Genomic DNA, 57,671 nt, shown 5'->3' on the forward strand with positions numbered 1-57,671 from the left:
CCTCAATCTCAAGACACGTCATTAACGACGCCGCTAAAGACGTGTCTTACGTCACGAGGTCTTGCTTCAACAGGTGGTAGCAATCGGGCCGTTACGGTCAAAATTGGAAACCGGTGTCTAACACTGGTTTTCTGACATCGCCGCTCTTTGCCGCCCATCGGATGCGTTTGGGAAACTCCAGATGGCTTTCGTAAGGCGCTTCTTCGATGCCGAATCCACGTATATTGTATAACGCACCGGTTCTGAAGCCACTGTTACCGGGTCTTTCTACTTTGAATTTGTACATTAACGATTGCGCGGCTTCCTCTACGGGAAATCCCGCGTAGCTTTTGTACGCATCATAACACAACGACGAGCATCTCAATCCGTCCAGGTATTTGTCTGCCGTTGGTAGATTGAGGGCAATTCGTTTGCCTTCTCCGAATCTAAATTCGCCATATATCGCATATTTATAATTTCCCGCATCGTCGCAGATGAATAAGCGAGAAGCTTCAACATGGTTGGAGAATATCAGTTGCGAATATTGAAGAATGCCGTTCAAAATCGATGTTGTTCTGTGAGTATAGATTGCAGCTTGATCTCCCAGAGTGTCGGATAGTTGCGTCATAAATAAATTCCGTTATTTAAATTTGTATATTATTTTCCCTCCATAATTTGCATGAGACAATATCATGCAGTTACCGCTGGTTTTGCTATATTTTTTTATGGTGTGCATGAAAAATAAATGTATGTCGCTTGAATTACGTAGCAAACAGGCGGTACCAGCATCAAGAAAAACGCTACTAGAACTAATGACCCAGACCAATGAAATAAACGGAATTTGCGGCACGCTATCTTAGCTTGGATGGCTGTTTGTACGCACAAGTCGTGAATATACGTCGGCGTAGTGGAGTGGTCGCTCTCGGGAGAATAAATCGCTTCCACCATTTCCGGATAATCTTTGACGCCGCCTTTCGCGATATCGCCGAAATAAAGGAAGTTCTTATATTCATCCTCTCGCTTATGAACTTGGTCCAATAATCTGGGCAGGAGAGAAATGAGACTTATCGTTGCTGCGACGGCGAGAAGTGGTAACGCGCCGATAAACGCATAGGAATATCCCATGGGCAATGTATCTGGCGATTTCAAGAAATTAATTATTGCACCCATCCAAACTGAACAGAATGTGAGTAAAGCGGCATTTTTTGTTTCTGCGAACTTTACAAAATCGATCATTCTACCGTGGTTACTGGACAGAAGTCTCTCAAACGCCTCTTCCTGATCATTTTTTGCCATTTCATATTACCCCCGCAGTCGTATGATTTATTCGTTTGAAGCACCGGAAGTGATGCATAATTTTGTTTTCTTTTTTGAGAGCGGACAGATTTGCATGGTCCCGCAACACTCCTCATTACTTGCGTTGATCGAATCCCAAAATTTTGCAATTTCCTTCCGACGCAGGCGCTCTTCACGAAGCAGAGTGCCGATTGCTTCTGCACGACAACAATCAGAACGTAAAATCGCTTTTCCATCTTTTCGGAGGCAACCGTTTGGACATGGAGCACGTCCATTTCGCATGCGTCCATCCGTGCTTAGCTTAGGCCACTTTGACGCAAACCATATAGCTTCGCCTTCCAACATCCTGAGATAATCCTGCTCAAGACCAAGTTGTCGTGCTGCGTTGAAAGCTTTGAGTTGATGAGGCCCTGCTTTGCCGTGAGCTATTTCTTGTTGGGGAGGCCACCGTCTTGTTCTTTTAGCCACTCTTTGCAGTCTGAGGAATCGTTCCAGAAGACCCCACCAAACAACTGCATGGTCTCTTGTCACTATGCCTGCACCTGCATTTAAGCCGATACAAAAATTGTGATCCGATTGGATGTGCCGCTCGTGACAAATTGCTGGATAGGTTTCTCCAGGAAAGTTCTCTCCTACAACAATAGCGTCGCGCTCTTCTCGAATTCGCAGAGTAGCGTGGATGCTGCCCACGCCACCTTCGATCTCGATGTTCACTGCTCCAATAATCTCACGCGGCGTATCTGAAATGACGCGAAACCAAGCAGGAACGGCGCTACGGATAAACAGCAACATTACGATTTGATCGATCCGTTATAGGGAGCCGCCGTTGCACTTACTGATCCGCTGGAAACCGTGGCGGGCGCGCTCAAATGTTCACCGAGGGATTCCGCATCCAATCCCCAGGCGAAACCATTATCAAAAAGACGTTTTATGCTCGCAGGTGCGCGCTGAAGTGCTTGTGGCCCGATTGCTGTCTGTTCGCCATCACATTCCTTCTGAAGAGCTTCCGACGACGATACTGCACGACTGACTGAGCATCGAACACTTCGATCACCGCGAATCCCAATCCGTGTGATCGGTGTCTCACCATATTCGAGGCCTATTGCTAGTCCGAGGTTGGCAATTCCCGGAAGCTCTTGTTGGCAGAGTTCGAAACTTGAGCGCATTCCTCCTGCAACCTTGACCGCAGAAACGACGGAGTCGCTTCCGTTGGTTTCAAATGCGGTTCCACAAGCAATAAGACCGTGTATGCAGTCTCCGATAAATCTAACTTTCCTGCCGAGGAAATCTTCCGTTAGGGTCGCGGCTAATTCGCTTCTGATCACATGAAGATTGGAGACCATTTCCGATATCCGTCTTCCTGCGATGCATTCATCGATATATCTGGTAAAACCGTCGATATCTCCGAAAATAGACATTAGTCCCATCCGGATTGAGTTTGACGGCATCAACAAGCTAAAATCGATTGTTTTCAGCGGAGGAGTGTGACGGTGGAATATAAAATTCGCATCCGTCCCCACATCTGCGACGAATTTATCCTGTGCGCGTGAAACGACACTTTTAATCCGGTCTTCAGATAGTCTTTTGTCCTGAAGTGTCGAACCAATTGATTGTTTCGATATTTCATCCGCGTAAATCGGCGAAAGACGTTCGGTTAAAAACTCATCAAGGGAAACCTGTGGAACGATCCCGAGATCTCTACGAACCCGGTTAGAGATATAAATTCCCTCGGCTTGGCCTTCCGCAAGCTTTGCCGCATAGTTCGCTGGCGCTCCCAAAAACAGAGGTTCTCGTTCGTCTCGCGTGCCACTGTTGATCGCAATGGCTGTGCCACTATCAACGCCGACCCGAATACGAGTTGAGTAACGACCGTTCTCGGTCGCTGCGCCAACTGCCGAGATGGCGCGAGTCACAGCATCCGCAAATGCAAGGGCGCGCTCGGATCGCTGTCGAGCATTATGCTCACCCGGAGGCGAAACAATAACGGCGTGCATGCGAGAACCGTGGAAATCAACCCTTTGAGCTTCATACTCTTCAGCAACTTGATCACAAGCAGCATAGTTCAAGTGTAGCATCGATAGGACGCGTTTGTGACTGGCCTCGGTTTCACGATCCCGGTCAATCATTGCAGACGAAAAGTCTAGCATCTGAATATAGACATGAACGCCTTCAACCCGGATTGCAGCGTTCTCAGGGATGTCAAAAATTAGCGGTTCCCGTTTTCCGTCAAGAGCGAACTTCCTTGCAAGCACCGCCTGCCGAGTCTGGAGGTAGGATTCGTCAAACGTTTTGATCTCAATCGAACTGGAAGGCGAGGCCGCTTTAAACGTTTGGATGCGACGCAAACTCTTATCTTTTGACCAACTCATGTTAATTCCGCCTCAAAATGGGATGAAATCGAAACGGTAGCATTATGTTAGCTGTTACTACTATTCCGATTGTTTCACTTTTTGTTCTTATTACCATTTCTGGACACGCGTTAACGTGTCCAGAATGCTATTCAACATGCATTTCCGTAACCGATTGATATTTCTACACCGATTACGGAACATTGGTTCCTAAGTACGGAACTTTGAGTCCGCGCACATTTTCACACAGGCTCTTAGCTGCAGCCGCTCGTCGCACCGCAAGTGTCGCATTTCAGGCAGGTGCCGTTGCGAACCATGGTGAAGTTCTGGCATTCCGTGCAACTGTCGCCCGTGTAGCCCTGCATCATGGACTTGATGCGGCGATCCGCTTCCAGCTTCTTGGCAGCGCTTGCGCTTTCCGCACGGGCCGATGCAGCATCTGCAGCAGCCTTGTCGGAGAACAGTTCGGTTGCTGCCGAAGTTTCCGGTTGGGCCGCAGGCGCTGCCTGTTCCTCGAAATCACGCTTGAAAGCAGTCGCGCCGTCTGTCACCAGACCGATGGTTGTCGAACGGCCGCCAGCCGGTGCGGACGACTTCAGCGCAGTGACATTCGAAGCCTGCGGAGCCGAGCCTGCCGATCCCTTGGCTTCGTTGGCAGAGGTGGTGTTCGTGACCAGAGTCGGCTTGTAACCGCGGGTCCAGCCGGTCGAAACCAGGTTGGTCTTGCCTTCCTTGATACCCTTGCCAAGCGCGGTATTGCCGAAATCGCTCGTATCGACATGCGCAAGGTCATTGCGGCCGAGATAGGAGACTGCAAGTTCGCGGAACACATAGTCGATGATCGACGTCGCGGTCTTGATCGCGTCATTGCCGATGACCATGCCTGCCGGTTCGAATTTGGTGAAGGTGAAAGCCTCCACATATTCTTCGAGCGGCACGCCATATTGCAGGCCGAGCGACACGGCGATGGCGAAATTATTCATCATGGCGCGGAAGGCAGCGCCTTCCTTATGCATGTCGATGAAGATTTCACCGAGACGGCCATCACCGAACTCACCGGTGCGCAGGTAAACCTTGTGTCCACCGACCACGGCCTTCTGGGTATATCCCTGACGGCGGTTGGGAAGCTTGTCGCGTTCGTGAACGATCTTTTCGACTACCTTCTCAACGATGCGCTCGGTCACCTGAACGGCACGGGCGGATGCCGGTGCCTCGATCAGCGCCTCGACTGCGTCGTCTTCATCCTCGTCGTCGGCGATCAGCGAAGCGTTGAGCGGCTGCGACAGCTTGGAGCCGTCGCGATAAAGCGCATTGGCTTTCAGAGCCAGCTTCCACGAAAGCATGTAGGCGCTCTTGCAGTCCTCGACGGTCGCATCGTTCGGCATGTTGATCGTCTTGGAGATCGCGCCCGAAATGAACGGCTGGGCAGCGGCCATCATGCAGATATGGCTATCGACCGACAGGTAACGCTTGCCGATCTTGCCGCACGGATTGGCGCAATCGAACACGGCGTAGTGTTCTTCCTTCAGGAACGGTGCGCCTTCCAGCGTCATCGCGCCGCAAACATGGATATTGGCGGCTTCGATTTCCTTGCGGGTAAAGCCAAGGGCAGGGAGCATCTCGAAGGAGAAATCATTGAGCTGCTCATCGGTGAATTTCAGCACGTCCTTGCAGAAATCTTCGCCCAGCGTCCACTTGTTGAAAGCGAACTTGATGTCGAAGGCGCTCTTGAGCGCGGCATTCAGCGCCTCGATCACCTCATCGGTGAAGCCTTTGGACTTCAGCGACGACGGATTGACGCTCGGAGCCTGATTGATATTGCCATGGCCGACGGCATAGGCCTCGATTTCTGCAATCTGGCTTTCCGAATAACCAAGCGTGCGCAGCGCTTCCGGCACGGCGCGGTTGATGATCTTGAAATAACCGCCGCCAGCCAGCTTCTTGAATTTTACCAGCGCGAAGTCCGGTTCGATCCCGGTCGTGTCGCAATCCATGACAAGGCCGATCGTGCCGGTCGGCGCGATAACGGTCGCCTGCGCATTGCGGTAGCCGTGCTGTTCGCCCAGTTCCAACGCCTTGTCCCAGGCCGCGCGGGCATGGGTGATCAGATCCTGATCCGGGCAATCCTTGGCGATCAGCGCCACCGGATTGACGGCAAGACCTTCATAACCTTCCGTTTCGCCGTGAGCGGCGCGACGGTGGTTACGGATGACGCGCAGCATATGCTCGGCATTCGGCTCGTAATTCGGGAAGGTGCCCAGTTCCTTCGCCATTTCGGCGGAGGTCGCATAGGCAACGCCCGTCATGATTGCCGTCAGCGCGCCGCAGATTGCACGGCCTTCGTCTGAATCATAAGGAATGCCGGACGTCATCAGCAGGCCGCCAATATTGGCATAGCCAAGGCCGAGCGTGCGATATTCATAGGAAAGACGAGCGATTTCCTTCGACGGGAACTGCGCCATCATCACCGAGATTTCGAGAACGATGGTCCACAGGCGCGCCGTGTGCTCGTAAGCCGCAATGTCGAACGAACCGTCCTTGTTGCGGTAGGTGAGCAGGTTGATCGACGCCAGATTGCAGGCCGTATCGTCAAGGAACATATATTCCGAGCACGGATTGGAGGCGCGGATCGGACCGGCGGCAGGGCAGGTGTGCCAGTCGTTCATCGTAGTGTTGTAGTGCAGGCCCGGATCGGCGGAAGCCCAGGCGGCATAACCGATCTTTTCCCAAAGGTCGCGGGCCTTGAGCGTCTTCATCACACGACCGTCGCGACGCGCGGTCAGGTTCCAGTCGCCGTCATCTTCGACAGCGCGCAGGAATTCATCCTTGAGCGAGACGGAATTGTTGGAATTCTGGCCCGAAACGGTGAGATAGGCTTCCGAATCCCAGTCCGTATCATAGGTCTTGAACTCGATGTCCGTGTAACCTTGACGCGCAAACTGGATCACGCGCTTGACGTAGTTTTCAGGGACCTGATTCTTCTTTGCTGCCTTGATTTCGCGTTTCAGGGCAGGGTTCTTGGACGGATCGAAGCAATCGTCATTATCGGCTTCGCAATTGACGCAAGCCTTCATGATTGCAGTCAGATGCTGCTTGACGATCTTGGAGCCGGTGACGAGCGAAGCGACCTTCTGCTCTTCCTTCACCTTCCAGTCGATATATTCCTCGATATCCGGATGGTCGATATCGACGACTACCATCTTGGCGGCGCGGCGCGTCGTGCCGCCCGACTTGATGGCGCCTGCGGCACGGTCGCCGATCTTGAGGAAGCTCATCAGGCCGGAGGACTTGCCGCCGCCGGAAAGCCTTTCGCCTTCACCGCGCAGATAGGAGAAATTGGAACCGGTACCGGAACCATATTTGAACAGGCGCGCCTCGCGGACCCACAGGTCCATGATGCCGCCGTCGTTGACGAGATCGTCGCCGACGGACTGGATGAAGCAGGCATGTGGCTGCGGATGTTCATAGGCCGACTTGGACTTGGTCAGCTTGCCGGTCTGCCAGTCGACATAGAAGTGTCCCTGACCCGGCCCGTCGATGCCATAGGCCCAATGCAGGCCGGTGTTGAACCATTGCGGGCTGTTTGGCGCCACGCGCTGGGTTGCGAGCATATAGGCAAGCTCGTCGCGGAAGGCGAGGGCGTCTTCTTCCGAGCCGAAATAACCGCCCTTCCAGCCCCAATAGGTCCAGGTGCCTGCAAGACGGTCGAAAACCTGACGGGCATCCAATTCAGAGCCATGGCGATCGTCCTCAGGCAGCTTGGCCAGCGCTTCCTCGTCGGCGACCGAGCGCCACAGCCACGAAGGAACGTCGTTTTCCTCGACCTTCTTCAGTCGCGCCGGAACGCCTGCCTTGCGGAAATATTTCTGTGCGAGAATATCAGCGGCCACCTGACTGAACTGTGCGGGCACATTGATGTTTTCAAGGCGGAATACAACGGACCCATCGGGATTCTTGATCTCGCTGGTCGCGGTCCGGAACGCGATGTCCGCATAAGCCGACTGATTCTCTTTCGTGAAACGGCGTTCGATCTTCATCTGTCCCATCCAAACGTTCTATATATAGTAGCTCTAGTGACGATTTTCAGCCACGGCCTGTCTGTATCGCATCTCTGTCAAAAGAGCTCTTCTGCGGGGAAAAGCATCTTATTGGGGAGCGCACTCCCGGAAACTCGCGTCCACATCGTTCAAATCCACAGGAAAACACCTCAGGGAAGCTTGATGGGCGACCTTGCCAGCGCTCGGGTATTTGAAAATCAGCAGAACGAAAAACACCTTATCTTGTAAGGAGTGTGGGCGCAAATACTAAATGTAGTGTTAACGCTCTTTCTGCTCGGTATTGCATATGCATCTCCAGAGATGGCCGGACCCGGAAAAAGGGCGCAAAAAAGCACCAAGCGAAACAGCGCCTGTCACAGCGTGATGCCCGTTGGATACTCAACTTGACTGAAAAAAAGACCGGCAGATTACAACGCCCGATCACGTTACTTACGTAACGACAGACACATAAAAGACGACTCGGTTCCGGGCGTCAAGCATTGGTTTGATGCGATGGCCCGGCAACTAGATATTGTGCGTAACGGCCTGAGGCTAATGTGGATAACGGGGAGAAGCGAAGCTTTTGTGAATGAAGCCGGCTAGTGGTCTGATTTCGGCATTTGCATCCCTCTGATACAGGCGCCGAGCAAACGTCAAATTCAATCCACTGGGCGAATACCATCGCTATACGCATTTCGTCGGGATATCGAAGGCGTTCCGGGGCTTTGGCAGTGAAATACGCCGTATAGGCGATATGTATCGGAACTTCTGACCGACGTGACGTAATCGAATCTGCTTATTCCGCTGCTGCGGCCAGCCCCGAATCACCAAACTGTCTCAGTATCTTTTTCAGTTCAGTCTCTTCGACACGGTTTGCGGCTTCCTTGGGCGAGACCCATTCGCAGATACGCTGATGCCGCTCCGGCCAATCCTGCTCCTGCGCGGTGAACTGCACCGCAAAAACCGCTGCGCAAAACTGATTGATGCGTTCAGGCGGAAGGTCGGTCTTGCAATAATGGAAGCTGCCAATAGGGACGGGGGCGACTTCACCGCGTATCCCGGCTTCCTCATAGGCTTCACAAAGGGCGGTTTCGGCCAAGGTGCGTCCGACCTGCGGCCAACCCTTCGGGATGATCCAGCGACCGGTGCCGCGACTGGTAATAACGAGAATCCTGAGCGCACCCATGTCGCGACGGTAAACAAGCGCCGCAACTTGCTGCAAACGACCGGATGGCGTCAGAATACGCTTTTCCGTTGCAATAAGCTGTTTCACTTGCGACTTCACCGCGAATGTCCCTCTCTTTTTCTACAGGATGGTCCGATTCGCCAAAATGACAACTGTTTAGTTGGCCGGCTTGCCATCAAAAAATGCGAAAAAGCTTTAGTTTTAAAGATATTACTGAAATACAGAGGGACGTTTTCGCCTAGAAAGCCCTATCCCATTTCAAACCAGCGCTAATTCTGCTGATTTTCCTTAAGACGCGATTGCGGCAGAAATATCGCCGCAACCGCATTCGTTTTCTTTCATTTAACCGCGCTTGTCGCCTGCGATCGGCTCCTGATAGGTGAAGCCCATATCCCATGGAAAATATATCCATGTGTCCTGGGAAACCTCGGTAACGAAAGTGTCGATCAGCGGACGGCCCTTCGGCTTTGCGTAAACGGTTGCAAAATGCGCCTTGGGCATCATTTCGCGGACGATTGCCGCCGTCTTGCCGGTATCTGTCAGGTCGTCCACGACGATGACGCCTTCGCCACCGCGTTCCAGAAGCGCCTGGCTGACACCTTTGAGGATCTGCATGTCGCCCTGCGACGTGTAGTCATGATAAGAGGCGATGCACACGGTTTCGATCAGGCGAATGCCCAACTCACGGCAGATGATTGCCGCCGGGACAAGTCCGCCGCGGGTAATCGCGACAATTGCGTGCCATTCGCGGTCCATGCCGGCAATCCGCCAGGCGAGGGCGCGGGCATCGCGGTGAAACTGGTCCCAGGAAACGGGAAAGGCTTTATCTGGCAAGGACATCGAAACGCTCCACGGAACGGTCCGGAGGTCGTTCTCCGGACCAGCAAAAACCAAAAAACGCGCTGTGACGGATTGCCAAGCGCTGCAACTGTCAGGATCTGCGGCTTTTCTTCTTCCGCGCCCAGGTGTGCGGGCAGCAGGAGAAGAAAAGGCTCTCCACCCGGCTTAGTCAGCGCCGGGTGATGCTGATAACCGCAAAAGAAGCGTTTTTGCAAGCGTGTCGTGCAATGACGCGCCTGTTATGGGCGTCAAACTTGTGGCTTGAAGCCGCCCCTATCGGGAGAAAAGCGTGAGAATGGGAAGCTCGTTCAGCATCGAGCGCGTAACACCGCCGAACACCAGTTCCCGCAGCCGCGAATGGCTGTATGCCCCCATCACCAGAAGATCGGCGCGTTGTGCGATGATATGTTCGCGCAGGGCGTCCTGGGCATAGCGTCCGTTCGAACTGATAGCCGTTGGCGTTACCTCAATGTGGTGGCGGGATAGCGATTCCGCGATATCATGGCTCGCCAGAGATCGATCTTCCCCCTCTATCTCCGGCGGATCGACCCAGACCACTTCCGTTCTGTCCGCCTGTTCCATCAAAGGCAGCGCATCGAATGCGGCTCGGGCCGCCTCGCGCTTGCCGTTAAAGGCGACGACGATGCGGTCAAGCGACACCATCGGCAGCACGGGCGCATAAGGGACGAGCAGAACCGGGCAGCTTGCGTTGAAAACAATCGTATCGGCGGTTTCGTCATTGGTGCCGGGATCGTCCGGGTCGGGTTGTCCGGCAACCAGCAGTTCCGCGCCAAGGCAGGCCGTCAATACGCCGTCGGAGGCGGTTCCCGTTTCCGAACGGGTGACGCGATATTCGTAACTTATTTCCTGACGGCGCATCTCGTCCTCAAAGACGCGCTTCAGCCTTTCGGAAAGCTCCTTGTGCTTCTTGTCGTGGAGTTCGAACATGCCCGGATCGATGAAGCCGTTCGGGTCAGCGTAAACGATGGGCGAAGGAGTGGAATAAAGTCCGATGACATGAATATCCGGCACTTTTTGCTTCAAAAGCTCTACGGCAGACATGACCCGTTTCAACTCGGTTTCACTGCGGGCATAGGCAACCACCGTTTTATAGGACATGACCGAACTCCTTCCGGTTGATGTTCAATTTTAGCATATTATGCAACGAGTTGCGCGGATAAAAGGTTGCAGGAGATCAGTGTTAGGCCGCTCCTTCGGTTTGAAGCGAGCCGATCATCTCCTCTATGGCATGGATAGCCTCGTCGATCCTGACAGGGTCGCTCCCGCGGACGACCAGTTCAGTGCTGAAACGGCCGTTTTCAAATTTCGGATAAGACCCGATGACCGTATCGGGATTGTTTTTCTGGATTTCCGCGAGCGGTGTTCCGATCACGCCTTCGCCGAAAGGGCAATGTACGGAGCGGGACAGGAGTTTACGGCCGGTTTTCAGCGTCGGCAGGACATTATCGAGCATAGCCTGGAATACCGAAGGAACGCCTGCCATCACATAGACATTGCCGATATGAAATCCCGGCGCTGCCGATATCGGATTGTCGATATGTTCCGATCCTTGCGGCATACGGGCCATGCGCTTACGCGAATCGGTAAATTCCAGCTCGCGTCTGGCGTAATTGTCGGCGAGCAGTTTCATGGCCTTCTCGTCATAGATGCAGGGTACGCCGAAAGCCGTGGAGACCGCATCGGCGGTAATGTCGTCATGGGTGGGACCGATCCCGCCGGACGTGAAAACATAATCATATTGCGGGCGCAGCGTATTGAGGGCGCCGACGATGGCGGCTTCTTCATCCGGCACGATCCGCACCTCTTTCAGATCGATACCTGCCGCAGTCAGCATGTCGGCGAGGTGGCCTATGTTCTTGTCCTTCGTGCGTCCCGAAAGAAGTTCGTCGCCGATGGCCAACATTGCGGCCCTGACGGCCTGTTGCGGGTTGTTCGTCATGTCCAGACTCCAGTTCATGGCCCAGTTAAACGCCGGGCCGACAATGCTGCAACTGGTTTATCATTCCGGTTCACCGGCAGGACGAATGTCCCGTGCCGTGGCAGGCACCCACGGTCATGCCTGTTGCCAGAACAACCGCAACCGCTTGAAGGAAACCTGAAACTCGGGAAAGTGGTGCGGTCGGCGGGACTTGAACCCGCAAGTCTAAAAGACGACGGATTTTAAGTCCGTTGCGTATACCAGTTTCGCCACGACCGCAGCGACAGGGTTTCTATGTCATGATTTGTGCGATGAATTCAAGCCAGAAAGCTTGTCAGCAATAACAGTCAAATTCCCGAATTTCCTTACATTCCAATGCGCTCCAAACCATTGGCGGATGCTTCAAATCCTTTCTCGTCCTTGTTTACGGCTGCAAAGCCATGTAGCGGTGGGAAAACAGAGCAGGAATGATGAAAGTTCGAGAATGACCGCCTTCGTAAAATCCGTATCCCAGGCTGAAAAAGCAATGCGTGCGCTCTTTCCCGAAACGCCGCTACAGCTCAACGACTACCTGTCGCGGAAATATGGTGCGGAGATCTGGCTGAAGCGTGAGGACCTCACGCCCGTGCGCTCCTACAAGATTCGTGGCGCATTCAATTTCATTTCGAAGGCGGTGAAGACCACCGATGAGAATGCGGTCTTCGTCTGTGCTTCCGCCGGCAATCATGCGCAGGGCTTTGCTTTCGTATGCCGCCATTTCGGACGCAGGGGCGTGGTTTTCATGCCTGTCACCACTCCGCAGCAGAAAATCGACAAGACGCGTGCTTTTGGCGCTGAATTCATCGAAATCAGGCTTGTCGGCGACATATTCGACGTCTGCTACGCCGCATCACAGGAGTTCGCAGCCGCCAACAAGGGCGTCATGGTGCCGCCGTTCGACCACCCCGGTATCGTCGAGGGGCAGGCGACCGTCGCGCTGGAAATCGAGCGGCAACTGCCGGAAGGAAAGAAACCCGATTTCATCCTGCTTCCGGTCGGCGGCGGCGGGCTGTCGGGCGGCGTTACGCAATATATATCCGATCTCGACTGGAAAACGGGCTTTCGCTTCATCGAGCCACAGGGGGCGGCGAGCCTCAAGGAGAGTCTCAAGGCAGGAAAGCGGGTCAGGCTTTCTCATGTCGATAACTTTGTCGACGGTGCTGCCGTCGCGGAAATCGGGAAAGAAAACTTCAAGCTTCTCAAGAGGTTCGATCCGAAAACTGTCATAACAGTCCCGGAGAATCGGCTTTGCGCCACCATCGTCGAGATGCTCAATATCGAAGGCGTGGTGCTGGAACCGGCTGGTGCGCTTGGCATCGACGCGCTGAAGGATTTCAGGAAGAGCGACATCAAGGGAAAGCGCATCGTCATTGTCGTGTCGGGCGGCAATTTCGATTTCGAGCGTCTGCCGGACGTGCGCGAACGCGCACTTCGTTTCGAGGGGCTGAAGAAGTATTTCATCTTCCGCTTTCCGCAGCGTCCCGGCGCGCTGCGGTCGTTCCTCGATCTTCTGGGACCGGAGGACGATATTGCGCGGTTCGAATATCTTAAGAAATCCGCGCGCAATTTCGGTTCGGTGCTGATTGGCATCGAGACGAAGAATGCGGCCAATTTCAAGCTTCTGGAGAAGAAATTCGCCGAAGCTGGCTGGGCCTATCAGGACATAACCGACAATCAGGTGCTGGCCGATTTCATCATCTGATTTCGGTCTCCCGGCGAAATCGATTGCTTTTTTGCTGAAAACACCCCATATGGCGGCTCAGGCGCATGGGCCGACAGCGTTGTCGGCTTTCCCGGCATTGGACTTGTTGCGTCTCGCCTCTGGCTTCCGGAATGGTTCGGCAGCAGGGGAGATCCGAGCAATGTTCGGGCACGGCAGCGCAAGTCGCAGGGATTGAACGAGCAGTTTATTCCGGCGTCCCGTCGTTATCATTGAAGAGTTTTTTGTCCGGCAAGTTGCGCTTGACCGGCACGGATGCGGACCATGGCTCATGGTGCCGCCGAAAGAGATTGAATTGACTAACAAGATTATGGACGAAACCACGGGCGGCTTTGCAGCACTCGGCGTCACCGGCATTCTGCTCAAGGGCGTTGAAGCAGCCGGTATGATCGAACCTAAGCCTATCCAGATGCAGGCGATCCCGCATCAGCTCGAAGGCCGGGACATTCTGGGCATCGCCCAGACGGGTTCGGGCAAGACGGCGGCTTTCAGCCTTCCCATTCTCCAGAAGATCATCGGACTTGGCGACAAGCGCCGCCCGAAAACCGCGCGTGCGCTGATCCTCGCGCCGACGCGTGAACTGGCGGTGCAGATCGAGCAGACGATCCGCAACGTATCCAAACAGGCGCACATCTCGACGGCGCTCGTTCTGGGCGGCGTCTCCAAGCTGTCGCAGATCAAGCGTATCGCTCCGGGCATCGATGTTCTGATTGCAACGCCAGGACGCCTGACCGATCTGATGCGCGACGGCCTTGTCGATCTTTCGCAGACGCGCTGGCTTGTGCTCGATGAAGCTGACCGTATGCTCGACATGGGGTTCATCAACGATGTGAAGCGCATTGCCAAGGCCACCCATGCCGAACGGCAGACCGCGCTGTTCTCGGCCACCATGCCCAAGGAAATCGCCTCGCTGGCATCGAGCCTGCTGCGCGACCCGGTTCGTGTCGAGGTGGCTCCGCAGGGAACGACCGCCGCCGAAATCACGCAGGTTGTGCATCCGGTGCCGACGAAGGAGAAGCGCCGCCTCCTGTCCGCCTTGCTGGCGGACAAGGACATGCGCTCGGTGATCGTCTTTACGCGCACGAAGCATGGCGCCGATGCCGTGGTGCGCCATCTGGAGCGCGACGGCTACGACGTTGCCGCCATCCACGGCAACAAGTCGCAGAATGCGCGCCAGCGCGCCTTGAACGGTTTTCGCGACGGGACGTTGCGGATTCTGATTGCGACCGATATTGCCGCGCGCGGCATCGACGTGCCGGGCATCAGCCATGTCGTGAACTATGACCTGCCGGATGAGCCGGAAACCTATGTGCATCGTATCGGCCGTACCGGCCGTAACGGAGCGAGCGGCGCGTCGATCACGCTTTACGATGCCGCAACTGAGGATTCCAAGCTGCGGGCGGTCGAACGTGTCACGCGCGGCAAACTTCCGATCAAGGATGCGCCTGTGGAACTTGCACCGCCACCGGCTCCGCGAAGTGGAGCGCAGAATGGCGCTCCGGGCGAGCGGCCGCAAAAGACGCAGCATCGGAAAGGCGGAACGCCGCAGAAGCATCGCCGTCCGGCGCCAAAGGCGGGCGAGCACCGTTCTGGCGGTCATTCCGCCAGCGAGGCAGCGCCCAAGGCAAAACGTCCGTTCCGCCGCAAACGGCGCAATGCCGGCGGCAATGGTGGCCAGCGCGCGGCCTGACCGGCGAGAACAGGCTCGAACATTTTTTCAAAAAGCCGCCTATTTCGGGCGGCTTTTCTATTCGCAACGCATTTATGGGTTTCGAATTGCGTGGCAGGCTGAAAAATTATTCCCTGCTTGCTTGAAGGGAAGGGCGCTTCCCCATAATTTCCCTGACAAACAGGAAGGATGAAAGCCATGCTGCAATCGGTGCTCGACGCTATCGGCAATACGCCGTTGATCCATCTGAAAAAGGCCTCCGAGCTTACCGGTTGCAATATTTACGGCAAGGCGGAATTTCTCAATCCCGGCCAGTCGGTAAAGGATCGGGCCGCACTTTACATCATTCGCGATGCTGAAAAGCGCGGGCTTCTGAAGCCCGGCGGCGTGATCGTCGAGGGCACTGCCGGCAATACCGGGATCGGTCTGACGATGGTCGCAAAAGCGCTCGGCTATCGCACGGTCATCGTCATTCCCGAAACTCAGAGCCAGGAAAAGAAGGACGCCCTGCGTCTTCTGGGCGCCGAACTGATCGAAGTTCCGGCGGCTCCCTATCGGAATCCGAACAATTATGTGCGCCTGTCGGGGCGGCTGGCGGAACAGCTTGCGAAGAGCGAGCCGAATGGCGCGATCTGGGCCAATCAGTTCGATAATCCGGTCAATCGTCAGGCGCATATCGAGACCACTGCACAGGAAATCTGGCGCGAGACCAACGGCAAGGTCGACGGTTTCGTTGCCGCTGTGGGGTCTGGCGGCACGCTTGTCGGAACGGCTTTCGGCCTGAAGGATCATAACGCCGATATCAAGGTCGCGCTTGCCGACCCTTACGGGGCTGCGCTTCATTCCTTCTATACAACGGGTGAATTGAAGGCGGAGGGCGATTCGATCACCGAAGGTATCGGGCAGGGGCGTATCACAGCCAATCTTGAAGGCTTTACGCCCGATTTCTCGTATCGCGTCTCCGACTCGGATGCCCTTGAAGTCGTGTTCGACCTGGTTGAAAACGAGGGGCTTTGCCTCGGCGGCTCCTCCGGCATCAACATTGCCGGTGCAATCCGGCTTGCAAAAGATCTCGGGCCGAGCCACACAATTGTGACGGTGCTTTGCGACTATGGCAATCGCTACCAGTCGAAGCTGTTCAATCCTGTCTTCCTACGCGGCAAGAACCTGCCCGTGCCGGGATGGCTGGAACAAGAGACCGAGATAGACATACCGTTCGAGGGATAATCATGGCATACGAGACCGAAGCGCTTTTCCGCGAAGATTCCTATCTTTCAACGGTGGAGGGCACGGTACTCGCCATGACCGAAACCGGCGGGGTCATTCTCGACCGGACGAATTTTTACGCCACCTCGGGCGGGCAGCCGGGGGATATCGGCTTTTTTGAACGGGCCGACGGTTCGCGCATCGAAGTGGCTGCGACCGTCACCGGAGAAAACAAGAACGAGATCATTCATGTTCCCGCTGATGGCCAGGCCTCACCGGAAGTCGGCGAGAAACTGGTTCTGCATGTGGACTGGCCGCGCCGTTACAAGCTGATGCGGATGCATACGGCCTGCCATTTGCTTTCGGTCGTCTGCCCGTTTCCGATCACCGGCGCAGCCGTAGGCGAAGATGAAAGCCGCATCGATTTCGATCTGCCCGACCCCACCTATACGAAGGAATTCGTGACCGAGAAGCTGATGGAAAGAGTGAAGGCCAACGATCCCGTTGCCATCCGCTGGATCAGCGATGACGAATTTCTCGCTAACCCCGATATCGTGAAGTCGAAGAATGTGCGCCCGCCAGTGGGGCTGGGACGCATCCGTCTTGTCGTCATCGGTGAAAACGGCATTGTCGATTCGCAACCTTGCGGCGGTACGCACGTTTCCGAAACGCAGGAGGTGGGTGAAATCCATATTGGCAAGATCGAAAAGAAGGGTAAGGAAAATCGTCGCTTCCGTATCCGTTTTGGTAGTTTGCCGGAAGCTTGAGGCGTTTGGGAGGAATTGTCATGGCTGTGAAGAGCGGATTCGTCGTTTCACGAAACTGGTTGAAGGACAGGCTTGGCAAGCCGGGCATCGCTATTGTGGATGCATCCTGGTATCTTCCCGCAGCCGGACGCGACGGACAGGAAGAATATAATGCCGCGCATATTCCCGGCGCCGTCTTTTTCGATCAGGATGAAATTGCGAACAAGCAATCCGGCTTGCCGCATACCTTGCCATCTCCTGAGCTTTTTGCGCATCACGTAGGCGCCATGGGCATAACCGCCAATGAAACTGTCGTCGTCTATGACGGCCCCGGCATGTTTTCAGCGCCTCGGGTATGGTGGCTGTTCCGTATCATGGGAGTGGAGAATGTCTTCGTTCTCGATGGCGGTTTCGACGGATGGAGGAAGGCCGGCTATCCGGTCACCAAAGACGCTACCAGAGTAGCATCGACGCTTTTCACGCCTTCGTTCAAAGAAGCGGCCGTGGTGAGTTTCAGCGAAATGCGCGAGATCGTGGACGGACATAGCTCGCAGATCGCCGACGCACGAGCAGCGGGGCGTTTTACCGGACGCGAGGCGGAACCGCGACCCGGTATGCGCTCCGGCCATATGCCGGGCGCGCGCAATGTTCCTGTCGGTACGTTATCGGAAAATGGTGAACTGAAAGATCTGGAGAGCCTGCGCAGGATTTTCGATGAAGCGGGCATCGATCTTGAAAAGCCGGTCGTCACGAGTTGCGGATCGGGGGTTACCGCCGCCGTCATCTCGCTTGCGCTGTCATCGCTGGGGCACAGGGATAATCGGCTCTATGACGGTTCGTGGAGCGAATGGGGAAGCAGGCAGGACACGCCGGTCGTCACGGGCGACGCTGAATAAATGCCGGAAAAACTGACCGCCCGTATCACCCATCTGGAAATGTCGGCCCGTCCGGCCATTTCGGTGCCGGTGCCGTCCGGCATCCGGCTTGCGATCATGCGAGCGGGCGATATGCCAGTCCATTACTATCGCTACCTATACGAAAAGGTCGGGCGAAAGCATCACTGGATGATGCGCCGTGTTCAGACCGATGCGGAGGTTGCTACGGCGATCCACGCCGAAACGAGCGAGATTCACGTTCTGTATGCGGAAGGTTGTCCGGCAGGTTTTGTCGAGTTCGACCTGTCGGCGCTGCCCGATGCTGTGGAAATTCTCTATTTCGGCCTTATCGACGATTTTCAGGGGCGAGGGCTCGCCAGGTTTTTCATGAGCGAGGCCATCGCGGCGGCCTGGGCGCATGATCCGCAAAAAGTGACGATCCATACCAATACGCTGGATAGTCCCCGTGCGTTACAGCTTTATCAGAAAATGGGTTTCGTGCCTGTCGGCTGGTCCGAAGAGGAAGTCGAACCGTGGGACTGATATGCGGCTGTCAGCCTCGCGCCATTTCGCGGCCGGTCGCGATCGACACCACCGATGCAAGGGCAAGCCGGCCGCTTTCTTCGTCGAAGACGACGCAGTTACGCCCGCGCTGCTTGGCCATGTAGAGGCAGCGGTCCGCACGACTGAGAACCTGTGAGTTGGTTTCGTTCTTGGGGGCAGAGGCGACGCCGATACTGATCGTCAATGGATAGACCTGATATTCGGTCGTGTGAAATGGTGTGTTTTCCACTTCCGCTCGAATGCGTTGCGCGACGCGTGTTCCCGTCTCTCCGCTTGCCCCCGGCAGGAAGACGCAAAACTCTTCGCCGCCGATACGCCCGACCAGGTCGCCTTTTCGCGTCACATTCTGCAACGCAAAGGCAATGAGTTTCAGCGCGCGATCACCAACCCCATGCCCGAATGTATCGTTGATCGCCTTGAAATGATCCGCATCGATCACCAGCAGCGTGCCCGTTTCGATGCGCGAACGGCTGATCTTCATCGCCTCGAACAGCGCTTCGCGATTCAGCAAGCCGGTCATGTGATCGATTCGCGAGCGCGCCTGCAACTCGATATGGGCCTTTTCCAGCTGTGTGTATGCATCCACGAGTTTGCTGTGCTGGCGGAAAATATAGGCGAGGGAAGGGAAGGCCGTAGCCATGGGAATGCTCGCGCCGAGGCTCAGCGCCAGGGCGCTGGGGGTCGTACCGGACGCATAGGCCGCAAGCGATGTCGCGCCCACCGAGAAAAGAACGACGGACAGCGTTATCAAAGCTGCTTTTAAAAGAGCAGTCTTCATTCCCACGCACTCCCAACCCCGAGTGAGGATGATTTTATGACCCGCGCCAGAACCTATATGAACGGGCTATATTTTGCGGGCCTTATAGAAGGAACGACGGACAGGGGAAAGAGACCACCATGCGCTTCTTGCAATTTTTTGTTTATGAGTGCCATTAAAGACACAATCTCAGGTAGCATAGTAGCTATATGTTACGATGAAATGCATAACGGCACAACTATGTTCAAAAGAACTGTCGCGGCAAGACATAAATGATAGTTTTCTAATATATGCAGAAACATCTTGGAAGCACAACATTGTAAAAAAAGGGCCGTAGCAGGCCCGAATTTGCCGGTGGCCATTTAACCGGCGCCGCAATGGGCGCCGGGCATCTGTATCAGCCGCGCATGGAGCCTGTATCGCGACGGCGCTGATGCCAGCTGAAGGCTTCTTCGATGAGGTGAGGGGTGTGACCGCCGCGCTGGCAGGCGCGTTCGAAATAATCGTTGAGCTGGTCGCGGTAATCCGGGTGGGCGCAGTTGTCGATAATCACGCGGGCGCGCTCGCGTGGAGCCAGTCCGCGCAGATCGGCAAGTCCTTGTTCGGTCACGAGGATGTCGACATCGTGTTCGGTGTGATCCACATGGGTGACCATAGGGACAACGGAGGATATCGCACCGTTTTTGGCTTCCGATTTGCTGACGAATATTGAAATGAAGGCATTGCGTGCAAAATCGCCCGAACCGCCGATACCGTTCATCATGTGCGTGCCATCGACATGGGTGGAATTCACATTGCCATAAATGTCGAATTCCAGCGCGGTATTGATGCCGATGATTCCAAGGCGGCGAATGACTTCGGGATGATTGCTGATTTCCTGCGGTCGCAGAATGAGACGGTCGCGATAGCGGTCGATATTGTTGAACACACGTTCGCCGCAGGCGGGGCTAAGCGTGATCGACGCTCCCGAGGCGAAATCGAGTTTTCCTGCATCGAAAAGATCGAAGGTGCTGTCCTGTAGCACTTCGCTATACATACGCAGATTGTGGAAAGGGCTGTCGGAAAAACCGTTCAAAACGGCGTTGGCGATGGTGCCGATACCAGCCTGCAAGGGATTGAGCGTCAGGTCGAGGCGTCCGGCCTCGACTTCCTGCATCAGGAAACCGATCAGGTGTCCTGCGATGGCAATCGTCCCGCCATCGGCGGGTTCCACCGTCGAGGCGCTGTCGTTTTCCTGTGTGATGACGATGCCGGCGATCTTTTCGGCCGGGATCGGTATATAGGGCAGGCCGACGCGGCTGTCGCAGGCCATGACGGGGATCGGATCGCGGGAAGGGCGCTTCGTCGGGATATAGATGTCGTGCAGCCCTTCAAGCGCCATGGGCTGGTTGAGGTTGACCTCCACGATGACTTTCTCGGCCAGAATGGCAAAGCTGGCCGAATTGCCGATGGAGGTGGTGGGAACGATGCCACCGCTCTCCGTGATCGCCAGAGCCTCGACGACCGCGTAGTCGATGGGGCCGATCTGGTTCGAGCGCAGTTGCTCGACCGTCTCGGAAAGGTGCTGGTCGATGAACATGACTTCGCCGCGGTTGATGGCGGCGCGGAGCGTGCGGTCCACCTGAAAGGGCATACGCCGGGACAGCACATGCGCTTCCGTCAGAAGCTTGTCGACGTCGTGGCCGAGCGAGGCACCGGTTATGAGCGTGATTTGAAAAGGATCGGTCGCGGCGCGGGCTGCCATGGCGACGGGAACGGCCTTAGCATCGCCTGCACGGGTGAAACCGCTCATGCCGACGATCATACCGTCCTTGATGAGACCCGCGGCCTGTTCAGCGGTGACGATCTTGTCGCGAAGCGATTTGTTTCGGATACGTGATTCCAACATCTTCAAGTCTACCTTCCTCACTTCCGGCTTTGTACCAGAGCTGGGCACCGGAACTGGCGCTCGCTGTCGTAAAAGCAAGATGCTGCTCTTTCCGATCAGGGATCTTCAGCGCCGCTCGGGTAATAGCCCATATGAATGGCGAGTACATGCATGCTTTGGTCTTATAGGCTGGTGAGGCCTGCATCGTCTCGCGCGTGTCTCACATCGGAAGAAGCGTTGAAATGATTGAAATCAAAGCCGGAAAGCAAAGGCAGGTCAATTCGTGCGGCGATATCAATCCTGCGTGATCGATCGGCTGCGATGTGAGAGCAGGCCGGTTATCCTTGGCTCTTGGGGGCATTCCTCGCGCGCGGCCTTGTGCACCCATCTGTCGGTACGCCAGTTGCATAACGTATATTATGGAACTATTCTGTGCGCCAGACCGGCTATCGACGTCGTGCGATATAAAGATGGCCAGGAACCGGCTGCCCTTGTTCGCTTCGAACGGTAATGTTCTCGCAGCGCAGGCAATCCATTCCATGGGCGTCCAGAGTAGCCCGCACATAGGATTGCGCATGAGCGAAGCGCTGATAGTCGCCAACGATGAATGCGCGGCCCGCGAGCCGTGAATCGTCCAGTGTTTCGCTTGAGAAGCCGAAATAGCCGCCGGGTTCAAGATGGTTGGCAACGCCGGCAAAGAATTTGTCCAGTTCGCCCATATAAGGCAGCACGTCGGTTGCTACGATGAGATCCCAGGCCGCTTCCTCGGTCGTTTCAAGGAAGCGAACGGCTTCTCCGACGAACAGCGCCTGATAGTCGCCTTTTTCAAAAGCCACCTCGATCATGTTCTCGGAAATGTCGACGCCGGTCTTGTGTTCGGCCATGTCATCGAGGGCATCGGCCGACAGACCCGTGCCGCAGCCCAGATCGAGCATACGCTGCGCGAGAAAATCGCCATCCATTTCGATGAGCATTTCACGCAATTGCAGCGGAACATCGTAGCCTAGCTGATCGACGAGAATCGTATCGAACATTTCGGCGTGCTGGTCGAAAAGCGTCGCGACATAGGCGTCGGGCGCCTTCAGAGGCACCGCGCCGCGCCCCATGCTGGCCAGCCGCACGGCGGCGCCACCATGATCGTCAGGATCAAGCTTCAGAACTTCCTCATAAGCCTTTGCAGCAGCATCGAAATCGCCGGATTTTTCCAGCGCCAGCGCGCGATCGTAGGCTTCCGCAAGGGCTTCCTGATCGAAATCCTGTTTGCCTGTTTCAGCCATGGATAGGCCTTTCTTCTGTCAGTGCGCGCTTTGCTGAAGAGCTTCCTGCGGTTCTCGAAAACAAGGGCAGGGAAGCTCCCTGCCCGTTCCTACGCTTATCCTGAAAATCCCGCAAGCGTCTGTTCGTGAATGAAAAATGCCGGTCTATTCCGCTGCGGCGGTTGCGTGGCTTTTCTTTCCGCCGTGGGAAAGCCTGCGTGCGATCACGGCGCAGGCCATCTGGCAGGTGCTGCCTCAACGCAAGGCAGCACCTATCGGCTCACTCGTAGCCGTTCGGGTTTTTCGATTGCCAGTGCCACATATCCTGGCACATTTCCCGAAGGTTCTTTTCAGCCGACCAATCCAGAAAATCGCGGGCGAAAGCGGGGTCGGCATAGCATTCCGCGACATCGCCGGGGCGGCGCGGCGCGATCTCGTATTTGATTTCGCGATTCGATACGTGTTCGAAAGCCTTCACGACGTCCAGCACGCTGTAGCCCTGCCCCGTGCCGAGATTGACCGAGAAGCATTGCGGCGTGTCGAGCTTCTTGAGTGCCTTCAGGTGTCCGGCTGCAAGGTCCACCACATGGATGTAGTCGCGCACACCCGTGCCGTCCGGCGTGGCATAGTCGTCGCCCCAGACGTTCAGCTTCTCGCGGCGACCGGTCGCCACCTGCGCGATAATCGGCATCAGATTGTTCGGGATACCTTTCGGATCCTCGCCGATGAGACCGCTCTCATGAGCGCCTACCGGGTTGAAATAGCGCAGAATGGCGATCTTCCAACTATTGTCGCCATTATAGATGTCGCGAAGCATATCCTCGATGACCAGCTTCGTGCGGCCATAGGGATTGGTCGCGGAAAGCGGCTGGTCCTCGGTGATGGGCAATTTCTGCGGATCGCCGTAAACGGTGGCCGAGGAACTGAAAACGAGCGTCTTGACGCCGGTGGCCTCCATCGCCTGCAACAGACGCAGCGTGCCGACGACGTTGCAGTCGTAATAAAGCATCGGCTTTTCGCTTGATTCTCCGACCGCCTTCAGTCCGGCGAAGTGAATGACCGCGGTACATTTGTGATGAGTGATCACCTGTTCCAGAAACGCGCGGTCACGAATGTCGCCCGCCTCGCGGCGCGGTGCGCGTCCGGTTATCTTCTCGATGCGGTGCAGGGCTTCCGGGTGGCTGTTGTCGAAATTATCGACCACAACGACGTCATGGCCAGCCTCGATGAGCTGAACACAGGTGTGGGAGCCGATATAGCCGGCGCCGCCAGTCACAAGAATTGTCATCGTTTACGTATCCGCTTGTTGAACATGCCGCCCCGATATGCGATCCCGGGCCGACTATGCAAAATCGGCAACGGACTTCAAGTCATCCGGCGCGATTCTCCTGAATTGACTGACACGGTATAGACAAGTTTGGTGGAGCGAAGATGAAACCGTCCCGCAATATCGATCGCCTGCTGGAAATCATGGCCGCGCTGCGCACCCCGGAAACCGGTTGTCCATGGGACGTGGAGCAAACCTTCCAGACGATCATGCCCTATACGCTTGAGGAAACCTATGAAGTCCTCGATGCCATCGAGCGCAACGATATGGACGACTTGCGTGAGGAGCTTGGCGATCTTCTGTTGCAGGTTGTGTTCCATGCGCGCATGGCCGAGGAACAGGGCAGCTTCGCTTTCGGCGATGTGGTTGAAGCCATCACGCGCAAGATGATCCGGCGGCATCCGCATGTCTTTGGCGATGCGGAAGCGAGAAGCGCCGGGATGGCCAAGGGCTCGTGGAACCGCATCAAGGCGGAGGAAAAAGCCGAACGCGTCGAACGGCGCGCGAAGCTTGGGCTGGAAACCACCGAGAATAATGGCTTTCTGGACGATATTCCGCAGGCCTTCCCTGCCCTTCTGCGTGCGCTGAAGCTTCAGCAAAAGGCGGCAAAGGTCGGTTTCGACTGGTCAGAAGCCGCACCTATCCTCGACAAGATCGCGGAAGAGACTGCCGAACTGAAAGAAGCGATGGCCGCGCAGGATCGCGCCAATATCGAGGAAGAATATGGCGACCTGCTCTTTGCCATGGTCAATCTCGGCCGTCATCTCGATGTCGATGCCGAAACCGCACTTCTCTCGGCCAACGAGAAATTCCGGCGGCGATTCCATTTCATCGAAAAGACGCTAAACGAGACGGGAAGCGGTCTTGATGCCGCAGCGCTCGACGAAATGGAAGCGATCTGGAGCGAAGCCAAGAAAAAAGGGCTGTAAGCCAACCCTTGAAGGAAGTGTCCTTGCCGGAAATGCCTTACGTCTCACCGTCCCATTTCGGCCGAAACATCTGGTAGACGCTTTCCGTCGTTGCGTAGTCCATATAACCGAGCCTCGCGACCGGTTTGGCTTTCGAGATGTCGACGAGACCATCGGTCAGAACCTGCTCGTCGATATGCACGCCGACAACCTCGCCAATTACCATGTAACTGTCGGTGGGCCTGCCTTCCTTGTCCTGGAGGCGCTTGATCTCAACCGCCACGCATTCCAGTGCTGCGTAAGCTTCCTTCACCCTTGGCGCAGCTATGAGCCTCGATGGCGCTCTCGTCAGGTTCGCATAGTCGAATTCGTTCACGCCGCGCGGTGCGTTCACGGATGACGCATTCATCTGGAGCTTCAGGTTCTCGCTCACGAGATTGGCGGTAAACTCGCCGGTTTCCTCGATGAAGGTAACGCTATCCTTCACCCCGGACGACGAAAACATGACCATGGGCGGCGTATCGCAGATCGCGTTGAAGAACGAGTAAGGCGCGAGATTGACCGCGCCTTCCTTCGACCGCGTGCCGATCCATCCGATGGGGCGCGGCGCGACGATTGCCTTGAACGGATTATGGGGCAGCGTGTGCCCTTCCCTCGGTTCGTAAAACATATGCATATCCGTCTGTTAGATGATGCTGTTAAAGTTGATCCTAAGCGCTTTCCCATGGGCCGGAATATTCGGAAACGATCTTTTCCATGTCGGCTCTTGGGCGTTCGGGCATCTTGTTCCGCGATGTTCCAATGTGGACGAATCCGGCGACGCGTTCGTTGGGCGCAAGCCCGAGAAAGGCGCGCGCGGGAGCGTCGTCCGCATACCAGTTCGTGATCCAGTTGGTGGCGTATCCCATCGCGTTGGCGGAGATGCAAAGGTTCATCGCCACCGCACCGGCGGAGAGGAACTGTTCCCACTCGGGAATACGCTCATGCGCGACGGGCGACGAAATTACGCCAATAACGAGTGGTGCCCGCGAAAACCGGGTCTGTTCCTTTTCCTTGCGTCCCTCCGGGAGCGGTCCTTCCAGCTCTTCCGCGCGTTCAGCCAGATATTCGCCGACTTTCAGGCGGGCATCGCCGCGATAAAGGATGAAGCGCCAGGGCGTCAGGCGTCCGTGGTCGGGCACACGCGCTGCAATTTTCAGGAGAGCGGCCAACTCTTCGCCTTCGGGAGCATGTCCGGCGATGGCGGAAATCGGGGTGGAACTGCGCTGTGCCAGAAAATCGACCACTGGATGCGTCACAGGGAACCTCGTCGCTTGATATTACATATTACCAGTTCTGCCCCACAAATTCGGGAGCCGCCCCTTCTCGCCCGATGCATTCTGGCTGTAAAGTCAAAACTCCGAAATTGACCGGTGATTTCGGAAATCATTCCATGGGGTTGATTCTGCCCGACCGTGCGCAGGCAGTAAAGTAACGGGACGGCGTGTCGCGCAAAAACCGGCTTCAATTGGCGGAAGTTCGATAAATACGGAGGGTCAGAGCGATTTGGCCTTGAATTCGCCACCCGCATAGGCTCAAAAATGCAGCATGTCGGATCGCTTCAACCTGCCCTGCCCAAAGAGAAAACCCGTCTCGCACAGTCGTTTGTTCGCCATGGCGGCAGCCATTGTCTGGAGCGCCGTGCCGTCAATGGCGCAAGGGATCGATCCGCAGTCAGGCTTTCCCCAATTGCAGGGCACGACGAGCGGCTTGCCCGACCTGCCGCAGCCGTCGCTCGACCTGCCGACGCTGAACACTTACGCCTCGCCGTCGAGTCCCGAGAATAATCCGCTTGTCCAGACGCGTGAACTCGACCTGAAGGCGCGTCTTGCGGATGACGGCGGCAATATCCCAACCGGGCTGGTCTGGCGTGTCTTCGCGCCCGATGTCGGTCCTGACGGGCAACTGCCGCTCATTGCAAGCGCACAGGGCGGAAGCGCGGTATTCAACCTCCCGGAAGGCAGCTATCTGGTTCATGTGGCCTATGGGCGCGCAGGCGCTACCAAGCGCATCACAATCGGCAATGCCACGCGCCATGAAGTGATGACGCTCGATGCGGGCGGGATGAAGCTGAGTGCCATCCTGCCGGATGGCGGCAAGATCAACAACGATCTGCTGCGTTTTTCCATCTATACGGATGAAGACAATAGCGACCGCTCGCTCATCGTTCCCGATGTCAAGCCGAATACGGTCATCCGCCTCAATAGCGGTACTTACCATGTCGTTTCCAATTACGGCACGGCCAACGCCATCATCCGCGCTGATATCCGCGTGGAAGCCGGAAAACTCACCGAAGCGACGGTGCAGCATCGCGCCGCCGAAGTGACACTGAAGCTCGTGCGCGAGCGCGGCGGCGAAGCCCTTGCCGACACGTCCTGGTCGATCCTGAACGCTTCCGGCGATATGGTGCGCGAGAGTGTCGGCGCTTATTCGTCCATGGTGCTGATCGAAGGCGACTATGTTGCCGTCGCCAAGAACAAGGACCGCATCTATCAGCGGGATTTCAAGGTTTCGTCGGGCGAGAATGAAGAAGTCGAAGTCGTCGCCAATGGCGAATCCGAGACTGTCGAAGACAGCATGGATTGATCCGTTATCCACGACACATAAAGGCCGCGCAGTGCGCGGCCTTTATTTTTATCATCCACCATTCTTGAGCCGAAGGAGATCGGGCGGGGTCGCCTCGTCCACCAGCCGTGCAATGGCCTCATCGAGCGTCATGGATTCCTGATCGCGCGAGCCCAGACGGCGCATGTTGACGGTCTTCTCTTCCGCTTCGCGCTTGCCGCAGACAAGGATGACCGGAACCTTCTGTAGCGAATGTTCGCGGACCTTGTAGTTGATCTTCTCGTTGCGCAGGTCAGTGGCGACCTGAAGACCAGCCGCCTTCAGCTTCGCTGCCGCTTCGGCCGCATATTCGTCGGCATCGGAGGTGATCGTTGCGACGACAACCTGTACCGGAGCGAACCAGAGCGGCATGTGTCCGGCGAAGTTTTCGATCAGGATGCCGAGGAAACGTTCCATCGAACCGCAGATGGCGCGATGGATCATCACCGGCTGGCGCTTTTCCGAATCCTTGTCGATATAGAAGGCGCCGAAGCGCTCCGGCAGGTTGAAGTCGACCTGCGTGGTGCCGCACTGCCATTCACGGCCGATGGCGTCCTTCAGCGTGTATTCGAACTTTGGCCCGTAGAAAGCGCCCTCGCCCGGCAAAATGCCGGTCTTGATGTTGTTCGACTGCTGCTGGATCTGCTCCAGAACACCCGTCATCACGCTTTCGGCGCGGTCCCACAGATCGTCCGAACCGACACGCTTTTCCGGGCGGGTCGAGAGCTTGATGGTGATCTCTTCGAAGCCAAAATCCTTGTAGACCGACAGGATGAGATCGTTGATGCGCAGGCATTCCGCCGCCATCTGCTCTTCCGTGCAGAAAATATGCGCATCGTCCTGCGTGAAGCCGCGCACGCGCATGAGGCCATGCAATGCGCCCGATGGCTCGTAACGATGAACATTGCCAAATTCAGCGAGCTTGATCGGCAGGTCGCGATAGGATTTCAGACCATGCTTGAAAATCATCACATGGCCGGGGCAGTTCATGGGCTTTAGCGCAAACACGCGGTCGTCGTCGGTTTCATCGCCGGCAACGGTCACCTTGAACATATTGTCGCGATACCAGCCCCAGTGCCCCGAGGTTTCCCAGAGCGACTTGTCGAGCACCTGTGGTGCGTTGACTTCCTGATAGCCGTGGCTGTCGAGGCGGCGGCGCATGTAGCTGACGAGGTTCTGGAACATCTTCCAGCCCTTGGCGTGCCAGAACACGACGCCCGGCCCTTCTTCCTGGAAATGGAACAGGTCCATTTCGCGGCCGAGGCGGCGGTGATCGCGCTTTTCGGCTTCTTCAAGCATATGAAGATAGGCCTGAAGATCGTTGTCATTGGCAAAAGCGGTGCCGTAGATGCGGGTCAGCATCGGATTGTTGGCATCGCCGCGCCAGTAGGCGCCGGCAACCTTCATCAGCTTGAACGAATTGCCGATCTGGCCGGTGGAGGCCATATGCGGCCCGCGGCAGAGGTCGAACCAGTCGCCCTGATAATAAATCTTGAGGTCCTGCCCGGCGGGAATCGCATCCACAAGTTCGACCTTGTAGCTCTCGCCCTTGTCGGCAAAGACCTGCTTGGCCTTTTCACGCGACCAGATTTCCTTGCTGAAAGGCTTGTTGCGCTGGATGATCTCGCGCATCTTCTTCTCGATCACCGGCAGGTCATCGGGCGTGAACGGTTCGTTGCGGGCAAAGTCGTAATAGAAGCCGTTTTCGATCACCGGACCGATGGTGACCTGTGTGCCAGGAAAAAGCTCCTGCACGGCTTCGGCAAGCACGTGCGCCGTGTCGTGACGGATGAGTTCGAGCGCGCGCGGGTCTTCGCGGGTCAGAATCTCGATCTTGCCGGAAGTGCCGAGCGGATCTGAAAGATCGCGCACAACGCCGTCGACGGCGTAGGCTACGGCCTTTTTTGCAAGGGATTTGGAAATGGATTCCGCAAGGCCCGCGCCGGTCATCGACGCATCGTATTCACGTACAGAGCCATCGGGAAATTGCATGGAAACGGTATTCGACATTCTATTCGTCCTTATCCAGTCCCGCCAACGATTGCGGGTGGGTTCATGCGCATGAAAATGAAGTCTAGTGTGGTTTACGGATTTGAAGTTCCTGAACGTAGATGCCAAGCAAATGGCAGGAATTTCAAATCCACCATGCTGGCTTCTAATCCCTTTTACCTGGTCAGTAAAGCGCGACACACTGACCGTATCAGGAGCACCTGTACGCTTCTGGCCGATGCGAGATCAGTTCCTGATCGGGAGGCAGGCGATGTTCCGGCGCGTCATCTGCACGCAGGCTTTTTCCGCCGATTCCGAATCCCTGAATCCGGCAAAGCGAACGCGATAGACAGTACGCCGTTTTTTTGCCGGCGAAATTTCAGCTTTGAGACCGGGCGCGACCTTGGCCACGATCGGACGGTATTTCGCCTGTAATTGTTTGGCTCCGGCGAGCGTCGGCGTTGCGCCGAGCTGGATCGTCCAGACCGATGCGCTGGCGGCGGATGCGATCAGGAAGCCGCCATCGCCCTGTTCGATGCTGGAATCGTCGATCAGATCGGCAACCGCGTCCGTTTTCGGCCTGGCGGGTGCAAGTTTGTGCGCTGTAGGCTGCGTCATGGCGACAACCTGTTCGGAATTGTCAGCCTTTTCGGTGCTGAAGCGCGTCAGCAGCTTGGCCATCTGGTCGTCGCGCTGCCGCGCCGATCCGGCGCCAAGCACGACGCCGACGAGATGACGGTCGTTGATAATGGCGGAGGAAACGAGGTTATAGCCTGAAACGTCGGTGTACCCGGTCTTGATGCCATCCACGCCCTGATAGCGATACATCAAACTATTGTGGCCGTTCAGCACGCGGTTGCGGAACGTGAAGGAGCGCGTGGAAAAAAGCGCGTACTCATCGGGAAAATCGCGACGAAGGCTCATGCCGAGGATGGCCATGTCGCGCGCAGTGGTGAGCTGGGTGGCCTTTGCCGTTAGCCCCGACGGATTGACGAAGAAGGTGCTTTTCATGCCGATCTGACGCGCGCGCTGCGTCATTAGCCGACCAAATGCCGCCTCCGATCCGCCCAGATATTCGCCCATCACCGTTGCCGCATCGTTGGCGGACACCACGATCATGCCATAGATGGCGTCGTGTACCGTGATCGTTTCTCCCGGTTTCAGCCAAAGCTTCATGCGAACCTTGGAGGCGGCGTTCTTCGATATCGGCATTGCATCGTCCCAATGCAGCCTGCCGGTCTTGAGCGCTTCGAAAGCGAGGTAGAGCGTCATCATTTTCGCCAGCGAGGCGGGAGCGTGCTGGAGATGCGCGTCGTCCTGACCGAGCATCCGCCCGCTATCCGCATCGAAGACGACCCACGAGGTACTCGCCATCGACGCGGATGTACAAAGCACACTCGCACCGAGCGCCAGAGAGGCAATGAGACGCGAAAAACGGGACGATGATTTCAGCATGATAGCTCGCAGGAATATGAACGCCGAGGGGGACTTGCAGGCAAAATGCGGCCCGAAAAAGACCGCAACGCAGCCTTAGGGTCAGGACCTGTTAATTTGATGAAAATGGCACCTGAAATGACAAGAACTGCAAGGAAAGACGCGAAAAACGGGGTGGTTCCCCGGTTGAGCGGCTTGACGCAGCAGATCGCCAATTTTCGGCCTTGGCATTTCGGTGTCCGAAGGATGTGGTCCATCCGCCCGGCTACAGCGTCGAAAAGTCTCGAAAATGAACCACATTTCCTTCGCCTTTTCTCCTCGTATCCAAACGGATGGCCACACACCATTTCCACCAAATCAATAGGTCCTGACCCTTAAATTCCAATTCTCAATGAAACGTTGATATCCTTAATGAATTATAATCAGCTAACAAAAAACTGTCAGAAGTCACGGTTGGGTGACGAGCATCGCCAATAACGCCAGGGCAGAAACCATTTCATGTCGTCGGCCAGCCTTCGTGGCACCGGATCGAAGCCGTGCGTGCCGAAAGGTCCGCATCGCAAGACGCGAAAAAGCCCCATCCAGCCGCCACTCCATAGGCCGTGACGGGCAATCGCCTCATAGGCATATTCGGAGCAGGTCGGCAGATGCCGGCAGGAATTGCCGATAAGGGATGACAATGTAACCTGATAAAACCGGACGAGCGTCGTACCGATCAGCCGTCCCGGCGTCTTGCGCCAGGGATCGGTGAAATTCCGGCTGAAGCGTTTCGGCTGGCGCTTGCCCGCGTGATCCTTGCCGCAGGAACACATCAAGCGGCTTTCGCCTTTTCCTCTATCTGCCGGATGCAATCGACCACGGCATCGAAAGTGAGCAGCGTCGAGGCATGACGCGCCTTGTATTCGCGGACCGGTTCGAAATATTTGAGGTCTTCGAAACGGCCTTCCGGCGCGGGGCCGTCTTCCTTCAGCATCTTGTACATCGCTTCGCGGACAGCTTTCAGTTCGTCCGTGGTTGCGCCGACGATATTACGCGCCATGACCGACGACGATGCCTGACCGAGCGCGCAGGCTTTCACCTCATGCGCGAAATCCGTCACGATACCGTCAGCCAATTTGAGATAGACGGTGACAGTCGAGCCGCAGAGCTTGGAATGGACCTTAGCAACCGCATCTGGCTCGGAAAGGCGCCCGAGGCGCTCTATGTTTCCGGCAAATTCAAGGATACGTTTGTTATAAATATCGTCGATCATATGGGCGAACCTTCCGCTGCGCCGGAGAAAAACCAAATTTATATCCGACTGCGGTTTGAAGTTGCAATTTCCTATCTATATAATAGGCAAGTGGCGTCTGCGCTATGGGCAAGATTAGCACAGAACCAGGGGGCAGCCGCACGAAAACCTGTCCGGTGACCATAAGCCGCCGGATCAATACATCGCCCGCTCGTAAAGCGTATCGTTGTATTGTCCGTTTAACTCGTCTCCTCCCTGAAGGAGACTACTGGAGAATACTGATGGACGCGCGCATCCTCAAAGAAAATGACGAAACCGGCCTGTCCGCAAAGCAGCAGGCAAATATAACGCCCCTGCACGGTATGCCGACGCAGGCCGATGCCGAAGCTGCCGTACGCACGCTCCTGCTCTGGGCCGGTGACAATCCGGATCGCGAAGGCCTTCTGGAAACGCCGAAACGCGTTGCCAAGGCCTATAAGGAACTGTTCGCAGGCTACACCGAAAGCCCGGAAGAAGTTCTGGGTACGGTGTTCGAAGAAGTCGGCGGTTATAACGATCTCGTTCTCGTGAAGGACATTTCGTTCCACTCGCATTGCGAGCACCACATGGTGCCGATCATCGGCAAGGCACACGTGGCCTATCTGCCCGATGGCAAGGTGGTGGGGCTTTCCAAGATCGCGCGCGTTGTCGATATTTTCGCACGCCGCCTTCAGACGCAGGAAAGCATCACCGCCCAGATCGCCGACAGCATCCAGCGCATTCTGAAGCCTCGCGGCGTCGCCGTCATGATTGAGGCCGAGCATATGTGCATGGCCATGCGCGGCATCCGCAAGCAGGGTTCGACGACCATCACCACCACCTTTACCGGCGAAATGCAGGGTAATGTGGAGGAGCAGGTTCGTTTCATGACCCTTACCCGTAAATAAGCGGCATTAGGCAAGACAATGAGCTTTTTTCCTGCACAGCCTTCCGACAAGAAGGCGGTTGAAGAAGGCGCGGCATTCATGCCGCGCTTCGACGCGTCCGGTCTCATCACCGCCGTCGTCACCGACGCGCGCGACGGCGAATTGCTGATGGTCGCCCATATGAACGAGGAAGCATTGCGCCTGACCCTCGAAACCGGAATCGCCCATTACTGGTCGCGCTCGCGCAACACGCTCTGGAAGAAGGGCGAAACGTCGGGCAATCAGCAAAGCGTGATCGAACTGCGTACCGATTGCGATCAGGATGCGCTCTGGCTGAAGGTCCGCGTGGCGGGCGACGGCCCGACCTGCCATACTGGCCGCCGCTCCTGTTTCTATCGTCAGGTCATAACCGAAAACGGCGATATATCGCTGGCTATTCAAGGCACTTGCGATCACGAGCATTAAATTCGTTCAAAAGGATGTGATGGCGCGAATAGGGTTCGCGCCATCAATTTGCGGTATTTATTGTCTGCATATTTTTGTACTTGAGAAACACGCTTCAATTTTTTGTTTTCGAGCCGAAACGAAGGGGTGTCCATCGTGATGCTTGCATGGGGGTCGAAGCGGAAAGCCGCAACCGGCGATGCCGCGCCTTTGGCGGAAGAGATCGTTGAAACGCCCGAAATCGGTCGTGAGCCACACCGGATCGCGCTGGCGCTTGGCGGCGGGGCTGCGCGCGGATGGGCGCATATCGGCGTTCTGCGCGCCCTGGACGAAGCCAATATCGATATAGAGATGATCGCCGGAACCTCCATCGGCGCCCTCGTCGGCGGCTGTTATCTGGCTGGAAAGCTGGATGAACTGGAAGAGTTTGCCCGCAGCCTGACGCGGCGGCGCATGTTCAATCTCCTCGACATCACATTCCGCGGCAGCGGTCTGTTTGGCGGCATGAAGCTGGACAACCGCCTGCGCGAACATCTGGACGGGTTGCTCATCGAAGAGCTGGACCGGCCCTTTGTCGCGATCTGCACCGAGTTGCGCACCGGTCACGAAATCTGGCTCTCGTCGGGGCCGCTCGTCGATGCCATGCGTGCTTCATATGCCCTCCCCGGCGTTTTCGAGCCTGTACGCTGGCAGAATCGCGTTCTGGTGGATGGCGCTCTGGTCAATCCGGTGCCGGTATCCGTATGCCGCGCCTACGAGCAGCGCCTCGTTCTCGCGGTCAATCTGCATTATGACCAGTATGGACGTGCTGCGGTGATCAAACATGCGCAGTCGCGACAGGAAGGGCTGTCCGACAATTATCACGGCGAAAAAGAAGCTCGGCTCGGAATTACCGGCGTGATGATGGAAGCCTTCAACATCATTCAGGATCGTATTTCGCGCGCCCGCATGGCTGGCGATCCCCCGGACGTGTCACTGATGCCTATCGTGGGGCACATCGGGCTTGCCGACTTTCATCGCGCATCCGAAGCCATCGATGCCGGGTATACGGAAACGGTGAAGCGCATTGAAGATATCAAGCGCCTTCAGGGATTTACGGACTGATTTTGCAAGGGGTTTGGCGAATCTGGAGGAATCGGGATTCGCTTCTTTTGCTTCAGCGCGTCGGTTTGGGTGCCTGTTTCGGCAGGCCATCCTCATCGTGTGACATTTTTCCGGATTTTTTCTGAATTGCAGAAGCCTTTGAAAAAGCCCGGAAAATCGGGCTTTAGGCGAGTTCCACACTGTTTCAGTGCCAGCTTTTTCACATTCTTTTTCAAAAAGATTGCCGGAAGCTGCAGATGGGGCTTGTGCACCCCAAAGTGATTTGCTAAATGCCCACTCGCCGACGGAGTTCGGCTCCTACCACGGGCGGTCGTGGCGGAATTGGTAGACGCGCAGCGTTGAGGTCGCTGTGGGGCAACCCGTGGAAGTTCGAGTCTTCTCGACCGCACCATCTTCTCTCAAGAACATAGAAAATATATTTCCCCGCAAGGGGTTACAGTTGTTTCTTGATTAGAGAAATTCACTTCATATCGATGCATGACAAACAAAAACGCGCCCTTCGATGAAGAGCGCGTCTGGTCGATGGCGATATTTGGGTCAGTCTTTGCCCATTTCCGAAAGGATCGCATCGCCATGCTCGCCCAGTTTCGGGGAGCGTTTGTCGAGCTTCAGTTCGGCATTGGAGAAGCGGATGGGCGTGCGCAGGCCTGGAACCCCTTGCGGATCGATTTTCATCGCTCTCGCCTCGAATTGTGGGTCTGCAAACACATCGGCGACCGTGTTGATCGGGCCGGCCGGCACCCCGATTCCGGCAAGTTCGGCCAGAAGGTCGTCGCGCTTCCATTGGCGGGTGCGTTCTTCCAGAAGCGTTGTCAGTGCCGTGCGGTTGGCGACGCGCGCGGAATTGCTGGCGAATCTTTCATCAGTCGCAACTTCCCCGATGCTCAGCAGCGTCGTCAGCCTGGCGAACTGTCCGTCATTGCCGCAGGCGATGATGAAATAACCGTCTGCAACGGGAAGCGTCTGGTAAGGCGCGATATTGGGATGCGCATTGCCCATGCGCTTCGGCGAGACACCGGAGGCCAGGTAGTTCATGGCCTGATTGGCCAGAACAGCCGACATGCAGTCGAACAGCGCCATATCGATATGCTGGCCCGTGCCGGTGCGCTCGCGCATGATGAGCGCGGACTGAATGGCGATCACGCTATAAAGGCCGGTAAAAATATCGGCAAAGGCGACACCAATCTTCTGCGGTTCGCCATCCGGTTCGCCCGTCAGGTCCATGATGCCGCCCATGCCCTGGATCATGAAATCATAGCCCGCACGCTCGGCATAGGGACCGGTATGGCCGAAGCCGGTGATGGAACAGTAGATCAGGCGCGGATTGATGGCCTTCAGGCTTTCATAGTCGAGGCCATATTTGTCGAGGCCGCCAAGCTTGAAATTCTCGATCACCACATCGGCGTCAGCCACGAGGCGCCGTACCAGTGCCCGGCCCTCGTCGGTGCGGAAATCCGCCGTAATCGAGCGCTTGCCGCGATTGCAGGCGTGGAAATAGGCGGCGGACTGTTCGCCCTCCACATCGATGAATGGCGGCCCCCATTTGCGCGTATCGTCGCCTTCCGGGCTTTCGACCTTTATGACATCCGCGCCCAGATCGGAGAGCGTCTGCCCTACCCATGGCCCAGCCAGAATGCGCGCCAGTTCGACCACCTTGAGACCGTCAAGCGGTGTGTTCTGCATTTTCAGCAATCCCGTATGAATATGAAAAGGCCCGCCCGCGAACTGCGAACGGGCCCAGAATTGAAGGCTTTTTATGCGGCGATCAGAAGAATGCCTGAATGCCGGTCTGGGCGCGCCCGAGGATCAGCGCATGAACGTCATGCGTGCCTTCATAGGTGTTTACGGTTTCCAGATTCTGCGCGTGGCGCATGACGTGGTATTCGATCTGGATGCCGTTGCCGCCATGCATGTCGCGGGCCTGGCGCGCAATGTCGAGCGCCTTGCCGCAATTGTTGCGCTTGACGATCGAGATCATTTCCGGCGCCATCTTGTGTTCATCGAAAAGACGCCCGACGCGCAGAGATGCCTGAAGACCGAGCGCGATTTCCGTCTGCATGTCGGCCAGTTTCTTCTGGTAAAGCTGGGTGCCCGCGAGCGGCTTGTTGAACTGCTTGCGGTCCAGACCGTACTGACGGGCGCGGAACCAGCAATCCTCGGCGGCCCCCAGAACGCCCCAGGAAATGCCGTAGCGGGCGCGGTTGAGGCAACCGAACGGCCCCTTGAGGCCCGATACATTCGGCAGAAGTGCGTCTTCGGAAACTTCCACGCCATCCATGACGATTTCGCCGGTGATGGACGCGCGCAGCGAGAGCTTGCCGCCGATCTTCGGTGCGGAAAGGCCCTTCATACCCTTTTCAAGCACGAAGCCGCGAATGGCATTGTCATGCGCAGCCGACTTGGCCCAGACCACGAACACGTCGGCGATGGGAGCGTTGGAAATCCACATCTTGGAGCCGGTCAGGCGATAACCGCCGTCGATCTTTTCGGCGCGGGTCTTCATGCCTGCGGGGTCAGAACCGGCATCCGGCTCGGTGAGGCCGAAACAACCAATCAACTCGCCCGAAACGAGGCCCGGCAGATATTTCTTGCGCTGTTCGTCCGAACCATAGGCATAGATCGGATACATGACGAGCGAGGACTGCACGCTCATCATGGAGCGATAGCCGGAATCGACGCGTTCCACTTCACGCGCCACGAGACCGTAGGACACATAGCTGGCATTGGCCGCGCCATATTCTTCCGGCAGGGTGACGCCGAGCAGGCCAGATTGTCCCATCAGGCGGAACAGGTCCGGGTCGGTGGTTTCGTCGAGATAGGCTTTTTCCACGCGGGGCAGCAGCACATCGGTCGCGAAGGCCTGTGCCGAATCGCGGATCATGCGTTCGTCTTCGGTAAGCTGGTCATCCAGCAGAAACGGGTCTTCCCAGCTAAAAGCCGCACGTGACATCAGTGAATTCTCCTCAATGTGGGTTTGCACGGAATATGGACCGACAGAAAACCATGCGCAATCGACGTTTACTCATCGATCTATTCCGTTTAGTAATAAATAATGACTTCGATATCGCGCCGCCTGCTTCCATCCACAAGTGCGCTCGCCGCCTTCGACGCGGTGGCGCGACATGAGAGCTTTTCGGCCGCGGCCGAAGAGTTGTCGCTCACCCAGGGCGCGGTGAGCCGACAGATCGCCGGGCTGGAAGAACAGCTCGGCACGGCGCTTTTCGACCGCACGAGCCGTCACGTAGTGCTGTCCGATGCAGGACGCGCCTATCTCAAGGCAGTGGGTCCGGCGCTGTCATCGATCCGCGCTGCCTCGCTTCAGATCATGTCGCAGATGCGCGGGCGTACGCTCAACCTGGCATTCCTGCCGACATTCGGTACGCGCTGGCTCATCCCGCGCATACCGCGTTTCGTGGCGAGATATCCCGATATCATTCTCAACTTCGCGACGCGCATCGGGCAGTTCGATTTCGATCGCGAGGGTCTCGATGCGGCCATCCACATTGGCCAGCCGGACTGGCCGAATGCCGACTGCGTGTTTCTCATGGATGAAATCGTGGCTCCGGTCTGTAGCCCCGCCTTTCTGAAAGATCATCCGGTATCGGCGCCCGCCGATCTTCTGAAGCTGCCGCTGTTCAATATGGCATCGCGGCCCGGCGCGTGGGATTACTGGTTCCGCAGCCTCGACATCACCGTGCCCGTTCCGGGCGGGATGCGGTTCGAGCAGTTTTCCAATGTCTCGCAGGCCTGTATCGCGGGTCTCGGCGTCGCGTTGATGCCGCTTTTCCTGATCCGTTCGGAAATCGACAGCGGGCAATTGGTGGTGGCTTCTCCACACACGGTCAAAAGCCCCAGCAGCTATTATTTCGTCACGCCAAAGGCACGCACCAATTTACCGGCGGTGAACGCCTTTCGCGACTGGCTGCTGGGCGAAGTCACCCGGGAAAACGATCCTCACGCAATCGACCTGCTGGCGATCTCATAGGAACGCAGGCGCTTGCCATGATCATGGATCATGCCGGTAATCATCAGTTCGTCCGCGCCGGTGCTGGCGGCGAAGGCCTCGATGCCTTTCGCCACGGTGTCGGGACCGCCGACGACGCGGCATGACAACATCTGGCGAACAAGCGCCTGTGCTGCCGGATCGAGCTTTTCCATATAGCCATCGACAGGCGCAGGCAACTTGCCCGGACGACCAGTGCGCAGGTTCACGAAGGACTGCAATTGCGAGGTGAAGAGATAGTTGGCCTCTTCGTCCGTATCGGCGGCAATCACATTGAGTCCGAGCATGACATAGGGCTTTTGCAGATATTCGGACGGTTCGAAACGTTCACGGTAAAGCGCGACGGCGCGTTCCATTTCGGCAGGCGCGAAATGCGATGCGAAAGCGTAAGGCAGGCCCAGCATGGCAGCCAGTTGCGCGCCGAAAAGGCTGGACCCCAGAATCCACACCGGCACGTTCAACCCCTCGCCCGGTACGGCGCGCACGCGCTGGCCAGGTTCCGCCGGTTTGAAATAATTGAGCAGTTCCACCACGTCCTGCGGGAAGGCGTTGGCGTCGCTGTCGAGATTGCGGCGCAGCGCATGGGCCGTGATCTGGTCCGTGCCGGGCGCGCGACCGAGACCGAGATCTATGCGGCCGGGAAAGAGCGAGGCCAGCGTTCCGAACTGTTCGGCAATCACCAGAGGCGAATGATTCGGCAACATCACCCCGCCAGCACCGACGCGGATGGTCGATGTGCCATTCGCCACATAGCCGATAACCACCGATGTGGCGGCGCTGGCAATGCCCGGCATGTTGTGATGTTCGGCCAGCCAATAGCGATGAAAGCCGAGCTTTTCCGCCTGTTGCGCAAGTTCAAGTGTGTTGCGCAGGGATTGCGCAGCATCGCTGCCATCGGGAACGGGCGAAAGATCGAGAACGGACAAAGGTATCATGCTGACTCATATGGGGCTGGGCGACGCGGGTGCACCGCAACAAATAAAAAGGGCGACCTTAAAATAGGTCGCCCTTTTACGCTTTCAAAGCAAGTTTCAGTGATGTGGCGCCGGCACGGGTTCTCCACCCTCCTTGTGCGGCGCTGCGAACTCGCCTTCCACATCCTTCCTTGCGATGAAGGTGTAGAACATCGGCACCACGAACAGCGTGAACATCGTACCGATCACGATACCGGTGAAAATCACCAGCCCCATCGAGTAACGGGCCGCCGCGCCGGCGCCGGTGGCGGTGATCAGCGGGACAACGCCGAGCGCCATGGCCGCCGTGGTCATCAGGATTGGACGCAGGCGCGTTTCGGCTGCGACAACGATTGCATCGCGGCGCGAAAGACCGTGCAGACGGCGCTGCTGATTGGCGAATTCCACCATCAGAATGCCGTGCTTGGTAATCAGCCCGACAAGCGTGATGAGGCCGACCTGCGTATAGATATTGAGCGTGCCAAGGCCGATATTGAGCGGCACGATGGCACCGAAGATCGACAGCGGCACCGACATCATGATGATGAAGGGATCGCGGAAGCTTTCGAACTGCGCCGCCAGCACCAGATAGATCACGATGACGGCAAGCCCGAAGGCGATCAGGATCGTGTTGCCCTGCTCCACTTCGAGACGCGACTGACCGGAATAATCCAGGAAGAAGCCTTCCGGCATCTTGGATTGGGTCAGGTCCACGAGGGTTTGCAGCCCCTGCCCGGTCGTGACGCCCGGCAGCGGCAGTGCCGAAATCGTGGCCGAGTTCAGCTGGTTGAACTGTTCGATGGCGGCAGGCGATGCGTTCTGGTTGATCGAAATAACCGAGGACAGCGGGATCATTGAGCCGGAGACGCTGCGGACATAGAAATCGCCCAGCTTTTCCGGGTTCGAGCGATAGGCATCCGGCACCTGCGTGATGATGTCGTAGCTGTTGGAATCGCGGTCGAACTTGGCAATCGATGCGCCGCCGGTCAGAAGACCGAGCGTCGAGCCGATATCGCTCACCTGTACGCCAAGCGACGCGGCGCGGTCACGGTCGATCGTGATCGTGGTCTGCGGCGCGTTGAAGGAGAGCGAGTTCTGCACGATAATGTACTGGCCCGAAGCCTGCGCCTCGTTCTTGATTTCCTCGGCAAGCTCGAACACCTGATCAGCCGGGCCGGTCGATTGCAGGGCAATCGAGATCGGCAGACCGCCGCCCGTGCCCGGCAGGGATGGAGGCGCGAAGATGAACGCTTGCACGCCCGCGACCTTGGAAATACGCGCGGTCAGGTCTTCCTGAATCTGCTTTTGCGAACGCGCGCGGTCGTTCCAGTCATTCAATACCCACAATGCGATACCCGACGTCGTGCCGCCGTCCATGCCGACGATCTGGAAGCGGGTCTTCAGTTCGGGAAGATCCTTGGTCAGTTCGTCGATCTGCTCGGCGTAGAGGTTCGTATAGGCGGAGGTCGCATATTGCGGCGCCTGGAACATCGAGAACAGCGCGCCGGAATCTTCTTCAGGCGCCAGTTCGCTCGACGTGTTCATGAACAGGAAGCCGGTCAGCCCCATCAGCGCCACCACGATCATCAGCGTGATCCCGCGATAATCGAGCGAGTTGAACACACGGCGATGATACCACTTCTCGAAACGCGAGAAGGTGCTGTCGATGAACTTCTGGAACCGGGTCTGGTCGCCATGCTTGAGCATACGCGCGCACATCATCGGCGAAATCGTCAGTGCCGCGACGCCTGAGATGATGACGGCGCCCGCCAGCGTGAAGGCGAATTCGCGGAACAGCGAACCGGTCAGCCCGCCGGTAAAGCCGAGCGGGGCGAACACAGCCGCCAGCGTGATCGTCATGGCGATGATCGAGCCGGTGATTTCCTTCATGCCCTTGAACGCGGCATCCATGGGCCTGAGGCCCTCCTCGATATGCCGGTGGATATTCTCAAGCACCACGATGGCGTCGTCCACCACAAGGCCGATGGCGAGCACCATGGCGAGCAGGGACAGGAGATTGATCGAGAAACCCAGCACATAGAGGAAGAAGCACACGCCGATCAGCGAGATCGGGATCGTGACGATGGGAATGAGCACCGACCGGAACGAGCCGAGGAAGACGATGATGACGAGGATAACGATTGCCACCGCCTCGCCGATGGTGGTGAACACTTCCTCGATCGATGAGCTGATCTGCTCGGTCGCATCATAGACGAGCACCAGCTTCATGCCTTCCGGCAGCGAAGCCTGAATCGAAGGCAGTTCCTTGCGCAACGCGCTCGCCATGTCGATGGGATTTGCCGATGGCGTCGGATAGACGCCAAGGAAGGTGCCCGCAGAGCCGTTGAACGACACGATGGTGTCCGTGCTTTCGGCGGCAAGTTCCACCTTGGCCACATCACGCAGGCGCACGATCTGATCGCCGGAGGTTTTGATCGGCATCGCACCGAAGGCTTCCGGCGTCTGCAAGGTCGATTTCAGCGTGATGGCCGAGGCCACATATTCGTTCTTGGTCGTGCCGGGGGCGGAAAGGAAGTTCGACGCATTGATGGCTGCGAGAACTTCCGGCGCGGTGATCTGGCGCGCGGCGAGCTGGATCGGATCGAGCCAGACGCGCATCGAATAGACCTGACCGCCCAGGATTTCAGCCTTTGCCACGCCCTGAATGGTGGACATGCGCGGCTGGATGACACGTTCCAGATATTCGGTGATCTGCTCACTGGTCATGTTCGGGTTCTGCGCCGCCAGATACATGGTGGCGAAGCTTTGCCCCGTTCCCTTCACGATGACCGGATCGTCGGATTCGTCCGGCAGGTTGCCGCGCACCTGATTGACCTTCGCAATGACTTCGGTCAGCGCGGCATCGGGGTTCGCGCCAAGCTTCATCTGCACGGTCACAGTGCTCGATGACGGACGGCTGGAAGATGTCACGTAGTCGATGTTTTCGGTGGTGGCGACCGCTTCCGAGATGGGAGCGGTGATGAAGCCCTGAATGAGATCGGCACTCGCGCCCGCATAGGCCGTCGTGACGGTGATGACGGTCTCGTCGACCTTCGGATATTCACGCACGGTCAGCTGCGCGATGCCCTGAAAGCCCAGCAGGATGATCATGAGAGCTACCACCGTGGCAAGCACGGGGCGCCGGATGAAAATATCGGAGAAACTCATCTTGATCGCCTATTGCTTGTCAGCCGGTTGGCCGGCCGATATCGGATTGACCGTGTTGTCGATTTTCACCGCAACGCCCGGAGAAAGCCGGTTCTGGCCAGCCGTGATGACGATATCGCCAGCCTTGAGGCCGCTCGTGACTTCGACCAGACCGGCGTAACGGCGGCCGAGCTTGATGAAGACCTGCTGCGCCAGCTGCTTCTGGCCTTCTTCCGGCTTTGCGTCGGCGGCGGGTGCCTTTTCGGCATTCTCTCCGTCGGCAACCTGCTTCTGCTCGGGGCGAACCGCATAGACATAGTCGCCATAGAGGCTCGAAATGATCGTCGTCTGCGGCAGCGCGATCACGCCGTCTTCTTCCGGCAGTTCAACGCGAACCTGCACGAACTGGCCCGGCGTCAGCTTGTGTTCCGGGTTCTGCACCTCCGCGCGAACCGAAACGAGGCGGGTCGCCGGATCGATCTTCGGGTCGATACCGACAATCGTGCCCGAAAAATCGAGGGAAGCGGCACTGGAGCCTACCTTTACCGTCTGCCCAAGCTTGATCGAGGACAATGCCTGTTCGGGCACGGTGAAGTCGATCCGCATCACGTCGGTGCTTTGCAGCGTGGCGATGACGGTGCCGGGGGTCAGATATTGGCCGATATCGACCTTGGAAATGCCGATCACGCCCGAGAACGGAGCCTTGACGGCCTTCTGGGCCAGCGTTGCACGCATCTTCTCGACCAGGGCTTCAGCGGCATTGGCGGCGGATGCGGTCGTATCCACGTTCGATACCGCTCCCACGCCGCGGGTGCGTAGCGTGTCGGCACGCTTCAGGTTCTGCTGGGCGAGGACGGCTTCGGCTTCAGCGGCGGCGAGATCCGCCTTCTGGATGCTGTCTTCCATCTGCAACAGGATATCGCCTTCCTTGACCTCCTGATTGGCCTTGAAGTCGATCTTCTGCACGATGCCGTCGAGCTGTACCGTCAGGTCCACGCCGTTGATGGCGTTGGCCGTGCCGATGGCTTCGACACCCGGACGCCAGACGCCCGGCTTCACCGTGACGGTCGAAACCGTCTGGGCGGGCTGCTGCATATTGGCGAAGAAGTCCTTGATCATCTTCGACCGGAACAGATTGAAGCCAACCAGTCCCCCGACCACGATCACCAGGAAGAGGATTGCCAGAATGAGGCGCTTGATCATTGCGGATGAACTCCCGATAGTCGCGGCGAACGATGAGCGCGGGACCCGCATCACGCAAGGGTCGCGCGCATTTTACTTGAATGAAAGTGGCGAATAACTGTACCGTCTGGACGGTATTGTCAACACACGGACTGTCAGGAGACGCGAGTCAATTGCTAGCAAAAAAGAAAGTCTCGTCTCGCGAGCGTATTTTGCGCGCAGCTACGGAGCTTGCCCGCGAGGTCGGACCCGCTCATATTTCCCTCGATGCCGTAGCGGCCCGTGCGGGGCTTTCCAAGGGTGGATTGCTCTACTCCTTTCCGACGAAAGCCAAACTGCTCGAAGCTGTCGTCGAAGAATATATGAAAGAGCATGAGCGCGCCATGGAGGTTCAGGAAACACTCCAGAAGGGCGACAGGAACCGCGTAGCCCGGGCTTTTCTCGACGTTTACCGCGTCCAGGCCGATGACGAACCGCCCGCCTGCGGCGTACTGGCCGCACTGGCGGACGATCCCGGCTTCATGGTGCCCGTTCGTCAATATCACAGGGCCTTTCTGGACCGTATGATCAAGGATACAACCGATACGAACACGGCGCTGATTGTGTACCTCGCCGTCGCTGGCCTTGAATGCGCGAAGCTGATGGAATGCGAAATCCTGAACGACGAGGAACAGCGTGCCGTTCTCTGCCGCCTGGAAGATATGCTGACAGGAGAATAACCGGCGGACCACAGGCATGATGCGGGTTGCGCTCACCTGATTCGTATCAATCGCCAGATGGTGAAAATACGCGTAGGCGATGCCCGTCGGGATCTAGCGCCACAAAGGAACGTCCGAACTCCAATGTCTGCGGTCTGAACGAAATGGAGATTCCGCGTGCGATCCAGTCTTCATGCACTTTGTCGATTTCTTCAAAACTGGTGTATCGGAAAGCAATTTCGCCGCTGAAAGTACCGGCACCTGATTCCGGTTGTACTGTATGCTTGGACCACAGCCCCAGCATCAGGCCATTGCTCAGCATGAACAGCACAAATGTTGGCGAGGCTTCAATAGGCTCTATTCCCAGCAGGTCGGTATAAAAGCGCCCGCTCGACAAGGGATCTTCGACATAGAGAATTGTAAAATTGGGGTGTATCATGATGATCGCTCCTTTGTTGAATGGAAGCGACCTTATGGGGTGGCACTGTCAGATTCCGGCAGTATCAATCGAAGTCCCGCACAATTCCCTGCCGAGCCTTCCATTCTTTTAGAAGTACAGAGCGCCGTTTTGGATAACGCCCGATTTCAACGTTCAAGCTAAGGATGCGATCCGTTCGGAAGTGTCGAAAATCCTGTCGCATTTCGCACCAGGCGAGCAATACTCGGACCTTATCGAAGAAAGTCAGGGCGAACGGCCAGATCAGACGTTCGGTGGGAGCGCCAGCCGCATCGCTATAAAGAATGCCGATTTTTCTCTCCGTGCGGATAGCGCCGCGAAGAGCAGCAATATCCACCATATCGACCGAACCGGTCGCTCGGGGACCCACAAGAAGGTTCACGGATTCAAGCGCAGGGCGCGAATCCTCAGGCATTACCGCGGCCACTTTGGCTAGAACGTTGCGCGCCGCCATGCCGAGTTCGGCGTCTCCCCTGTCCGCGACCCAGCGCGCGCCGAGAACCAGAGCCTCAATCTCTTCCTGATTGAACATGATGGGAGGCAACATGAAACCGGGACGCAGTACATAACCTAATCCCGGCTCTCCTTCGATATCCGCGCCCCGTGCCTGAAGGCTGGCAATATCGCGATACAGCGTGCGAATACTGATACCGAGCCGCTTTGCCAGAATTCCCCCGCTCACGGGGCGACGGTGGGTACGAAGCAACTGCAAAAGCGCCAGAAGGCGTTCGGAGCGGGACATCGGAACACTCTCCTTTGCTTGGTATAGCAGATGTTACAGAAGCGCCGGAATATCACCCCGCGCCCAGCCTTCCTCGGTTTCAGCGGCAAAATCGTTAAAACGTCCATCGGCGATTGCTGCGCGGATACCCTTCATGAGGTACTGATAATAAGCGAGATTGTTCCAGGTGAGCAGCATTGCGCCAAGCGCTTCGCCGGATTTCACCAGATGGTGCAGATAGGCGCGGCTATAATCGCGCGAGGCCGGGCAATCGGATTCGGGATCGAGCGGGCGGTGATCTTCGGCATGGCGCGCATTGCGCAGGTTTACCTTGCCGAAGCGCGTGAAGGCCAGGCCGTGACGCCCTGCCCGTGTCGGCATGACGCAATCGAACATATCGATACCACGCGCCACGGATTTCAGGATATCGTCCGGCGTACCGACGCCCATCAGATAACGCGGCTTTTCGGATGGCAGGATCGGGCAGACCACTTCCAGCATGTCGAGCATGACGTTCTGCGGCTCGCCAACAGCCAGACCGCCGACCGAATATCCCTTCAGGTCCATCGCCTTCAGCGCTTCCGCCGATTTCTCGCGCAGGCGGGCGACATCGCCGCCCTGCACAATGCCGAACATGGCCTTGCCCGGCTGGTTGCCGAAGGCCACCTTGCAGCGTTCGGCCCAGCGCAGCGACAGTTCCATGGCGCGCTCGGTATTTTTTTCCGGCGACGGCAGCGCCACGCATTCATCGAGCTGCATCTGGATATCGCTGTCGAGCAACCCCTGAATTTCAATCGAGCGTTCCGGCGTCATCTCATAGGCCTTGCCGTCGATATGCGAGCGGAATGTGACGCCGTTTTCGTCAAGCTTGCGCAATTGCGCCAGCGACATGACCTGAAACCCGCCTGAATCGGTCAGGATCGGGCCTTTCCAGCCACCGAATTCATGCAAGCCCCCAAGACGCGCAACGCGTTCCGCGCCGGGGCGCAGCATAAGGTGATAGGTGTTGCCGAGAATGATGTCGGCCCCCAGTTCCTTCACCTGATCCATATACATGGCCTTGACGGTTCCGGCCGTGCCGACCGGCATGAAGGCAGGCGTGCGCACCACGCCACGCGGCATGGAGATTTCGCCCTGACGCGCCGCGCCATCGGTTGCCAAGACTTTGAATTCAAAATTTTCTTTTGTTTTAGAATTTTCTGGGGTCATGCCGTGTCTCTGTTCTTTCAAGCGCGCTCAAGCAAACTGCCGTCGCCATAGGAATAGAAGCGATAGCCGGTTTCGATGGCCCGTTCATAGGCGGCGCGCATGGTATCGAGGCCGCTGAATGCCGAAACCAGCATGAACAGCGTCGAGCGCGGCAGGTGGAAATTGGTCATCAGCAGGTCCACGGCGCGGAAGCGATAACCGGGTGTGATGAAAATATCGGTCGCGCCGGACCACGGACGGATTATGCCGTCCTCGCCCGCCGCGCTTTCGATAAGACGCAGCGAAGTCGTGCCAACGCAGATGACGCGCCCGCCGCGCTGATGAACAGCATTCAGCGCGTCGGCGGTCCTTTGCGAGACATGGCCGATTTCCGAATGCATCTTGTGATCGGTCGTATCATCCGCCTTGACCGGCAGGAAAGTCCCCGCCCCCACATGCAGCGTCACGAAATGTTCCTCGATGCCCTTGGCCTTGATCCTGTCCAGAAGATCGGGCGTGAAATGCAGGCCAGCGGTGGGGGCAGCGACGGCACCTTCTTCACGTGCATAGACCGTCTGATAATCCTTGCGGTCGCGCTCGTCTTCGGCCCGTTTCGATGCGATATAGGGCGGCAGCGGAATGTGCCCTACCGATGCGATGGCCTCGTCCAGCATTGCGCCAGACAGATCGAACACCAGCAGTGCTTCACCCGCCTCGCCCTTTTCCGTCACGGTGGCATCAAGCGTGCCGAGAAAGCAGCTCGAGCCGGAATGGCCGAAACGGATGCGGTCGCCTTCCTTCACGCGCTTGGCCGGGCGCAAAAATGCCTTCCAACGATCCGGGCCGGTGCGCATATGCAAGGTCGCGCTGATCTGGCTGATATTGCCGTCGCGCTCGCGCATACCTTCAAGTTGCGCCGGTATCACCTTGGTATCGTTGAAGACAAGCGCATCGCCGGGGTGCAAAAGATAGGGCAGATCGTAGACGTTGCGATCCTCGAAATCTTGTCCGGGGCGCACATGCAACAGTTTTGCATGGTCGCGCGGCTCCGTTGGACGAAGCGCAATGCGCTCTTCCGGCAGATCGAAATCGAAAAGATCAACACGCATGGAAACCTCGTGACTACGGCCCCGATAGAAACCGGAGCCGTAATTTTTTAATTGGAACGACTAAATCAGATGTCGGAGGCGATACGCGCCGTCACGATCTTGTCCGGGTCGGCGACCGGTTCGCCGCGCTTGATCGTGTCGACATTGTCCATGCCTTCGATGACCTGACCCCAGACGGTATACTGACGGTCGAGCCACGGAGCGTCGGCAAAGCAGATGAAAAACTGCGAGTTGGCCGAATTCGGATTGGCCGAACGCGCCATGGAAGCCGTGCCGCGCTTGTGCGGCGTATTGGAGAATTCGGCCTTCAGGTCCGGCTTGTCGGAGCCGCCCATGCCAGCGCGCGAACCGTTGAAGTGAGCGCCGCCGGACTTGCCGAATTTCACATCGCCGGTCTGGGCCATGAAGCCGTCGATCACACGGTGGAAGACAACGCCGTCATAAGCGCCTTCGCGGGCCAGTTCCTTGATGCGCGCAACGTGATCCGGGGCGAGTTCAGGATAGAGTTCCAGAACCACATTACCCTTGGTGGTTTCCAGAACGAGCGTGTTTTCAGGGTCTTTGTAAGCCATTGGGCCTCTCCTTGTATTTTACTTCTTGTCGGCCTGTAGCGTGGCCTTGACGATCTTGTCCGGGTTCTCGACGGAGCCGTTATCGGACTCGCTGCCCTTCTTTATCTTGTCCACGGTATCCATGCCGCTGACAACCTTGCCGACCACGGTATACTGGCCGTTGAGGAAGGAACCGTCGGCAAACATGATGAAAAACTGCGAGTTGGCCGAGTTCGGGTTCTGGCTGCGCGCCATGCCGACCGTACCGCGCACGAATGGTTCCTTCGAGAATTCAGCCGGAATATCGGGATAGTCCGAACCGCCGGTGCCGACGCGCGCGGCATCGAAACCCTTATCCATATTGCCGAACTTCACGTCGCCGGTCTGGGCCATGAAGCCGGGAATGACACGGTGAAAGGCAACGCCGTTATACGCGCCTTCGCGGACGAGCTTTTCGATCTGCGCGACATGCTTCGGCGCCAGATCCGGGCGAAGCTGGATAGCGACGTCGCCATCCTTCAGCTTGAGGACCACGGTGTTTTCAGCATTCGCGGCGGAAGCCGTCTGCACAGCCCCCTGTGACAGCGCGAAGAAAGCGGCAGCGGCAAGCACTGAGCGAATAATGGACATGATTGAAAAAACTCCCTGCAATCAGGATTTGAGTTTGGCGTTCAAGGCAGTGGCGACAGCCACTGGAACAAAAGGCTCGATATCGCCACCCATGGAGGCAATCTGGCGAACCAATGTGGCGGTAATCGTGCGTACAGCCGGGTCGGCTGGCAGGAAGACAGTCTGCAATTCCGGCGCCATGGTGCCGTTCATGCCTGCCATCTGCATTTCGTAATCGAGATCGGTGCCGTCGCGCAGGCCCCGCACCATCAATTGCGCGCCGTGCCTGCGTGCCGCATCGATGACCAGCCCGTCGAAGGAAATGACGGAAACCCGCGCCGCATCCTTTCCCAGAATGACCTTGGCGCTCTCGTCAATGAGTTCCACACGTTCTTCGAAGGTGAAAAGCGGCTTTTTGCCCGGATGAACGCCGATGGCGACAATTACCTTATCGGCAAGGCGCAAGGCACCCTTGAGGACATCCATATGGCCGTTTGTCACCGGGTCGAAGGAGCCCGCATAGATCGCGATCGTCATTTCTTCCAGCTAGCCTTTTCTGACAGGATTTTCAACAAGAACCACAGCGATAAGAAAATAGAAACCAAGAAAGCAGATGAACGCGACATGAACGGCAATTTCACGGCATGTTCACAACCGATTTACCAGAATAGGTGCAAATTCGGTGCAACCTTTTCGTTTCTGAAGCGTATGTATGTCGAAAGGATAAGATGATGATGATCTTTCTTCTGGCATTATCCATGATGGTCGCGATGGCCGCATCGGCAATCATACTGCTTCTTGAGGAGAAGGAATCCAAGCGTCAGCGCGTGCGCCAGGTGGCATTCGATCTGGATACACTGCGCAACATGCGTTCGCGGTAGGCGCGATCCCGAAGAGTTTTCCCGATCGCCAATTCCTCCAGTCTTGGCATCTGAAAAAGGCCGATGGTTTCCGCCATCGGCCTTTTTCATTGAAGCTTATCGAGACGGCTGGCAGGCCCGGGTCGCCGGGCCTGTTTGGTTATTCCCCGGTCGCGACAGGTGCTTCGCCTTCCGGCGTCGCGTCGTCGCCATCGCCGTTCTCTTCGTCGCTATCGGCTTCGGATATGCGTTCCACCGAGACAACCTTCTCGCTGTCCGCGGTGTTGAAGATCGTGACGCCCTTGGTGGAGCGTCCGGCGATACGGATTCCGTCGACCGGCACGCGGATGAGCTGTCCGCCATCAGAAACCAGCAGGATCTGGTCGCTCGCCTCGACCGGGAACAAAGCCACCAGCTTGCCGATCTCGTCCGTCTTCGACGTATCGGTGGCGCGGATACCCTTGCCGCCTCGGCCGGAAACGCGGAATTCATAGGAGGAAGACCGCTTGCCGTAGCCATATTCGCTGACGGTCAGAACGGTTTCTTCCCGCGCTTTCAGCTCCTGATAACGCTCTTCGTTGAGTTCCGTTTCGGTTCCGACTTCCTCACCGACCACCACGATATCGTCGGCATCGTCCGCGCCCTGTGCGCGGCGTTCGGCAATCGAGCGCTTGAGATAGGCCGAGCGCTCCGCCGCATCCGCATCGACGTGATGCAGGATGGCCATGGAGATGACCTTGTCGCCGTCCGCCAGATTGATGCCGCGCACGCCGATGGAGTTGCGGCCCGCGAAGACGCGCACATCGGTGACGGGGAAGCGGATGCACTGGCCGCCGGCGCAGGTGAGCAGCACGTCATCGAATTCCGTGCAGGTATCGACCGAGAGGATTTCATCGCCCTCGTCGTCAAGCTTCATGGCGATCTTGCCATTGCGGTTGACCTGAACGAAGTCCGAGAGCTTGTTGCGGCGCACCGTGCCGCGCGTCGTGGAGAACATGACGTCGAGGTTTGCCCAGGAATCCTCGTCCTCCGGTAGCGGCATGATGGTCGTAATGCGCTCGCCCTGCTGCAAGGGCAGCATGTTGATGAGCGCCTTGCCGCGCGATTGCGGCGTGCCGACCGGCAGACGCCAGACCTTTTCCTTATAGACGATACCGCGTGAGGAGAAGAACAGAACCGGCGTGTGCGTGTTGGCCACGAACAGCCGCGTCACGAAATCCTCGTCCTTCGTCGCCATGCCGGAGCGGCCCTTGCCGCCGCGACGCTGCGCGCGATAGGTGGCGAGCGGAACGCGCTTGATATAGCCCGCATGGCTGACGGTGACGACCATATCCTCGCGGGCGATCAGGTCCTCGTCGTCCATTTCGGCGCCGCCGAAACCGATTTCGGTGCGGCGCGGCGTGGCGAACTCGTCACGCACGGCGATCATCTCATCTTTCACGATGGTCATGACGCGCAGGCGCGAGCCGAGAATATCGAGGTAATCGCGGATTTCCTCGCCGATCTTGTTCAACTCGTCGGCCACTTCGTCGCGTCCGAGCGCCGTCAGGCGCTGGAGGCGCAGCTCGAGAATGGCACGAGCCTGTTCTTCGGAGAGGTTGTAGGTGTTGTCGTCGTTGAGCGTGTGGCGCGGATCGTCGATGAGCTGGATCAGCGGAGCCACATCGGATGCCGGCCAGCGGCGTTCCATCAACTGTTCGCGCGCCGTCGTCGGATCGGGCGCGCGGCGGATCAGCGCGATCACCTCATCGATATTGGCAACCGCAATGGCCAGGCCGACCAACACATGCGCGCGATCACGCGCCTTGTTGAGCAGGAACTTGGTGCGACGCGTCACCACTTCCTCGCGGAAGGAGACGAAGGCGCGCAATATATCGAGAAGGACAAGCTGTTCCGGCTTGCCGCCGTTCAGCGCCACCATGTTGCAGCCAAACGAGGTTTGCAGCGGCGTGTAGCGGTAAAGCTGGTTCAGCACCACATCGGCCACGGCGTCGCGCTTCAATTCCACCACGACGCGATAGCCTTCGCGGTCGGATTCGTCGCGCAGATCGGAAATGCCCTCGATGCGCTTGTCGCGCACCAGTTCGGCCATTTTCTCGATCATCGAAGCCTTGTTCACCTGATAGGGAATCTCGGTGATGATGATGGCCTCACGGTCGCCGCGCATCGGCTCGATGGTGGCGCGACCGCGCATGATGACGGAGCCGCGGCCCGTCGAATAGGCCGAATTGATTCCGTTGCGGCCCAGAATGATGCCGCCGGTCGGGAAATCGGGACCCGGAATGATTTCCATCATCTCCGGAAGCTCGATAGCCGGATTGTCGATCAGCGCCACGCAGCCGTCGATGATTTCGCCGAGATTGTGCGGCGGAATATTGGTCGCCATGCCGACCGCGATGCCGCCCGAACCGTTGACGAGCAGGTTCGGGAACCGCGCGGGCATGACCACCGGTTCCTGCTCGCGTCCGTCATAATTGTCCTGAAAATCGACCGTGTCCTTGTCGATATCCGACAGGATGGTTTCAGAAAGCTTTTCCAGACGGCATTCGGTATAACGCATCGCCGCCGGCGGATCGCCGTCGATGGAGCCGAAATTGCCCTGCCCGTCCACGAGCGGATCGCGCATGGAGAAATCCTGCGCCATACGCACGAGGGCGTCGTAAATGGAGGCGTCGCCATGCGGATGGTATTTACCCATCACCTCACCGACCACACCTGCCGACTTGCGGTACGGGCGGTTATAGGCGAGGTTCATCTCGTTCATGGCATGGAGAATGCGCCGGTGCACGGGCTTCAGGCCGTCGCGCACGTCGGGCAGAGCGCGGCTCACGATCACGCTCATCGCGTAATCGAGATAGGAGCGCTGCATCTCCTCGATAATGGAAATCGGTTCGATACCGCTGGGGCCGCCGTGCGGGCCACCATTCATATCGTCGGAACCGGGTGGAGGCGTTTGATCTGACACTATTCAGATTTCTTTCTCAACAGAATCGATAAAGTCACTTTATAACGGAAAGCAGCAAAAAACGCCAATTTCACGACCGTTTCGGCGAGCTAATTCCATTATATATATCAATCGCTTATGAGATATTCACATAAAGATGGCGCAACGATCTTGTCCGCAACGGCGCTTCGCATCGACCATGCGGGCCTAATCGTCTACAATCGACGCATCGAATTGAGCATAACAGGACAATGAAAAGGGCGCGTGCAGTATGGGGTTCTACGATACGGTTTTCAGCGCCTTCGTTACTCTTCTTGTCACAATCGATCCACCGGGCCTTGCGCCGCTGTTTCTGGCGCTGACGCCGGGCATGAAACGCGGCGACCGGAGCCAGGTCGCGCTGCGCGCCTCGATCATCGGTTTCGCGGTCATGGCGCTTTTTGCGATAGCGGGCGCGCAAATTCTCGGCATGTTCGGCATCACCATCGGCGCATTCAGGGTTGCTGGCGGCCTTCTCCTGTTCTGGATCGCCTTCGAGATGATTTTCGAGAAGCGCACGGAGCGCAAGGAAAAGAGCGCCGAAGTCGCCATCACCAAGGATCACATCCGCAATATCGCGGCCTTTCCTCTTGCCATCCCGCTGATTGCCGGGCCGGGCGCGATCTCGGCTATCGTGCTGACATCGAACTCTTTCCAGGGCGTCGGGCCGAAAGCCGCCCTTCTCGGCGTCATCTTCGTCTGCCTGCTGATCACTTATATCGTGCTTCTGTTGGCCGAGCGGGTCGACCGGTTTCTGGGTGAAACCGGCCGTTCCATCCTGACCCGCCTTCTTGGCGTCATTCTGGCGGCTCTCGCGGTGCAGTTCGTCGCCGATGGCGTAAAGACGCTGATCGGCGGTTAAGCCGACTTCATCGCCTTCTTGCCGATCATGGCATGACGCAGTTTCGACGAGAACCAATCTATGACGGCAACGGCAACGAGGATCATGATGATGAGGAAAGAAACGTCCTGAAGGTTCAAAACCTTGATCTGTTCGGCCAGATGGGAGCCGATGCCGCCTGCCCCGACGATGCCGATGATAGTGGCCGAACGGGTATTCGACTCGAAGAAATAGAGCACCTGACTGCCGATCAGCGGCAGCACCTGCGGCAGAATACCGAAGCGATAGCCGTGTAACCTGCTGCCGCCTGACGACACCACGCCTTCGACCGGCTTCCTGTCGGCGCCCTCGATGGATTCCGAGAACAGCTTGCCGAACGAACCGAAATCCGAACAGGCGATGGCGAGGATGCCCGCGAAGGGACCGAGGCCCACGACCGAAACCCAGATCAGCGCCCAGATCAGCGTATCGACGCCACGGATCGTGTCGAGGAAGCGGCGAATGCCGAAATGCACGAATATGTTCGGGATGATGTTCTTTGCGGCCAGAAAGCCGAAAGGAAAGGCGAAGAGCGCGGCCAGCAGCGTACCCAGATAGGCGATGGCAAGCGTTTCCATCATCGACCATAGATAAAGGCCGAAACGCCCGCCGGCGGATGGAGGCATCATCATCAGCGCGAAATCGCCAAGCCTTCCGAGGCCGTTCACAATGCGCAGCAGCGAAAAATCGAGCCAGTAGAGCGCGAACCAGACCGAAGCGACGATTGCAATGGCTGCGATCGCCCAATTGCGCCATGTGCGGGAATTGCCGAACAGATCGCCATGCTCCGCCCGCAATTCCTTTTCGCGCGCGTGCGCCTCGCGGGAGAGACTTTGTGCAATGTCAGTCATGATGATCTCCCGTTTAACCGATGCGGCCCAGAAGCGCGTGGCGGATGCGCTGCGTGACAAGGTCGATCGCAAAGATCGTGACGATGATCAGAAGCAGGATGGCGCTGACGTCGCTGTAATAAAACTGGCGGATGGAGGTGAGCAGTTCCTGCCCGATGCCGCCTGCCCCGACAAAGCCCATCACGGATGCGCCGCGCACATTGATTTCAAACCGCAGCAGGCCATAGGAGGCAAAATTTGCCGCCACCTGCGGCAGCACCGCGAAACGGATCACTTGCAGGCCGGAGCCGCCGGAGGCGCGAATGCCTTCCACGGGGCGCATATCGATATTCTCGACCACTTCGGAAAACAGTTTGCCGAGCGAGCCTGCCGTATGCAGCATCAGCGCCAGAACACCGGCCATAGGTCCCAGACCAAAGGCAATGACGAACAAAAGCGCAAAGACGATTTCAGGCACCGTGCGCAGCAACTCCAGACCGCGCCGGACGATGAAGCGCACGGTCGAATTCGGCGCCATGTTGGATGACGCGGCGAAAGACGCCGCAAAAGCGATGGCCGCGCCGATCAGCGTCGCCAGATAGGCGATCAGCAGCGTCTCGAAAAGCATTTTGAGCCAGCCGCCGAGGTTCCAGTACCAGGTCGCCAGATCGCTCCAGAAATTGGCGATGGTCAGGTCTGGAAGGATGCGGCCGAGATAGTTCGTGAAGCGGAAGATGTTTTCGGCCAGGGTGCCCGGCCGAACGTCGGCGACAACGGAAGCAGCCATGGCGATAGCGACAAGCGCAAGGAGGAGCGCGATACCGTAGAGACGCCTCTTGCCGACTTCCCTGCGATAATCGGCAAGCAGGCTTTTTGCGCCGCTGCCGTCGAGTGATGATACCGTCATGCGATCATTCCCATAAAAATGCCCGAAGCCGTGTCGGCTCCGGGCACTTCAATCGTTCTGTCGATCAGGACTTGCGTGCCTTGTCGTTGAACTTGAGCATTTCGATGATCGGCTCATATTCCTTGGCTTCGGTTGCCACGAATTCCTTGTCCTTGCCATCGGACAGCGCGTCGAAGCCAGCCTTGTCCTTTTTCGGCATATCGAGGAAAGCCTGCTTGATGTCGGCCTTGAGCTGGTCCGGCAGCGTGCTGAGAACAGCAAACGGGCCTTCGGGGAGGAAGTCCGACTTGAAGATGATGCGGAAATCGTCCTTGGTCATTTCCTTGCCGTTGGCATCCTTGAGAACGCCGCGGCTGATCATGCGGGTCAGGTTGGAGTCGTCTTCCGAGTTCCAGGCATTGGCCGCAGCGTCAGCGGTGCCCTGTGCAAGCGCGAGAACGGCGTTCTCATGGCTGCCGGCGAAGAAGTTCTTACCGAAGAACGAATCGACGCTGTAGCCTTCGCGGTTGAGGAAGTAACGCGGTGCGTTGTTGCCCGAGGTCGAGTTCGGATCGACGAGCGCAATGGTCTTGCCCTTGAGGTCATCCATTTTCTGATACGGGCTGTCGGCGCGGACATAAACGACGGAGTAGTAGCCGTTGACGCCGGTGTTGTGGCGCTGATTGACGAGCGGGGTCGTCTCAACGCCGGTCATGACGGCGCGCGAATAGGATGCAGGGCCGTAAAAGGCAATCTGAATGTTACCGGCGCGCTGGCCTTCGATGACGGCCGCATAGTCATTGGCGACGCGCAGCGTGACCTTGGTGCCGAGTTCCTTGCTCAGATAGGCTGCGAGCGGTGCGTAACGGTCGGAGGTGGTCGAGGCGTTTTCGGCCGGGATCAGTCCCAGGACGAGTTCCGGGTAATCCTTGCTCCAGTCGGCAGCCTGGACATGAAAGGTCATCGTCGCTGTGAGCGCGACGGCCGCCAGAAAGGTTCTACGGTTAAGCATGGGTATCTCCTGTTAATCCCTGATTTGGAACGTATTTTTCCGGAGCGGTTGCGCTCAGGCGGAAATCTGGCGCAGAACGGCTTCAGCCGACTGCGGAACCGGCATTGGCATCGGCTCGACCTCACCGTTGGAATCGATGACGTCGGCGGCTTCCATGCCGTAAAGGTCACGCGCCGCCATGTCGGTCAGCATCGAGGGCGTGCCGCGAAAGACGACCTTGCCCGCCGACATGCCGACCAGACGGTCGCAATAGCTGCGCGCAATATCGAGTGAATGCAGATTGCACAGCACCGTAATGCCGTATTCGCGGTTGATGCGACGAAGCGCGTCCATCACGCTGCGGGTGTTGCGCGGGTCGAGCGAGGCGATAGGCTCGTCGGCCAGAATGATGCGGGGCTGCTGGACGAGCGCACGGGCGATGGCCACGCGCTGCTGCTGGCCGCCGGAAAGCTCGTCGGCTCGGTGCGCCGCCAGATGCGCGATATCGAACTGCTGCAAGGCGGAAAGTGCGATCAGGCGCTCTTCGTCATTCCAGACACGCAGAAGCGATTTCGCCGTCGAAACATAGTTCAGACGCCCCATCAGCACATTGGTCAGCACGTCGAGACGGTCAACCAGATTAAAGTGCTGGAAGATCATCGCGCATTGCGCGCGCCAGTCGCGAAGGCCCGCGCCCTTCAGTCCGGTAATATCGCGACCATCCCAGTGAACGCTTCCCTCGGAAGGCTCCACGAGACGGTTGATCATACGCAGAAGCGTCGATTTTCCCGCGCCTGAACGCCCGATAATGCCAACAAACGTGCCCGGTTCGATTTCGAGATCGACGCCCGAAACCGCCACCTTGTCGTTATAGCGGCGCGTTACGTTCTTCAGTTGAAGCATGAATTCGTCTCCATTCATGCTCACTATTAATTGGATCGGTGACACTGCAATGAACGAACAATGACGTTTGTGTAAATTTACACGACACTATAAGTTTTTTCTTCAAGCGATTGTTTTAATAACAGTTTCACGCAGGTGAAACAGGAAGGCCTCTGTGGATGTACCGACATCGCCGGAATTGTCTATTGTGACAACATCTGCGGCACCGTCATCGAATCTTACTTCGCGTGAAAGGCGGGCGATAATTTCCTCACGGCTTTCGCGGCCGCGTGAGGCCAGACGCTCGGCCAACACCTCGGAACGGGCCGTGATAACAACGACCGAACGCTGCGGATAAAGCCTGCGGATATCGCCGAGAACCCGGCGCGAGACATTGGCGATCACCACGGTTCCGCTGGAAATCGTATCGTC

The 57,671-nt window shown here is 57.3% G+C and carries 52 protein-coding genes and 2 tRNA genes (1 of these 54 running past the window's edge); 16 read left to right on the plus strand and 38 right to left on the minus strand.

The window, feature by feature from the left end:
* Window positions 1-97: 97 nt before the first annotated feature.
* From FHS76_RS16425 to FHS76_RS16470, 10 genes are all read right to left on the minus strand, one after another.
* Window positions 98-607, minus strand: coding sequence for a hypothetical protein (locus tag FHS76_RS16425; protein ID WP_183655141.1), 510 nt, complete (start codon window positions 605-607; stop codon window positions 98-100).
* Window positions 608-702: 95 nt separating this feature from the next.
* On the minus strand, window positions 703-1,275 hold the full coding sequence (locus FHS76_RS16430) for a Pycsar system effector family protein (RefSeq protein WP_183655144.1): 573 nt from the start codon (window positions 1,273-1,275) through the stop codon (window positions 703-705).
* Between the two features lie 27 nt (window positions 1,276-1,302).
* On the minus strand, window positions 1,303-2,067 hold the full coding sequence (locus FHS76_RS16435; RefSeq protein ID WP_183655147.1) for an E2 domain-containing protein: 765 nt from the start codon (window positions 2,065-2,067) through the stop codon (window positions 1,303-1,305).
* Window positions 2,067-3,644 carry an adenylate/guanylate cyclase domain-containing protein gene (locus tag FHS76_RS16440; protein ID WP_183655150.1) on the minus strand — a complete coding sequence of 526 codons (1,578 nt, stop codon included), beginning with the start codon at window positions 3,642-3,644 and terminating at the stop codon, window positions 2,067-2,069. Before FHS76_RS16440 ends, FHS76_RS16435 begins: the two co-directional genes overlap by 1 nt.
* Before the next feature lie 233 nt (window positions 3,645-3,877).
* Complete coding sequence (locus FHS76_RS16445; RefSeq protein ID WP_183655152.1) at window positions 3,878-7,660, minus strand: vitamin B12-dependent ribonucleotide reductase; 3,783 nt, start codon at window positions 7,658-7,660, stop codon at window positions 3,878-3,880.
* Between the two features lie 796 nt (window positions 7,661-8,456).
* Window positions 8,457-8,945: an NUDIX hydrolase gene (locus FHS76_RS16450; protein WP_183655155.1), complete on the minus strand. Its 489-nt coding sequence runs from the start codon at window positions 8,943-8,945 to the stop codon at window positions 8,457-8,459.
* A gap of 243 nt (window positions 8,946-9,188) precedes the next feature.
* On the minus strand, window positions 9,189-9,686 hold the full coding sequence (gpt, locus tag FHS76_RS16455; protein WP_183655159.1) for a xanthine phosphoribosyltransferase: 498 nt from the start codon (window positions 9,684-9,686) through the stop codon (window positions 9,189-9,191).
* Between the two features lie 273 nt (window positions 9,687-9,959).
* A complete protein-coding gene (locus FHS76_RS16460) occupies window positions 9,960-10,805 on the minus strand; it encodes a universal stress protein (RefSeq protein ID WP_183655162.1) in 846 nt (281 codons plus the stop codon).
* Between the two features lie 82 nt (window positions 10,806-10,887).
* Window positions 10,888-11,646 carry a competence/damage-inducible protein A gene (locus FHS76_RS16465; protein ID WP_183655164.1) on the minus strand — a complete coding sequence of 253 codons (759 nt, stop codon included), beginning with the start codon at window positions 11,644-11,646 and terminating at the stop codon, window positions 10,888-10,890.
* 172 nt (window positions 11,647-11,818) lie between these two features.
* Window positions 11,819-11,904 (minus strand) — tRNA-Leu (locus FHS76_RS16470).
* Between the two features lie 205 nt (window positions 11,905-12,109).
* Between FHS76_RS16470 and ilvA the strand changes: the two genes are divergently transcribed.
* The 6 genes from ilvA (at window position 12,110) to FHS76_RS16500 (ending at window position 18,423) form a co-directional block, all read left to right on the plus strand.
* Window positions 12,110-13,366 (plus strand): threonine ammonia-lyase IlvA, encoded by a 1,257-nt coding sequence (gene ilvA / locus FHS76_RS16475; protein WP_183655167.1) that lies wholly within the window; start codon window positions 12,110-12,112, stop codon window positions 13,364-13,366.
* Window positions 13,367-13,655: 289 nt separating this feature from the next.
* A complete protein-coding gene (locus tag FHS76_RS16480) occupies window positions 13,656-15,074 on the plus strand; it encodes a DEAD/DEAH box helicase (RefSeq protein ID WP_183655170.1) in 1,419 nt (472 codons plus the stop codon).
* Between the two features lie 177 nt (window positions 15,075-15,251).
* Entirely contained in the window at window positions 15,252-16,280 is a 1,029-nt protein-coding gene (locus tag FHS76_RS16485) for a cysteine synthase A (RefSeq protein WP_183655176.1), read from the plus strand.
* Between the two features lie 2 nt (window positions 16,281-16,282).
* Window positions 16,283-17,026, plus strand: a complete 744-nt coding sequence (locus tag FHS76_RS16490) for an alanyl-tRNA editing protein (RefSeq protein WP_183655179.1) — start codon at window positions 16,283-16,285, stop codon at window positions 17,024-17,026.
* 20 nt (window positions 17,027-17,046) lie between these two features.
* Window positions 17,047-17,901: a 3-mercaptopyruvate sulfurtransferase gene (sseA, locus tag FHS76_RS16495; protein WP_183655182.1), complete on the plus strand. Its 855-nt coding sequence runs from the start codon at window positions 17,047-17,049 to the stop codon at window positions 17,899-17,901.
* Window positions 17,902-18,423, plus strand: a complete 522-nt coding sequence (locus tag FHS76_RS16500; RefSeq protein WP_183655185.1) for a GNAT family N-acetyltransferase — start codon at window positions 17,902-17,904, stop codon at window positions 18,421-18,423.
* Between the two features lie 10 nt (window positions 18,424-18,433).
* Here the strand turns inward: FHS76_RS16500 and FHS76_RS16505 are convergent, their stop codons facing one another.
* The 4 genes from FHS76_RS16505 to galE all read right to left on the minus strand — a co-directional run bounded on the left by FHS76_RS16505 (window position 18,434) and on the right by galE (window position 23,612).
* Entirely contained in the window at window positions 18,434-19,222 is a 789-nt protein-coding gene (locus FHS76_RS16505; protein WP_183655188.1) for a GGDEF domain-containing protein, read from the minus strand.
* Between the two features lie 376 nt (window positions 19,223-19,598).
* Entirely contained in the window at window positions 19,599-21,089 is a 1,491-nt protein-coding gene (locus tag FHS76_RS16510) for an acetyl-CoA hydrolase/transferase family protein (protein ID WP_183655411.1), read from the minus strand.
* 425 nt (window positions 21,090-21,514) lie between these two features.
* The gene (locus FHS76_RS16515) at window positions 21,515-22,345 is read right to left on the minus strand and encodes a class I SAM-dependent DNA methyltransferase (protein ID WP_183655191.1); all 831 of its coding nucleotides are present in this window, start codon (window positions 22,343-22,345) and stop codon (window positions 21,515-21,517) included.
* 259 nt (window positions 22,346-22,604) lie between these two features.
* Window positions 22,605-23,612 (minus strand): UDP-glucose 4-epimerase GalE, encoded by a 1,008-nt coding sequence (gene galE, locus FHS76_RS16520; RefSeq protein ID WP_183655194.1) that lies wholly within the window; start codon window positions 23,610-23,612, stop codon window positions 22,605-22,607.
* A 143-nt stretch (window positions 23,613-23,755) separates the two neighbouring features.
* On the opposite strand from galE, the gene mazG reads away from it, so the two are divergent.
* On the plus strand, window positions 23,756-24,580 hold the full coding sequence (gene mazG, locus FHS76_RS16525) for a nucleoside triphosphate pyrophosphohydrolase (RefSeq protein ID WP_183655197.1): 825 nt from the start codon (window positions 23,756-23,758) through the stop codon (window positions 24,578-24,580).
* Between the two features lie 37 nt (window positions 24,581-24,617).
* Here mazG and FHS76_RS16530 read toward each other — a convergent pair whose 3' ends face one another.
* Both FHS76_RS16530 and FHS76_RS16535 read right to left on the minus strand, forming a co-directional pair.
* A complete protein-coding gene (locus FHS76_RS16530) occupies window positions 24,618-25,229 on the minus strand; it encodes a flavin reductase family protein (protein WP_183655200.1) in 612 nt (203 codons plus the stop codon).
* A gap of 40 nt (window positions 25,230-25,269) precedes the next feature.
* Window positions 25,270-25,857, minus strand: coding sequence for a nitroreductase family protein (locus tag FHS76_RS16535; protein ID WP_183655203.1), 588 nt, complete (start codon window positions 25,855-25,857; stop codon window positions 25,270-25,272).
* Between the two features lie 355 nt (window positions 25,858-26,212).
* Between FHS76_RS16535 and FHS76_RS16540 the strand changes: the two genes are divergently transcribed.
* Window positions 26,213-27,184 (plus strand): hypothetical protein, encoded by a 972-nt coding sequence (locus FHS76_RS16540; protein WP_374828636.1) that lies wholly within the window; start codon window positions 26,213-26,215, stop codon window positions 27,182-27,184.
* Window positions 27,185-27,235: 51 nt separating this feature from the next.
* Here the strand turns inward: FHS76_RS16540 and thrS are convergent, their stop codons facing one another.
* The 4 genes from thrS to FHS76_RS16560 form a co-directional block, all read right to left on the minus strand.
* On the minus strand, window positions 27,236-29,212 hold the full coding sequence (gene thrS / locus FHS76_RS16545; RefSeq protein ID WP_183655209.1) for a threonine--tRNA ligase: 1,977 nt from the start codon (window positions 29,210-29,212) through the stop codon (window positions 27,236-27,238).
* A gap of 225 nt (window positions 29,213-29,437) precedes the next feature.
* On the minus strand, window positions 29,438-30,646 hold the full coding sequence (locus tag FHS76_RS16550; protein WP_183655213.1) for a D-alanyl-D-alanine carboxypeptidase family protein: 1,209 nt from the start codon (window positions 30,644-30,646) through the stop codon (window positions 29,438-29,440).
* 419 nt (window positions 30,647-31,065) lie between these two features.
* The gene (gene yidD / locus FHS76_RS16555) at window positions 31,066-31,437 is read right to left on the minus strand and encodes a membrane protein insertion efficiency factor YidD (protein WP_183655414.1); all 372 of its coding nucleotides are present in this window, start codon (window positions 31,435-31,437) and stop codon (window positions 31,066-31,068) included.
* The gene (locus tag FHS76_RS16560; protein WP_183655217.1) at window positions 31,437-31,877 is read right to left on the minus strand and encodes an iron-sulfur cluster assembly scaffold protein; all 441 of its coding nucleotides are present in this window, start codon (window positions 31,875-31,877) and stop codon (window positions 31,437-31,439) included. The genes yidD and FHS76_RS16560 overlap by 1 nt, the downstream gene beginning before the upstream one ends.
* A 260-nt stretch (window positions 31,878-32,137) precedes the next feature.
* On the opposite strand from FHS76_RS16560, the gene folE reads away from it, so the two are divergent.
* From folE to FHS76_RS16580, 4 genes are all read left to right on the plus strand, one after another.
* Entirely contained in the window at window positions 32,138-32,782 is a 645-nt protein-coding gene (gene folE / locus FHS76_RS16565; protein WP_183655223.1) for a GTP cyclohydrolase I FolE, read from the plus strand.
* A gap of 18 nt (window positions 32,783-32,800) precedes the next feature.
* Window positions 32,801-33,226 carry a phosphoribosyl-AMP cyclohydrolase gene (gene hisI / locus FHS76_RS16570; RefSeq protein ID WP_183655226.1) on the plus strand — a complete coding sequence of 142 codons (426 nt, stop codon included), beginning with the start codon at window positions 32,801-32,803 and terminating at the stop codon, window positions 33,224-33,226.
* Window positions 33,227-33,361: 135 nt separating this feature from the next.
* Window positions 33,362-34,309: a patatin family protein gene (locus FHS76_RS16575; protein WP_183655229.1), complete on the plus strand. Its 948-nt coding sequence runs from the start codon at window positions 33,362-33,364 to the stop codon at window positions 34,307-34,309.
* A 306-nt stretch (window positions 34,310-34,615) separates the two neighbouring features.
* A tRNA-Leu gene (locus FHS76_RS16580) sits at window positions 34,616-34,700 on the plus strand.
* A gap of 146 nt (window positions 34,701-34,846) precedes the next feature.
* Here the strand turns inward: FHS76_RS16580 and FHS76_RS16585 are convergent.
* Window positions 34,847-35,992, minus strand: a complete 1,146-nt coding sequence (locus tag FHS76_RS16585) for a CaiB/BaiF CoA transferase family protein (RefSeq protein ID WP_183655232.1) — start codon at window positions 35,990-35,992, stop codon at window positions 34,847-34,849.
* An 82-nt stretch (window positions 35,993-36,074) separates the two neighbouring features.
* Entirely contained in the window at window positions 36,075-37,259 is a 1,185-nt protein-coding gene (locus FHS76_RS16590; protein ID WP_183655235.1) for an acyl-CoA dehydrogenase, read from the minus strand.
* Between the two features lie 102 nt (window positions 37,260-37,361).
* Here FHS76_RS16590 and FHS76_RS16595 point away from each other — a divergent pair, with 102 nt between their 5' ends.
* Window positions 37,362-38,294, plus strand: a complete 933-nt coding sequence (locus tag FHS76_RS16595; RefSeq protein ID WP_183655238.1) for a LysR family transcriptional regulator — start codon at window positions 37,362-37,364, stop codon at window positions 38,292-38,294.
* Here FHS76_RS16595 and FHS76_RS16600 read toward each other — a convergent pair.
* The 3 genes from FHS76_RS16600 to FHS76_RS16610 form a co-directional block, all read right to left on the minus strand.
* Window positions 38,264-39,247: an LLM class flavin-dependent oxidoreductase gene (locus FHS76_RS16600; protein WP_183655241.1), complete on the minus strand. Its 984-nt coding sequence runs from the start codon at window positions 39,245-39,247 to the stop codon at window positions 38,264-38,266. The two genes, FHS76_RS16595 and FHS76_RS16600, sit on opposite strands and share 31 nt — an antisense overlap.
* 96 nt (window positions 39,248-39,343) lie before the next feature.
* Window positions 39,344-42,433, minus strand: coding sequence for an efflux RND transporter permease subunit (locus FHS76_RS16605; protein ID WP_183655244.1), 3,090 nt, complete (start codon window positions 42,431-42,433; stop codon window positions 39,344-39,346).
* A gap of 9 nt (window positions 42,434-42,442) precedes the next feature.
* Window positions 42,443-43,615, minus strand: a complete 1,173-nt coding sequence (locus FHS76_RS16610) for an efflux RND transporter periplasmic adaptor subunit (RefSeq protein ID WP_183655247.1) — start codon at window positions 43,613-43,615, stop codon at window positions 42,443-42,445.
* A 152-nt stretch (window positions 43,616-43,767) separates the two neighbouring features.
* On the opposite strand from FHS76_RS16610, the gene FHS76_RS16615 reads away from it, so the two are divergent.
* Window positions 43,768-44,313: a TetR/AcrR family transcriptional regulator gene (locus FHS76_RS16615; RefSeq protein WP_183655250.1), complete on the plus strand. Its 546-nt coding sequence runs from the start codon at window positions 43,768-43,770 to the stop codon at window positions 44,311-44,313.
* A gap of 46 nt (window positions 44,314-44,359) precedes the next feature.
* Here FHS76_RS16615 and FHS76_RS16620 read toward each other — a convergent pair whose 3' ends face one another.
* The 7 genes from FHS76_RS16620 to coaD all read right to left on the minus strand — a co-directional run bounded on the left by FHS76_RS16620 (window position 44,360) and on the right by coaD (window position 49,464).
* Entirely contained in the window at window positions 44,360-44,731 is a 372-nt protein-coding gene (locus FHS76_RS16620; protein WP_183655253.1) for a VOC family protein, read from the minus strand.
* A 64-nt stretch (window positions 44,732-44,795) separates the two neighbouring features.
* The gene (locus tag FHS76_RS16625) at window positions 44,796-45,491 is read right to left on the minus strand and encodes a helix-turn-helix transcriptional regulator (protein ID WP_183655256.1); all 696 of its coding nucleotides are present in this window, start codon (window positions 45,489-45,491) and stop codon (window positions 44,796-44,798) included.
* 33 nt (window positions 45,492-45,524) lie between these two features.
* Window positions 45,525-46,679: a tRNA guanosine(34) transglycosylase Tgt gene (gene tgt, locus FHS76_RS16630; protein WP_183655257.1), complete on the minus strand. Its 1,155-nt coding sequence runs from the start codon at window positions 46,677-46,679 to the stop codon at window positions 45,525-45,527.
* Between the two features lie 17 nt (window positions 46,680-46,696).
* Entirely contained in the window at window positions 46,697-47,767 is a 1,071-nt protein-coding gene (gene queA / locus FHS76_RS16635) for a tRNA preQ1(34) S-adenosylmethionine ribosyltransferase-isomerase QueA (RefSeq protein WP_183655260.1), read from the minus strand.
* Window positions 47,768-47,832: 65 nt separating this feature from the next.
* Window positions 47,833-48,339, minus strand: coding sequence for a peptidylprolyl isomerase (locus tag FHS76_RS16640; RefSeq protein WP_183655263.1), 507 nt, complete (start codon window positions 48,337-48,339; stop codon window positions 47,833-47,835).
* A gap of 18 nt (window positions 48,340-48,357) precedes the next feature.
* A complete protein-coding gene (locus FHS76_RS16645) occupies window positions 48,358-48,948 on the minus strand; it encodes a peptidylprolyl isomerase (protein WP_183655266.1) in 591 nt (196 codons plus the stop codon).
* Window positions 48,949-48,969: 21 nt separating this feature from the next.
* On the minus strand, window positions 48,970-49,464 hold the full coding sequence (gene coaD / locus FHS76_RS16650) for a pantetheine-phosphate adenylyltransferase (protein WP_183655269.1): 495 nt from the start codon (window positions 49,462-49,464) through the stop codon (window positions 48,970-48,972).
* Window positions 49,465-49,658: 194 nt separating this feature from the next.
* On the opposite strand from coaD, the gene FHS76_RS16655 reads away from it, so the two are divergent.
* Window positions 49,659-49,808: a hypothetical protein gene (locus FHS76_RS16655; RefSeq protein WP_183655272.1), complete on the plus strand. Its 150-nt coding sequence runs from the start codon at window positions 49,659-49,661 to the stop codon at window positions 49,806-49,808.
* Window positions 49,809-49,947: 139 nt separating this feature from the next.
* Here FHS76_RS16655 and gyrA read toward each other — a convergent pair whose 3' ends face one another.
* Window positions 49,948-52,716 (minus strand): DNA gyrase subunit A, encoded by a 2,769-nt coding sequence (gene gyrA, locus FHS76_RS16660; RefSeq protein ID WP_183655417.1) that lies wholly within the window; start codon window positions 52,714-52,716, stop codon window positions 49,948-49,950.
* Between the two features lie 286 nt (window positions 52,717-53,002).
* Between gyrA and FHS76_RS16665 the strand changes: the two genes are divergently transcribed.
* A complete protein-coding gene (locus FHS76_RS16665; protein WP_183655275.1) occupies window positions 53,003-53,632 on the plus strand; it encodes a MarC family protein in 630 nt (209 codons plus the stop codon).
* On the opposite strand, the gene phnE (FHS76_RS16670) is transcribed toward FHS76_RS16665, so the two are convergent.
* The 5 genes from phnE (FHS76_RS16670) to phnN all read right to left on the minus strand — a co-directional run.
* On the minus strand, window positions 53,629-54,501 hold the full coding sequence (gene phnE / locus FHS76_RS16670; RefSeq protein WP_183655278.1) for a phosphonate ABC transporter, permease protein PhnE: 873 nt from the start codon (window positions 54,499-54,501) through the stop codon (window positions 53,629-53,631). The two genes, FHS76_RS16665 and phnE (FHS76_RS16670), sit on opposite strands and share 4 nt — an antisense overlap.
* Before the next feature lie 13 nt (window positions 54,502-54,514).
* Window positions 54,515-55,387 carry a phosphonate ABC transporter, permease protein PhnE gene (gene phnE, locus FHS76_RS16675; RefSeq protein ID WP_183655281.1) on the minus strand — a complete coding sequence of 291 codons (873 nt, stop codon included), beginning with the start codon at window positions 55,385-55,387 and terminating at the stop codon, window positions 54,515-54,517.
* Between the two features lie 64 nt (window positions 55,388-55,451).
* Window positions 55,452-56,378, minus strand: a complete 927-nt coding sequence (gene phnD / locus FHS76_RS16680; RefSeq protein WP_183655284.1) for a phosphonate ABC transporter substrate-binding protein — start codon at window positions 56,376-56,378, stop codon at window positions 55,452-55,454.
* A gap of 54 nt (window positions 56,379-56,432) precedes the next feature.
* Window positions 56,433-57,260 carry a phosphonate ABC transporter ATP-binding protein gene (phnC, locus tag FHS76_RS16685; RefSeq protein WP_183655287.1) on the minus strand — a complete coding sequence of 276 codons (828 nt, stop codon included), beginning with the start codon at window positions 57,258-57,260 and terminating at the stop codon, window positions 56,433-56,435.
* A 102-nt stretch (window positions 57,261-57,362) separates the two neighbouring features.
* On the minus strand, window positions 57,363-57,671 hold the 3' portion of the coding sequence (phnN, locus tag FHS76_RS16690) for a phosphonate metabolism protein/1,5-bisphosphokinase (PRPP-forming) PhnN (protein WP_183655420.1). The gene runs 270 nt beyond the window's last position; 309 of the gene's 579 nt are visible here — the last part of the coding sequence; the start codon falls outside the window, past its right edge; the stop codon is at window positions 57,363-57,365.

Source organism: Brucella daejeonensis, assembly GCF_014199265.1.
Taxonomy (GTDB): Bacteria; Pseudomonadota; Alphaproteobacteria; order Rhizobiales; family Rhizobiaceae; genus Brucella; species Brucella daejeonensis.

Excerpts from the sequence above, each read along its gene's own strand:
- folE (WP_183655223.1), top strand. The coding sequence starts at position 32,138 with ATGGACGCGCGCATCCTCAAAGAAAATGACGAAACCGGCCTGTCCGCA.
- FHS76_RS16500 (WP_183655185.1), top strand. The coding sequence starts at position 17,902 with ATGCCGGAAAAACTGACCGCCCGTATCACCCATCTGGAAATGTCGGCC.
- phnD (WP_183655284.1), bottom strand. The coding sequence starts at position 56,378 with ATGCTTAACCGTAGAACCTTTCTGGCGGCCGTCGCGCTCACAGCGACG.
- ilvA (WP_183655167.1), top strand. The coding sequence starts at position 12,110 with ATGACCGCCTTCGTAAAATCCGTATCCCAGGCTGAAAAAGCAATGCGT.
- FHS76_RS16645 (WP_183655266.1), bottom strand. The coding sequence starts at position 48,948 with ATGTCCATTATTCGCTCAGTGCTTGCCGCTGCCGCTTTCTTCGCGCTG.
- yidD (WP_183655414.1), bottom strand. The coding sequence starts at position 31,437 with ATGTGTTCCTGCGGCAAGGATCACGCGGGCAAGCGCCAGCCGAAACGC.
- FHS76_RS16610 (WP_183655247.1), bottom strand. The coding sequence starts at position 43,615 with ATGATCAAGCGCCTCATTCTGGCAATCCTCTTCCTGGTGATCGTGGTC.
- mazG (WP_183655197.1), top strand. The coding sequence starts at position 23,756 with ATGAAACCGTCCCGCAATATCGATCGCCTGCTGGAAATCATGGCCGCG.
- FHS76_RS16515 (WP_183655191.1), bottom strand. The coding sequence starts at position 22,345 with ATGGCTGAAACAGGCAAACAGGATTTCGATCAGGAAGCCCTTGCGGAA.
- FHS76_RS16510 (WP_183655411.1), bottom strand. The coding sequence starts at position 21,089 with ATGTTGGAATCACGTATCCGAAACAAATCGCTTCGCGACAAGATCGTC.
- gpt (WP_183655159.1), bottom strand. The coding sequence starts at position 9,686 with ATGTCCTTGCCAGATAAAGCCTTTCCCGTTTCCTGGGACCAGTTTCAC.
- FHS76_RS16530 (WP_183655200.1), bottom strand. The coding sequence starts at position 25,229 with ATGTTTTACGAACCGAGGGAAGGGCACACGCTGCCCCATAATCCGTTC.
- hisI (WP_183655226.1), top strand. The coding sequence starts at position 32,801 with ATGAGCTTTTTTCCTGCACAGCCTTCCGACAAGAAGGCGGTTGAAGAA.
- phnE (WP_183655281.1), bottom strand. The coding sequence starts at position 55,387 with ATGACGGTATCATCACTCGACGGCAGCGGCGCAAAAAGCCTGCTTGCC.
- FHS76_RS16465 (WP_183655164.1), bottom strand. The coding sequence starts at position 11,646 with ATGACGAACAACCCGCAACAGGCCGTCAGGGCCGCAATGTTGGCCATC.
- FHS76_RS16590 (WP_183655235.1), bottom strand. The coding sequence starts at position 37,259 with ATGTCACGTGCGGCTTTTAGCTGGGAAGACCCGTTTCTGCTGGATGAC.
- FHS76_RS16490 (WP_183655179.1), top strand. The coding sequence starts at position 16,283 with ATGGCATACGAGACCGAAGCGCTTTTCCGCGAAGATTCCTATCTTTCA.
- FHS76_RS16430 (WP_183655144.1), bottom strand. The coding sequence starts at position 1,275 with ATGGCAAAAAATGATCAGGAAGAGGCGTTTGAGAGACTTCTGTCCAGT.
- FHS76_RS16640 (WP_183655263.1), bottom strand. The coding sequence starts at position 48,339 with ATGGCTTACAAAGACCCTGAAAACACGCTCGTTCTGGAAACCACCAAG.
- FHS76_RS16600 (WP_183655241.1), bottom strand. The coding sequence starts at position 39,247 with ATGATACCTTTGTCCGTTCTCGATCTTTCGCCCGTTCCCGATGGCAGC.
- FHS76_RS16655 (WP_183655272.1), top strand. The coding sequence starts at position 49,659 with ATGATGATCTTTCTTCTGGCATTATCCATGATGGTCGCGATGGCCGCA.
- FHS76_RS16480 (WP_183655170.1), top strand. The coding sequence starts at position 13,656 with ATGGTGCCGCCGAAAGAGATTGAATTGACTAACAAGATTATGGACGAA.
- FHS76_RS16550 (WP_183655213.1), bottom strand. The coding sequence starts at position 30,646 with ATGCTGAAATCATCGTCCCGTTTTTCGCGTCTCATTGCCTCTCTGGCG.
- thrS (WP_183655209.1), bottom strand. The coding sequence starts at position 29,212 with ATGTCGAATACCGTTTCCATGCAATTTCCCGATGGCTCTGTACGTGAA.
- FHS76_RS16540 (WP_374828636.1), top strand. The coding sequence starts at position 26,213 with ATGGCGGCAGCCATTGTCTGGAGCGCCGTGCCGTCAATGGCGCAAGGG.
- FHS76_RS16620 (WP_183655253.1), bottom strand. The coding sequence starts at position 44,731 with ATGATACACCCCAATTTTACAATTCTCTATGTCGAAGATCCCTTGTCG.
- queA (WP_183655260.1), bottom strand. The coding sequence starts at position 47,767 with ATGCGTGTTGATCTTTTCGATTTCGATCTGCCGGAAGAGCGCATTGCG.
- FHS76_RS16440 (WP_183655150.1), bottom strand. The coding sequence starts at position 3,644 with ATGAGTTGGTCAAAAGATAAGAGTTTGCGTCGCATCCAAACGTTTAAA.
- sseA (WP_183655182.1), top strand. The coding sequence starts at position 17,047 with ATGGCTGTGAAGAGCGGATTCGTCGTTTCACGAAACTGGTTGAAGGAC.
- FHS76_RS16665 (WP_183655275.1), top strand. The coding sequence starts at position 53,003 with ATGGGGTTCTACGATACGGTTTTCAGCGCCTTCGTTACTCTTCTTGTC.
- FHS76_RS16505 (WP_183655188.1), bottom strand. The coding sequence starts at position 19,222 with ATGAAGACTGCTCTTTTAAAAGCAGCTTTGATAACGCTGTCCGTCGTT.
- FHS76_RS16445 (WP_183655152.1), bottom strand. The coding sequence starts at position 7,660 with ATGAAGATCGAACGCCGTTTCACGAAAGAGAATCAGTCGGCTTATGCG.
- coaD (WP_183655269.1), bottom strand. The coding sequence starts at position 49,464 with ATGACGATCGCGATCTATGCGGGCTCCTTCGACCCGGTGACAAACGGC.
- phnC (WP_183655287.1), bottom strand. The coding sequence starts at position 57,260 with ATGCTTCAACTGAAGAACGTAACGCGCCGCTATAACGACAAGGTGGCG.
- FHS76_RS16485 (WP_183655176.1), top strand. The coding sequence starts at position 15,252 with ATGCTGCAATCGGTGCTCGACGCTATCGGCAATACGCCGTTGATCCAT.
- tgt (WP_183655257.1), bottom strand. The coding sequence starts at position 46,679 with ATGACCCCAGAAAATTCTAAAACAAAAGAAAATTTTGAATTCAAAGTC.
- FHS76_RS16605 (WP_183655244.1), bottom strand. The coding sequence starts at position 42,433 with ATGAGTTTCTCCGATATTTTCATCCGGCGCCCCGTGCTTGCCACGGTG.
- phnE (WP_183655278.1), bottom strand. The coding sequence starts at position 54,501 with ATGACTGACATTGCACAAAGTCTCTCCCGCGAGGCGCACGCGCGCGAA.
- galE (WP_183655194.1), bottom strand. The coding sequence starts at position 23,612 with ATGACAATTCTTGTGACTGGCGGCGCCGGCTATATCGGCTCCCACACC.
- FHS76_RS16585 (WP_183655232.1), bottom strand. The coding sequence starts at position 35,992 with ATGCAGAACACACCGCTTGACGGTCTCAAGGTGGTCGAACTGGCGCGC.
- FHS76_RS16460 (WP_183655162.1), bottom strand. The coding sequence starts at position 10,805 with ATGTCCTATAAAACGGTGGTTGCCTATGCCCGCAGTGAAACCGAGTTG.
- FHS76_RS16560 (WP_183655217.1), bottom strand. The coding sequence starts at position 31,877 with ATGATCGACGATATTTATAACAAACGTATCCTTGAATTTGCCGGAAAC.
- gyrA (WP_183655417.1), bottom strand. The coding sequence starts at position 52,716 with ATGAATGGTGGCCCGCACGGCGGCCCCAGCGGTATCGAACCGATTTCC.
- FHS76_RS16435 (WP_183655147.1), bottom strand. The coding sequence starts at position 2,067 with ATGTTGCTGTTTATCCGTAGCGCCGTTCCTGCTTGGTTTCGCGTCATT.
- FHS76_RS16425 (WP_183655141.1), bottom strand. The coding sequence starts at position 607 with ATGACGCAACTATCCGACACTCTGGGAGATCAAGCTGCAATCTATACT.
- FHS76_RS16625 (WP_183655256.1), bottom strand. The coding sequence starts at position 45,491 with ATGTCCCGCTCCGAACGCCTTCTGGCGCTTTTGCAGTTGCTTCGTACC.
- FHS76_RS16595 (WP_183655238.1), top strand. The coding sequence starts at position 37,362 with ATGACTTCGATATCGCGCCGCCTGCTTCCATCCACAAGTGCGCTCGCC.